The following is a 57,671-nucleotide window of genomic DNA, read 5'->3' on the forward strand; positions in this document are numbered from 1 at the left end:
CAAAAGCGGCGCTAGGACATTCGCAAAGAGTGTAATTCCGCCTTCATAAACGAGGATCAGACCTGCTGAAAGCAGTACCCCAATCCCTAGACTGGATGCCATCACGATGGCCGCGATGCCATCAATCAGTGACTTCGCAAATAACGTGTCATGATTTCCGGTCAAACCGCTCTGCAGAGCTCCGACAATCGCCATCGCGCCGACACAGAACAATAGACTTGCTGTGACGAACCCATTAGAAACAGAATGTTCCTTATTTTCAGAAGATACCCGGCTTTCTATTTCATCGCCCAACTGATTGATTTTTTTATCCAGATCGATCCATTCGCCGACCAAAGTCCCAAACACCATCGATAGGATGGTGATCAAAATATTTTCGCCCTTCAAGATGCCACTCACGCCTATGTAAAGGACACATAACGCCAAAGCGTTCATCACTGCGCTGGCAATCCTATCCGATAAACCTTTCTTCAAAGCCAGACCGATACTGCCTCCCAAAATAATGGCCGCACTGTTGACCAAACTTCCCAACAAAACCACTTAATCCCCTCCGATTGTTTTCCCATGTATGCTGATCACTTGATTCGAATGCTTGCTTGCAAACTCAGTACGTTTCAGTATAGGTGTTCACTTTCAGAAAATCAATGTAGAAAATATAAAAGGATCCTGTCTTCGAAAAGAAATGATCGCCAGGACTCCCTGACGATCACAATCATCTATTCATTTCAATATTTACCGCTCATTAACGGATAGTTTTCAAAGCTCCGGACCATTTGATCAATTCATCGAACATTGCGGTTGCATTGCTTGCGTGATAATCGTTCGGCACAAAATTGCTCATGTTTTCGAAATCAGTCATCAATGAGAAATTTACTGTTGTGTGCACAGTTGCTACGCTCAACTCGCCAAGGATGACGCGCATATTTTCGTGTGCGCGGGCCCCGCCCAAACTTCCGTATCCAACAAATCCGGCTGCTTTATCCGCAACTTCAGGTTTCAGGAAATCCAATGCATTTTTCAAAGCGCCACCGACTGCATGGTTGTATTCAGGTGTCACAAATACATATCCATCAAATGAAGCCATTTTTTCTGACCAAGCTTGAATTGCTGCCCCTGCTGCCGCTTGACGGTCTTCTGGTAATTTAGCGCCCAACAAAGGCAAGTCATAGTCTGCTAAAGCTACGATTTCGTATTCGATGCCGCCATCATTGCGTTTTTTGGCAAATTCATGGATCCATTCCGATACTGCCGCTGAGTTTCTTCCTTCACGTACGCTTCCAGAGATAATTCCGATTTTCATAATTGTTTTCCCCTTTTCATCTGTTGTTTTTGTATTTTTATTTCCAAATAAAACATTACTAATACGAGATATTATAGATGTGTTTCCCAATTATTTTCCTCCATGCACTTGTTTTTCAATGAAGGGCTCACCCTCACCTCTCTTACATTTCGTAAGCTTGATATCATTATGCCACATCCTGGAATGTATTTCAAGTTATATATTCACGAATTCGAGATATTTTTCAAAATAAAAGCATCCAACCCCTTCCTACACCGGTCTGGATGCTTTATCTTGAATTATTTATGTTTTCAAAATCTAAATTCAGTGTTGGAAGGCACGAACATGCCCTTTTAAACGATCCGCCAGAATGATCGCCAATACAGCTTTAGCGATATCCCCCGGAATGAAAAGCAACATGCCCATCTGGAAAATCGCAGCCAAGTCGAATTGATTGCCCATGACAACATTCAGGATCATCGCCATGTAAGGCAAACCGATTGCGTACATGACGATTGTGCCGGCAACGGCTGCAATGCCATAATTCAAAAAGCTTCCTTCTTTATTATGCACGAGATAGGAAATCAAAGTAGCAGCTGCAATAAATCCAAACACAAACCCAAAACTAGGAGTCAAAAAGGCTTGGAATCCGCCAAGCAATAATTTCAATAGCAAAGGCAGCAGCTGCGCAAAAAAGGCAGCTTTTGGACGCAGGAAGAAGCCGGTCAGCAGTACCATGAGTGTCTGCAAAGTGATCGGAACGGGGCCGACAGGGATGCTCAGGAAACCACTGACGAATGTCAAAGCCGCGAATATGCTGATTTGAGTCAAATCTCTTGTTGATAATTTCATATTATTTTCCTTCTCTCTTTTTGATTTTGATGCTGATTTCGCCAAAGGTCAGGGTTTTCGTTTCCCCATTCGGCAATGCCACCACAAGCCCGCCGTCATTGTCGATTGCAATCGCTTTGGCTTCGATTGTTTCGTTTCCTTGCGGGAAAGTCACCTGTTCGCCCAAGACGAAACAACGTTTGCGGTACTCATCCAGATAGGAACGTTTAGCCAAATCAGGATAAAGTAGATAAAAGCGATTGAGGATTTCGGCGACCATTTGATTCCGGGTCACCGCGGCATTTTTTTTATCGAACAACGTGCCGGCGATCGACTGGATCTCATCGGGAAAATCCGTTTCAGGATCCCGGAAGTTCAAGCCGATTCCCAAAATGATCGTTCCGATTGTCCGCGATTCCATATCCATGATTCCTTCCGTCAGGATGCCGCAGACTTTCCTGCCATCCAGAAAGATGTCGTTCACCCATTTTATCTGCGGTTTTTTTCCTGTCAGCGTTTCGATCGCTTGGCAAACGGCGACAGCTGCGGCTGTTGTGATCAAGGTGGCGTTATCAAGATCAGCAACCGGCTTCAAAACCAAACTCATGTACAGGCCTGATTCGCTCGGTGAGTAGAAAACTCTTCCCAAACGGCCTCTGCCCTTTGTCTGTTCTTCCGATAAAATCACACCTTCGAAAGTCGGATCTTCGTTGACGATCCGTTTGGCCTCAAGGTTTGTCGAATCGATTGTTTTATGTGCAATGACTCGGTGGCCTTTCAGCGCTTCCGACAGCAACGGCACAATGGCCGCCTCAGACAACAAATCGGTATCGATGGATAACTGATACCCTTTATTCGTAGTTGCTTCTATTTGATAACCTTCTTTTTTCAGGCCATTGATCGCTTTCCACACGGATGTTCTGGAAACTTCCAATTTATCAGCCAAGTCTTGGCCGGAAATGCTTTCGCCTTTATGCTGCTCCAAATATTGTAATACTTTCTCTTTTGTGGACATCCTTTACCCCCGTTCTCTTACTTAGAAGATTAAAAAACCACCGCTTGAACCGAAGCGATGGTCTCAATGCTGTATTCAGTTTAAACGCAGGCTGTCTGTTTGTCAACCTTTTTCATAATGTGGTTAACAATGTTTTTTTAGTGTTTATTTTCTTCTTTATACATCCTGACCAGTTCGGCATAATCTGCCATGATTGCCTGCACAACTGGATTCTCCATCGTAGGAATCAAATGATCTCCGATTTTGGATATCGGCAACACATTATTGCCGGTGCCGGAAACGAAAGCACCTTCAGCTTCCTTGACCCACTCCACCGGAATTGCCGTTTCATTGATCGGTATTTGTCGTTTTGCACAGATTTCGAACACTTTCTTACGGACGATTCCCAGCAATACCGCTTGTGCCGGAGGCGTATACAGTTCGTTACCCTTCACAAAAAAGACATTCGTGCGGCTGCCTTCGGTGATCTGCTCATTTCCATCAACCAGCAAAAGTTCATAAACCCCTTTGTCGGCACGCTCCTGCAGTACCGCTTTCTGGTAATCAGATCGGACAAGCTTGATGTTCGGATCCAATCTTTCGATTCGGAAGAGGCTCGTCGCGATGCCCTCTTCATAATATTTTTTTGAAGGATAAATGCTCTGGGTGAAAAAAATCCACAACACACTCTCGCCTTCTGACGTTTTACCAAGGATAAACTTAAGGTTCTGCTCCTCAACCTGATTGGCAGCTATCAGGCGATAGACGCGGTCCTCGATGGACTCTGCCGTAGCAGGCAGTGGCAGGTCCAGATAAGCTGCGGACCGGAAAAAACGTTCCAGATGATCCTCCAAAAAAATCGCAATCCCATCCTGGACACGGATGAATTCATATACGGTCCGTCCTTCGAATTCCGGATGTTTTCTGTCGTCCTCATTTTTGATGATGTCATCATTCAATAGGTAAAAAGGTCCTTCCACTTTCTCCACATTCATCGCCCCTTCCTGATCTTATATTCCCTATTCTACTCCGGAATCCCAAAAAGTACACGCCCATTCTCAAAAACGCGGATGTGACAGCAAAATGACAAACATTTTAAAAATTGGTAAAAGTGAAGAAAAACACAACGAGTCTCTTCCTTTTTTTCTGCTGTGGGTGTATAGTATGGGCATCATGAAAAATACAAATACAACTACTTACATAAAGGATGATAGAATAAGCATGCAGATGCAACAATCCCATTGGAAAAATGATGCTGAATATGTCGCTTTGGTCGAAGATCTGATCTATCACGAAGAATTATTGCATATGGAGACCATTACCCACCACCACTTCACCAATCGTTTGGAGCATTCGATTCGCGTATCCTATAAAAGTTACCAACTTGCAAAAAAATGGAAGCTGGATGCTCGAGCTACTGCACGTGCCGGTTTGCTGCATGACTTCTTCCATGAAGACCGCGATGCTGTCGCCCAGCTGAATCTCGGTTCCCATGCCGATGCTCATCCAAAAATTGCTTGTGAAAATGCTTGCCGTATCACTGAAATCAGCTCCTTGGAGCGCGACATCATTCTTAAGCATATGTTTTTGGTAAGCCGTTGTGGCCTGCCGCGCTACAAAGAAAGTTTTGTCGTAACTTACGTGGACAAATATGTCGCGATCAGAGAGGTCGTCGAGCCTATCAAAGAACTCGCAGGCGCTCGCCTACGCGGTCTTGTTTCGAAATTGAGCCCAGTGAACCTGAACATCAACATTTAATTGTGCATTTTATAAAGAAACGACCGTATCGGAAGAGACGGTCGTTTTTGTATATAGTTTCCAGGATGTCCGATTCTTTCCCGGTATCGGACAACCTGCAATCCTACCGGACGGATCCGCTCGCACCAAAAAAGCTGAACCCGAAATGGGTCCAGCTTTTTGCTTTGTACTATCGGTGCTATTTGTATTTTTTAGAAGAACACGTTTGTTACGCCATCGCCTGAAGCGCGGAAGCTTTGTGCCGATGTTGAACGGTAACCATTCAATACTTCGTTAACTGCTTGGATTGTTTCAGCAGAAGGCACTTGTGCTGCAGCAGCTCCGTTAGCAACTACTGAGAACTGACCTGATGCATATAACACGGCATCGATTGTCGTACCACCCCAGATTCCGGAATCGACACGGTTCATGATAACAGAAGCAACGTTCAATTTTTCTTGGTAGCTTGGGCCTGCTTCAGCTTGGACTACTTGATACAAGAAGTAGCTTGCTTGGTAAGTCGTTGATGGTGCTTGAGCTACTGGAGTTTGCTCAACATATGTTTCTTCAGCTGGTGCAGCTGCCTGCACTTCTTCAACTGCTTCAACTGGTGTTTCGACTTCAACTGCTTCTTCGGAGCTGATATCGTAGCTCTTCACTTCTGAGTCTTGTTCAACAGTCACGATTTTATGATCAGCTGACAATACAATCGCGTTACCGGCGATAATCATATCTGCATTTCCGATGCTGTTGACATCAACCAAGGCATTCACTGATACGTCAGTAGCTACAGCAATTGCTGATAAAGTGTCGCCCCATTGGAAAGTATATTTGCTGCCGCTTTCCAAGTTTTGGATATCCGCTTTGATTTGATCTGCCGTACGTGCTGTCCAAGTGGATGAAGTATATTCTGTTGCGTTTGCTTGTATAGGGTTCGCTGTTGCCATAAAACCAATGGCTGCTAAAGTTGCGCTCGTTACGAATAATCTAGATTTGAAGTTTTTCATGTGTGTTTTTTCCCTTTCTTCTCTTCGCAATGTTTTCGTATTGCAATTTATACTCTTCATGACCTTTTTTATTTGATAAATGAAGTATTTATCCAGGTCTCGATCGGAGTTCTTTCAACAGAGACAATCCTATCATGAATCAAACCGACAAAGTTAAAAATACATTCTTTGTTATTCCGTCTTAACGTGACTGTCTCAAACAACTATTTATCTTACAAACATAAGTCAATTATTACGCTGTCGTAATATATAAAATCAATTTGTAACAATCAGCTTCATTGCTGTCTTTTTTCACAAACTTCATACAAAAAGCAACAAAAACATTTGATTTAACAACTTTTCTATCTGTAACATTTGTTTTATCTCTGTCATTTATCAAGCGCAGTCGACCCATTTGACTTTTAGTGGCTAAAAATTATTACAAAACATTTGCTTAGTGTAAACATAAATCAAAACCACCCGTGTGAACGGGTGGTTTGCTCTGCGGCTGAAAGCCTTTGTTACTAACCAACCCCTAAAGGGGCTCTGAATGGTTCGCCAATTGTACTACTGTCACGGGCTAGACCTAAAGGTCTGGCTCTTATTTTTTCTTTTTACTTTTACGAACTTCTTCGCCTGTAAATGGATCCGTGTACTCTAATAGGCTTAATTGTTCTGCCACTATATCATCTTGAATTTGGTTGCGTATATATTCTTGAATTGCCTTCTTGTTTCTCCCGACTGTATCGACATAATATCCTGTACACCAGAACTTGCGATTCCCATAGCGATATTTCAAGTTGGAGTGCCTATCAAATATCATGAGACTACTTTTCCCTTTTAGATAGCCGACAAACGATGAGACACTTATCTTGGGAGGTATGCTTACCAACATGTGTATATGATCCACACACGCAGTGGCTTCGATTATTTCTACACCTTTTCTTTCGCATAACTGCCTTAGTATGACTCCTATATCTTGTTTTATCTTTCCGTAGATTGCTTGCCTCCGGTATTTGGGCGCAAAAACTATGTGATACTTACAATTCCAAGTGGTATGTGCTAAACTATTTTTGTCTTGAGACATATAAAGAATCCTCCTAAGTCATGAATATTGGTTGGCGAACCAAATATATTCTAGCACTTAGCGAGGATTTTTTAATACACCGCTGGAAGCTCTCCGGAACCATGGGCCTAGCCCATGGTTTTCATTTATCCAATAAAAAAACCTTACCGACTTCATCGGTAAGGTTAAAATGCATGCATTATCAGAAAGCGGGCGACGGGAATCGGACCCGCGACATGACCTTGGGAAGGTCGCATTTTACCACTAAACTACGCCCGCAGATTGGTCTGTTCGACCGGACTGCATGTATTATTTTACTCCTAAATTGTGTGCACGACAATAGCCAAACAGAAAAAAGGTACAAATTTATGCGAAAAAAGCTCCCTCAGCAATCATAGAGGGAGCCTGTGCCATTATTTTTTGCTTATTTGCTGCCGGTTACTTTAAACTTCGTGCCGGACAACGCTTCATTGAAAGTCGTTTCGGAAATGTCTTGGTTCATTTTGACCGTTGCTGTTTTTCCTTCAAGATCAACGATTACCTCTTCCACACCTGCAATCGCAGAGAATTTCTCTTTGACCGTCGCTACGCAACCATCGCATTTCATTCCTTCAAGTAGTAATTCTTTTTTCATCATTATTTCCTCTTTTCTTCTATTTATTGATCCTTTACCGTTTTGAGACGGAAGGTTTGAATCCTTTCAGACGTAATGCATTCAACACAACCGACACCGAGCTGAAACTCATCGCTGCTCCGGCGATCATCGGATTCAACAAGGGTCCCCCGAAGACGTGCAGGATTCCCATCGCGACAGGAATGCCCAGGACATTATAGGCGAATGCCCAGAACAGATTCTCTTTGATGTTTTTGATGGTCGCTTTGCTGAGTTCGACGGCTGTGGCTACTGCCATCAAATCGCTCTTCATAAGCACGATGTCCGCTGACTCGATGGCGACGTCCGTCCCTGATCCGATGGCGATGCCGATGTCGGCTTGGGCCAATGCCGGTGCGTCATTGACGCCGTCTCCAACCATGGCGACTTTGCGGCCGCCCTGTTGCAGCTTCTTGACTTCTTCCGCTTTGTCTTCAGGCAATACTTCACTCAAGACCCGGTCGATGCCCACCTGGTTGGCGATGGCTTGCGCCGTACGTTTATTGTCACCGGTGATCATCGCGATTTCGATGCCCATATCACGGAGTTTTTTGATTGCGGTCGCACTGCTTGCTTTCACCGTATCGGCAACGGCGATGATGCCGGCCAATTCCCCATCCATTGCAATGTACATCGGTGTTTTGCCTTGTTCCGCCAGCGTGTGGGAGGTTTCGGCAAATGAACCGAGTCCGATTGCATGGTTCAGCATCAACTTTTCATTTCCCAACAGAAGCTCTTTCCCATCGATTGTAACAGCGATACCGAAGCCAGGCAACGCATTGAAGGCGGATGGTTTCAAGAAAGACAGCTGTTTCTCCTCGGCATCGCGGACGATGGCTTCCCCGAGCGGATGCTCTGACCCTTTTTCGGCCGATGCTGCCAACAGCAACAGTTCATTCGGATCCAGCCCTTCACGGACCAGAACATCCGTCACTTTCGGCTTACCTTCCGTGATCGTCCCCGTCTTGTCGAAAACGATAGTCTGAATTTTATGCGTTACCTCCAGAGCCGTCCCGCTTTTGATCAGCACACCGTTCTCGGCGCCCTTACCGGTACCCACCATGATGGCGGTCGGAGTCGCCAAGCCCAACGCGCAAGGACAAGCGATGACCAATACGGAAATCGTGATGGTCAGTGCAAAAATCCAGGATTCTTGTCCCATGAAGTACCACGCCAGCCCGGCCAGAACAGCGAGCACGATGACGATCGGAACGAAGTAGCCCGAAATCGTATCGGCCAGTTTTGCGATCGGTGCTTTTGAACCTTGGGCATCTTCCACCAACTTGATGATCTGCGCAAGCGCCGTATCTTTCCCGACTTTTTCGGCACGGTATTGGATCGTTCCGTTTTTATTGATGCTGCCGCCGATGATGGCATCGCCCGCTTTTTTCTCCACCGGCATACTCTCGCCTGTCAGCATCGATTCATCGACGGATGTCAGGCCTTCCGTGACTTTCCCATCGACAGCCATTTTTTCGCCGGGACGGACAACCAGAATGTCCCCAACCATAACGGCATCCAGCTTAATTTCCTGCTCATTGCCGTCACGGATGACGCGGGCTGTCTTAGGCGCCAAGCCCATCAGTTTTTTGATGGCCTCCGACGTCTTGCCTTTTGAAACGGCCTCGAAGTACTTGCCGAGCGTAATCAGCGTCAAAATGACGGCTGCTGATTCGTAGTACAAGTTCATGACAAGCTCGTTGTTCCCACCGATTGCCGCAACTGTGCCATACAGGCTATACAGAAAGGCTGCGCTTGTTCCCAAAGCCACGAGCGAATCCATATTCGGGTGGCCTTTGAACAAGGACTTGAAGCCGACTGTGAAAAATTTCGTCCCGAGCAGCATCACCGGGATCGTCAACACGAGCTGTGTGAGCGCGAATGTGACGGGATGCATATCCGGATGGAGGCTCATCGGCAACGGCAATCCCAACATGTGACCCATCGCGAGATACAGAAGTGGAATCGTAAATACCGCCGAGATCCAAAAGCGCCGCCACATATTTTTGATGTGTTGTTCTTTCTTCGCTTGATTTTGATCGCTTTCTTCTATAGTACTGCTCTCTTCAATCGCCTTATAGCCCGCTTCGGCCACAACTCTTTCGATATCCCCTGGATGAAGCATTGTCGGATCATAAGAGACGAACATTTTTTCGGTAGCCAAGTTCACGGACGCATCCGACACGCCAGCCACTGCCCGGGTCACTTTTTCCACGGTTTGGGAGCACGAGGCGCAACTCATGCCTTCGATCAGAAACGTCTTTTCTTTCTTGTTTGCCACCAACACATAACCTGCTGCATCGACTGCATTCTTCAGAAGATTTTCGGAAAACTGGCTCTCATCGACAGTAACCGTCAATTTCTCGGTCGCCAAATTGACGGTGGCTTCCTTTACGCCTGCGACTTTAGCTGCCGCTTTTTCCACGGCTTGGGAGCACGATGCACAACTCATGCCTTCTATATCATAACTTTTATTTTCCATCTGGTGATTCCTCCTTGTGTACGCAACCGGTTTGTTTGCAGTTGCATTGTCCTGGCGTGCACATACACTTTACTTCATCGACTGCCGTCCGTTTTTTGATGGCGATCGCCTTTTCCAATATCGCCACATCTGCGTGACTCAATGTTGCTCTATCAATCAGTTCCGCTATCGTGCGGCCGACTTTTTTCGTGCAGACGTGTGCCAAAAGGTCTTCGGTAGCACCGCCGACGCTTTCCTGCTCGGATACGTTTGCGCTGTAGATGAATTTATTTCCGATAGGTTCCGTTGCCAACAAGCCTTTGTCGACGAGTCTTCCGATCAACGTTTTGATGGTGGCTTGTTTCCAATCCATTTTTTCCTGCAGAACCGAAATGATTTCCCGGCTGGTTGCTTTTCCGTTCGTCCAGACAACGCGCATGACTTCCCATTCAGCGTCGGTGATTTTCTTCTGTGCCAGTTCGGTCATTTTTTTCACCCTTCTGTTGTTTATTCTTACTTATGAATTCAAGTTTACACTTGTAAACGATTTGTGTCAAATGATTTCATCGGAAAATAAAAAAACAGCTGGTTACCATTGATCGGTCAGCCTGCTGTTTAGCTCTACATTTTTTTATTTGTGCTGTAACTCTTCAGGAGTGTTGGTCTGTGTCAAGCTTACGCGCACGTTTACGGTATTCTGTCGGAGCCACGCCTTCCTTTTCCTTGAATTTGCGGGAAAAATCCGCTGCGGCGGGCATCCCAACCAGCTCAGCTATTTGCTTGATGAAGAGTCTCGAGTGAATCAGCAAGTAGCGTGCTTGATCCATCCGGACACGGTCGAGATAGTCCAGCAACGAAACGCCGTATATCCGGATGAAAATCTGCTGCAGTTCCGACGAGGGCCCATGACAAGCTTCGGCAATCCGATTCACGCTCAACGGGTTTGGATAATGGCTGTGGATGAAGCGTTCAGCTTGACCGGCCCATTCCAGATCCGTAACGGCCTTCCCGTTCGGCCTGCATTTGCGGCAAGGACTGTAGCCGTGCGCCTCGGCAGCCTCCACCGAGGAAAAGATGCAAACATGGTTGAATTTCGGAATCTGGGTAGAACAGGACGGCTTGCAGTACAGTTGTGTATTCCTGTCCGCGTAATAGAATTCTCCATCAAAATGCCCATCCCGTTCATTGATTGCCTGCCATTGTTCCACATTCACCGCTTGTTCTGCCTTATCCGCCGCCATCATCTGGTTCCATCCTCTTCAACTGTCATTTATGTCTGTTTCCTAATTATAGTATATAAACCACGGATATGCTTCAGTCCGTCGCGAAAAATTTAGGCCTACTCACCAAAAAAACAGCAGTCGCACCGAATGGCACTGCTGCTGTTTGATGACGACCTGAACGGATCTGTCACTTATACGATATTGCTTCCGGCACAAGTCAATTCGACCTCTTCGCTGCGGACTTCCAAGAGAGCATTTTCGATGATGCTCATGACCTTCTCTTCATCGCCGCTGTTGTTGACGATATCGAATGTGTCGATGTTGATTTTGATTTTGGGACTTTGATCGTATTCCTGATACCATTGCTCATAATTTTTGAAAAGTAATTCATAGTAGGATAATAACTCGGAATCGTCCTCGATCTGCTCAAATTCACGGCCGCGCTTGCGGATGTGATCCAAAATCGTCTCGAATGAACCATCCAGATAGATCAGCAAATCCGGCGCTTTTTTGGGCATGCCTTCCAGTTCTTCCATCATATTGGCCAACAGGTCGTTGTAGATATCCATCTCTTCTTGGGAGATGTTGCCTTGCAAATGATTGACCCTCGTGAACAGCGCGTCTTCATATATGGAACGGTCCAAGACATTATTGTCATCAGTCAAAGCAGCTTTGATGCTGCGGAACCGCGTATTCAAGAAATATATTTGAAGGCTGAATGCCCATTTTTGCGGATTATCATAAAATTTGTCCAAGATCGGGTTGTAATCGACGCTTTCGAAAAAGGCCTCCGTACCCAATCTTCTTGAAATCATTTCAGTATAAGTCGACTTCCCAGCACCTATCATTCCTGCCATTACCAGCACGCTCAATCATATCCCTTCCTTTGGTGTTATCTGATTATTTCCGTAATTTAATGTAATTTCCGATCCGCTGGTTCGCGGAACAACATCTAGTATCATACCATGCCAGCAAAACGAGATATAGTATTTTTTTGATTAGAAAATCCACTTCCAGACCGAAAAAGACGCACTCTTACTGTATCCGAAAACACTGGTCAATCGAACTGAAATGCACTATGCTAGAAATATAGGAGGGAAGCCCATGACATTGAGCCACCGCACCATCAAAATCGCATTTGCGACTGTAATTGCGATTCTGATTGCGCAATTTCTAAATTTGAATTATTCCGTTTCAGCTGGGATCATCGCGATCCTTAGTGTGCTGGACACCAAAAAATCATCCGTTCTGACAGCCTTGCAGCGGATTGCCTCCACAGTGCTGGCGTTGACGATCGCGATGGTCCTGTTCCGGATTTTTGGATTCCACATCATCGTGTTCGGAGTTTATCTGCTTTTCTATGTACCATTGGCCTACCGCTTCACTCTTCAATCCGGGATCGCGCCTTGTTCGGTGCTTGTGATGCATCTATTACTGGAAAAGCAAACAAGCCTTCCTTGGATTCTGAACGAATTAGCCTTGATGATGATCGGAGCCGGCGTAGCGATTCTGTTCAATCTCTATATGCCATCCAAAGCGAGCCAGATCATCTTGCTTCGCGAACAAGTCGAGACGCAGATGAAGGAAGTGCTGCACAGTTTCAGCGTCACCCTTCGTGAGGGAGATGACCGCAATCAAAAGCGGTTGTTGAATGAGTTGGATGATCAATTGGAAAAATACAGGCAAGTTGTCTATGCCGAATTCGATAATCAGTTGCTGGACCAATCGACCTATAATATCCGCTACTTCGATATGCGCAGCGAGCAGGTCACCATCCTGAAATATATGGCCACCAATCTCGGCTTGTGCGCGCTGCCGACAAGCGAAAACAAGATTTTGGCCGGGCTGTTCTTCCTGACTGCCGCTCAGCTGCACGAACAGAACACCGGAATCTATCTGATGGAGGACATCGATTCATTGCTGCAAGCATTCCGTGAGAGCGAGTTGCCGGCCACCCGGGCGGAGTTCGAAAATCGCGCCATTTTGTTTCAGTTGCTGAACGACTTCAGACGGTTCATCCAGACTAAAAAAATATTCTACGAGGAATACGCAGCGGAAATCAAAACAAGTAAATGAATTTATCGTGAGAAAACATTTGACACTTACTAATCATATTGTTATTATATATATAAATTCAAACAAACTCACGGTGAAAAGAAGAGTATGGATAACGGAAATGCACAGAGAACCTCGGCAGCTGAGAAGAGGACAGGAAAGTCATCCAGAAAATGGTCTTAGAGTGATTGGTTTGTGAACGCCATCCGGCCTCAGCGAGCCACGTCCGCATACGTTACAATGCCGCAGTATAACAAGACTATCGATCGTCTTGCGTACTGACTGAGGGGGCATGCGTGAGCGTACCCCGAACCAAGGTGGTATCACGATGAGCAATCATACGTCCTTGCACAGCAATGTGCAGGGACGTATTTTTTTTACTGCATTATCTTGTTTGATAAAAAAATAATAACGGAAAGAAGGAAAATAATATGACAACAGCACAAAAAACAACAACTTTACCATTCAGAGCCGATCACGTAGGGAGCTTTTTACGCACGGAACCATTGAAGGACGCGCGCTTGAAATTTGCAGCCGGTGAAATCGATGCTGCTGCTTTGGACCAAATCGAAACGGAAGAAATCACGAAACTGGTCAAAGATCAAAAGGAAAACGGATTGAAGGGATTCACGGATGGCGAATTCCGTCGCTCATGGTGGCATATCGATTTCATCGAAAACCTGAACGGATTTGAAGGCTATGTGCCGGAACACGGTTATGATTTCGGGGATGTGGAAGTCCGCAAGTACGCTTTCCGCAACGTCGGCAAAATCTCCTTCAATCCGAACCACCCTTTCCTGGCTGCTTTCAAATCATTAAATGAAATCGTCGGAGACCAAGGCGTAGCGAAGTTCACAATCCCTAGCCCGAACGAAGTTTTCTACCCAGGCTATCGCAACGAAGAAATCTACCCTTCGGTTGAAGCGTACCAAGCAGACGTGCAACAAGCCTACATCGACACTGTCCAAGCTTTATACAACTTGGGCTGTCGCTATCTGCAATTGGACGATGTACACTGGGGCTTCCTTTGCAACTTCGCGGATGATTCGGAAGAATACAAAGCTTCCAAACGCGTTGCAGCTGAGAACGTTCAAGCCATCATCGAAGCAAAACCTGCTGATCTTGTCTTGACGACACATGTCTGTCGCGGCAACTATAAATCTCACCACTCATTGGAAGGCGCTTATGATCCGATCGCAGAAGAGCTTTTCGGACAAACAAGCTTCGACGGTTATTTCCTGGAGTATGATACCGATCGTTCCGGCGGTTTCGAACCACTTGCCTACTTCAAAGGCAAAGGCCGTATCGTATTGGGCCTGGTTACTTCGAAAACGGCGGAGCTGGAAGACAAAGAAGAAATCAAAGCCCGCATAAAAGAAGCCAGTAAATATGTTCCTTTGGATCAATTGGCGTTGAGCACGCAATGCGGATTCGCCTCCACAGAAGAAGGCAACTTGCTGACGGAAGAGGAACAATGGGCGAAAGTACGCCACGTTGTAGAAATCTCCAAAGAAGTTTGGCCGGAAAACTAAGCATTATATGCAAAACCGCACAATCATCAGCTGATTGTGCGGTTTTTTTATTGTAGCGTCAGCTGCAAGGCTGACCTCCGGTGAGACGCTGTTCGCCGGAGGTCAGGCTGTTTTTCATGCGTTTTCTCCGATGAGACGTTGTTCACCGGAGTTCAGGAGCTCTCACTATCCTGAACTCCGATAAGAGCTCTCTCGCCGGAGTTGCGGTCTTTCTTCGGGCTGGCTACGCATCTAATCTGTATTTCGATGATTTTCCAACAGGCTATAGTCGATCGGATTATTCCGCAACATCTCATTGGCGATTGCGATGACATCCTGACCGGCACCCACTTTAAAGACAAGCTGCGGTTCAATCGGGAAGTTCACCTGGATATCTGCCTGTTTCGTCAATTGACGATCCATCTGCCGGATCAGGATATCCAAACTTTGGATCGCAACATTAAAAGGTGACCCCAGTTGACGGTCAACCGCATCATAAATCATCGACACAGACATGAGCACACTGAAACGTGAACGATCAAAAAGAGGGATAGGCAAATTCATCATCACCCCACCATCGACTAACTGTCTACCGTCTAAGGTTGCAGTGGAGAAAATCATCGGGAACGCACAGGACGCCGCCACGGCAATGCCCAATTCGATATCATGTGGATAGATGAGCCAATCTCCCGTCGGACTTGTGAAAAAATCGGGTTCATTGGTGAAAACAATCAATTCACTTGTATGGATATCAACAGTCGTGATCGCGATAGGCAAACGACAATCGGACAGCATCCGGCAACCTATTTTATCAAATAACTGACAGGCCATCTGCTGCAGATTTTGCAGTTCAACGAAACCGTTATTGTGTTCCCGAACATGCTGAAGAAGCAGATAGGCAGGCCTGCTGAAGACACCACGATCGGCAAATTCCCTTTCCGCATCCAATAACGTTTTCTCGATTTCCGTTGCAGTCAACCCACAGGCCACCAAAGCCGCTATGACAGCTCCCATAGAAGTTCCTGCTGCGGCATCGATTTTGACATGATTCTTTTCGAGATCATGTAGGACCGCAAGCTGCGCAAAGGACTTCAGGCCTCCTCCAGCCAAACTGATTCCAAACAGCCCCTTGCCCTTTTCCGATTTTTCCGGCGATTCCATATAAGTTCCCTTCCTTCAAAAGTAGTTCTCTACTATAATTATCGCTTATTTCAGCAGAAACTACAAAAAAGAAGCGTGTTATAGAGCGCCACCTCCTGCAAACGTGCCCTTCGCAGGAGGTGACGGGTATATCCAGGTGGTTTCTCCGGCCAGATTACCGCTCCCCGTTGTTGAAGCCCAATCCTTATCCCGTTCTCCGACAAAGCCACCGCCCGCCGGAGGAGACGAGACTCCCTTTACCCCGTGGTGTAGAACCCCGCCCACAAGTAGAGCGCCACAACGCAAAAAAGCGGCATTCAGCCGCTTTTTGCATAAATCTATTCAAACCCCAGAATGAAGATCCCTACCATAATCATTGCAATAACCGCGTATTGTTTTGCGGTCAGTTTTTCTTTCAGGAAAATCCGTGAAAGGATGACGGATACCATACTATAGGAAGAAATCAGCGGCGCCACGATAACTGCATTCGCACTGATCGCAAACACATAGAAGAACTGGCCCAACGTTTCAAATATGGCTGCCAAACCGCGGTCTTTCTGATCGCGCAAGGCGAATGTCTCCTTCTTGATCCAGACAAGGTAAACCCAGGCCAGAACGGCAACAATCAGCCATGTCAATTCATAGGAGATGTTCGCCTGCATTTCATCCATTCCTCTGTCGAATACCCACGCGTCCGCGAACGTCCCAAGTGAATCGATCAATGCATATCCCAATGGGAACAGCAAAGCGATCGCGCCGTATTTATATTTGCGGTCCACCATTTCTTTGTTCTCTTTTCGTTCGGCCTCGGCAAATCGTTGCTCAAAAACCGACAGCAGGATAACACCAACTGTGATTAGCCCTACTGCAAAAAATTGGATTCCTGTCATGGATTGCCCCAGGAAAATAAAAGTCAACAAACCCGATATCGCTCCTGACGAGTTCTGTACAGGTGAAGAGATAGACAGTTCCAGAAACCGCAGACCTGCATAGCCGACCGCCATCGATAAAATGTACAACGCCGATACTGGAAGATAAGTAATCATGTTGCGCGGTTCGTAGACCACGCCCGAAGTCAGCAGGACATACATAGCATGAATCCCCATGACCGCTCCAACCATTATGACAATCTTCAGGTAACTGTATTTGTCTTTCGGATCGCTTCCTTTTTTATAAAATAAATCCGCTGTACCCCAGGCCAACACGGACACAATCGCAAATAAAAACCACATGCTCCATCCATCCTTTATAAAATAATTTCAAAAACTAACTTACTAATTATACTAGACGGATGGTGTTTGCAATAACAATAACGCAATGTTAACAACATATTTACAGATTTATCGTAAGTCACACGCAATATAATCGTTGGAAAAAATCAGCCGCGGACTCTTTTGCCCATGTAGACGAGATCGCGCTCGATGCCGTCGAGTTCGGCCACTCTCGGCAAGTAGCCCCATTGTTCGAAGCCAAATTTTTTCATCAGCCCGATGCTCGGTGCATTGTGGCCGAAGATGAGACAAACAAGATTCGTGATATCCAACTCGTCGCAAGCAGCCAATACTGTTTCCATAATCTGTGTGCCCATTTTTTTACCGCGGTAGCCTTCATGGATATAAATGCTCAATTCTGCTGTCTTATCGTAGGCGGCACGCTCGTGGAAAGCTTGAAAGCTCACCCAAGCACAGATTTTCCCATCCTCTTCAAAAACCCAGATTGGTCTGTAGCTGGGCGAATGGTCCAGGAACCAGCCCATTTTTTGTTTGACGGTCACCGGTTCCAGATCGGCCGTCACCATCCGGCTGGGGATTGTCTGATTGTAGATAGCGACGATGTCTTCCACATCGTCCAAAGTTGCATTTCTATGTGTAAGGGTCATTTTTATTCCTCCAAAAATCAAAAATTCACAGCCCAACTTCTTGAAGGACTATACGCTATTTTACCAGTTTGTCGCAGTGATATGCCATCTATTTTCAGAGGAGTTTTTAAATAGCAATTGTCTGACTCCGATTTCTGCAGGATTGCCGCAGTTTTTCGTAATTTTCCCATTGAAAATCGGTTATACTGGATACAAGAATGGGGTGGATAACATTATGAATGAAGAAATATATATCGCAGAAGATGAAGATGGCATCCGTTTGACCGTGAAGACGTTTCTGGAGAGCGAGGGCTATGTCGTCTCCGACTTTCCGAATGGCGACCTGCTCTACGATGCTTTCCTGAATAAACAGCCGGACTTGGTCATACTGGATGTGATGATGCCCGGTTCGAGCGGCTTCGAAATCACAAAAAAAATCCGCAACATCAGTTCGGTACCGATCATCATCCTGACCGCAAAAGACAGCGATATGGATTATGCGACGGGCATCAACCTTGGGAGTGATGATTATTTCACGAAACCGTTCAGTGCCATCGCCCTGAACATGCGTGTGAAAGCGATGCTGCGCCGCATCAAGATGGATCAGGAACGTTTACCGGCCCGTCAGGAAGAAGCTATATTGCAGATCGGTGATATCGAAATCGATCTGGCTGCCATGTCCGTCAAACAAAATGGGGCCTCCCTCAACCTGACACCGAATGAATACAATGTGTTCGTTTATCTTATAGAAAATAAAAACCGCGCTGTTTCAAGGGACGAACTTTTGGATTCGATTTGGGGCTATGGCAAGGACATCGAGACGCGTGCTTGCGACGATACAGTCCGGCGGCTGCGCAAAAAACTGGCCGGTTCCACTGTCGAGATAGAGACCGTTTGGGGATTCGGCTTCACCGTGAAGGAGTCGTCTGAAGGATGAGGATGAAGACATCGAAAAAAAGTTTGAAGATCCGGCTTCTGACGACCGTTACCTTGTTGTTGGCGGCCATCTTTACCTTGATTTATCTGGTGTTCAATTTTTTCTTTACCCAGTACATCGAAACAGCCGCGACCTCTCTGCTTTCCGAAGCGAGACAAGATTACATCGAGCGTCCCTTCGCCGAGGACAAAAAATTGGAACCGGAGCCCGCAGCATCGGATGGGACCCTTGTGGATGAGCCAAGGGACAAGAATAAAGAACCTCACACAGCCTTCGCATCCAGCGTCCAAAAGACGATCATTTCCGAAGATTTCGAAATCCTCTTCCCGCAGATTCAGGACACAGGGTTCAGTGATGACGATTCGTTGACGAATTTCGTTTCCGGGCTGGAAAATTCCGACATCACGCTGGCATTGACAGCCGATGGGAAATTGGAATTGGAGGATAATCTCTACTACTATTCCATCGCCCCCAACGTCGAAGAGGAAGGGACCTACGCGGTGTTCTTCCTTAATATGTCCGACCTGTTCGTCTTCGAGCAGAACCTGAATCAGATTCTTTTGATCATCATGCTGATTGGGCTGGTGACCATAGCCACCATCACCTACCTGCTCGTTTCAAGGATCACGAAACCGTTGCAGACGCTGGCATTGTTCGCGAAAGAGATCGGTGAAGGGAACTATCAGACGATTGATGAGGAATTCGTCGACTTGGAACTCCATGAACTGAAGACGACCATGAACGAGACCACAAAAAAACTCAAGCTGTACGACGCAGATCAGCGCACATTCTTCCAGAACGCTTCCCATGAATTGCGGACACCGTTGCAGATCATCAAGACAAACGCGGAAGGCATCGAAATCGGCATCATCGACGACAAAAAAGGCGCCATCGCAATCAAAAACGAGACCGACAAACTGGGCACGCTTGTTGAGGATATCCTTTACCTGTCGCGACTGGAAACCCGTTCATCGGATCGGTTGACCGCCACCAACGATATCCGCGAAACATTGGCCTATACCGCCGAACGCTACGCCAGCGTCAGCGATCAAAAAAATCTGCAAGTGTTGTTCGACTTCCAGAGGGATCCTGTCCTGTTCCATTATGATGAACGGGATTTTGAACGGGCCTTCCAGAATCTTATCTCCAACGCCCTGCGTTACGCAAAAGGCATCATCCGTCTGGGCTGCAAAGAGATAGACAACCGGATCATGATTACCATCTACAATGATGGCGAACCGATTTCCAAGGCAGACCTGCCGCATATTTTCGACCGCTTCTACAAAGGCAATAAAGGCGTGCATGGCATCGGACTCTCCATCGTTCAATCGATCGTTCAGACTTACGGCGGACGCATTGAAGTCATGTCATCCGCAAAAGGAACAACTTTCACGATCATCCTGCCGCAACAAAACAAATAGGAAGAAAAGCGGAACGGGTTCGTTCAGCCCTGAAAGAATTTTAGGAAATCGTGCCGACTGAGCATCGCAGAGCGCAATAGGTACGATTTATCTAAATTCCGAAGGGCTAACCCGTGAAGCTAGCCAACTATTTTGGTAGCATAAAACATTTCACAAATGTAATAAACACCCCTAATGATGTGCTTATTATTTAAAAAATTCACTTAGTTCCTACATTTTTAGAACCCGGACCGAAACGCTGACCGCCCCCATAGGCTAGCGTTTCGGCCCTTTTTTTTGCATTGAGATTCGGCGCTCTTTCAACTTTACGCATCTTTCCGCTCAATTTGCTCCATTTTTGCAACAACTCTCTGCCCTGTTTACGGAGAATTGTGACCCAAATCGGCATAGAATAAGGACATCAAGAGAAACAAGAAACGAGGTCGAGCGTTATGAGCGAAATATGCTACCGAAACGAATTCAAACACGAGATTTCCCAAAAAAACAAAGTCATCCTCACAAGTCGGCTGAGAAAGGTCCTGAAACATGACGAGAATTCAGTAGGGAACAGCTACAGCATCAGGAGTCTCTATTTTGACACGATTTATGATGATGCTTATTGGGACAAAGAGGATGGCCGCAGTTATCGCGAGAAGTTCCGGATCCGTTATTACAACAATGACGCTTCCTTTATCCGCCTAGAAAAAAAAGTCAAGGACGGAGCAGTCGGTTACAAACAGAGCGCCTGCATCACGAAAGACATGGCCGACCAGCTTATCCAAAAAAAATATGCCTGCCTTGCCGATGCGAACCATCCACTGCTCCAGGAATTCTACGCCAAGTGCAAAAGCCAATGCATGGAGCCGAAAGTGATCATCACCTACGAACGGGAAGCCTTCGCCTATGGACCCGGGAACACCCGCATCACGCTGGATTTTGATATGCACGCCAGCACACAAGTAGCTTCTTTCTTCCATGATGGCCGGATCGGAATAAGGGAACCCGAGATCGACTGCGTACTGGAAGTAAAATTCGACAATTACCTACCGGATTGGATCCAGAGTCTGGTGCAGACAGAAGAAATAACCAGCACCTCGCACTCAAAATACGTCATCGGAAGACACCTAAACCAAATATAAGAAAAGCGGAACGGGTTCGTTCAGCCCTGAAACTGGCCATCATTTTACAAACCAATAAATAACTATTTAACCATCCAGGAGGAATATTCACATGACAACATTTACAGACATCATTAAAAAAAGTTTTTTGGAGGCTTCATCCGACTTTTCCATCGCGGCGGCTTCCGTATCCCTTCTATCGGCGCTCTTCATCGGCCTGTTCATCTTCTTCATCTATAAAAAGACCTACGCCGGTGTCATGTATTCGAAACCCTTCAACACATCGCTGGTCCTATTATCTGTCTTGACCACTTTCGTCATCTTGGCCGTAACCTCCAACGTTGTTCTTTCCTTAGGGATGGTCGGTGCCCTTTCCATCGTCCGCTTCCGTACCGCCATCAAGGAACCGCTTGACCTGGTCTTCCTTTTCTGGTCGATCAGCGTCGGCATCATCCTCGGAGCTGGGTTGTATTCTCTGGCTTTTCTCGGATCTGCATTCATTACGGTTATCCTGCTCGTTTTGACAGGAAAAGTCGATTCTTCAGCCCCTTACATTTTGATGCTGCAGCTGGAGAATGAGAATGCTGAATTACAGGCGACCGAAATCATCAAAAACCGTTTCGGAAAAATCATCGTAAAATCCAAGAGCATCATGGACGGTCAACCGGAATTGATCTATGAAGTAAAAGTAAAGAACAACGAGACAAGCTTCATGAATGAATTGAGCGCCATAGAAGGCGTTCAGAGCGCCACTTTGGTCAGCTACAACGGCAATCAAGCAGGATAAAAAACAAACCAGAACAGGAGATTTAACCCATGAAAAGCACTATACTGAGCTTAAAGAACAGACCACTTACACAAATCCTCACACTGACAAGCACCCTTGCCTTACTGACAGCCTGCTCTACTGAAGCGAGCACCACGACAGCATCGAGCGAGGCATCTGTTTCATCCTCCCTTGCATCAGACTCCAGCTATTCAGCAAGCAACAGCACAGCCATCAATTTTTCCGATCAGTTGATCACAGTCGATGGATCCGGAGCCGCTGCTGACGGTTCGATCCTGACAATCACGCAACCAGGTACGTATATTCTCAGCGGAACCCTGAGCGAAGGCCAAGTCCGTGTCGAAACAGTCGATGAGGCCGATGTCCAGATCGTCCTCGACGGGGCTACCATCACGAATTCCACAGGAGCTGCCATCTATGTGAAAAGCGCCAACTCCGCGACCATCACTTTGGCTGAAGGCACGACCAATACTTTAAGCGACGGAGAAATTTATACCTTTGAAGACAGTGAAGACGAGCCGGACGCGACTTTGTTCAGCAAATCCGATCTGATCCTGAACGGAACGGGAACGTTGGTCATCGATGCCAACTATGCTCATGCCATCAAAGGGAAGGATGATGTGACCATCGCAGAAGGAACCTATGACATCACTTCTGTCGGCGACGCCATTAAAGGACGCGATTCGCTCTTCATCAGCTCCGGTACTTTCACGATCGATGCTGGCGGCGACGGACTGCAGTCGACTAACGAGGAAGAAGAAGGCAAAGGAATTTTGACGATCGAATCAGGCACCTTTACGATCACTGCAGCCGCGGACGGCATCCAAGCCGCAACCAATCTGCAGATACTTGGTGGCGACTTTACGATCACAACCGGCGGTGGCAGCGCGAACAGCAGCACAACAAGCGAAGCATGGGGAACATGGGGAGCACCTGCTGCAGAAGCGACCACCACTACCACCGAGGAAACAACCAGTGCCAAAGGTTTGAAAGCGACAGGGTCGTTAGCGATTTCCGGCGGTACATTCGTATTGGACACATCCGATGATGCACTCCATACCAATGATACGATCCAAATCACAGGCGGAGACTTCACGATTGCTTCCGGGGATGATGGTATCCATGCCGATAACACCTTGACAATCGATGACGGAACGATTAATATCAATCAAAGTTACGAAGGTATCGAAGCGACCAAAATCATTCTGAATGGCGGAAAAATCACCTTAACAGCAACAGATGATGGCATCAACGCAGCAGGCGGGAACGATGCATCAGCCGTCAGCGGACGCCCTGGCGAAAATACGTTCACCTCGACTGCAGAAGGAGCAGGACTCTTGACCATCAACGGCGGAACGCTTGTGGTGAACGCTAGCGGCGATGGACTTGACAGCAACGGCAGCATCGAAATGAACGATGGTACCGTGGTCGTCAACGGCCCAACCGACAGCATGAACGGTACCTTGGATTACGACAGCACGTTCAACATGAATGGTGGTACCCTGATTGGGGTCGGCAGCTCCGGCATGACGCAGAGCCCTTCTTCGACCTCAGCACAAAGCTTCCTGTTCACATCCTCAATCCCATTGGCTGCGGATGAAGCCATCCAAATCACCGGTCCGGATGGAGAAGTCATCTTGACCTTTGAAGCTTCAAAAACAGGACAGTCACTTGTATTCTCCAGTCCTGAACTGGTCAATGGCTCTGCGTACACAATCACAACCGGCGGAAAAGTATCCGGTGACTCCCCTACCGGCATCTATGAAGATACGTCCTTCAGCGGCGGTTCAGCCACTGTTGATGTCAGCGCGACAACCGAAGCGAGCGGCGGACAAATGGGCGGTATAGGTGGCAATTTCATGCCTGGATCCGGTGCATCCGTGAATTAATCACTCTGCACCTACCGATTAATCCGGAAATGAGGCTAACCACCCGCTCTTTCCGGTCAATGCCAGAAATTAGACCAAGATGAGGGAACTGATATGAAAAAAAGAAAAAAACTAAAGAAAAAATATGCACTTTTCCTATCCACCGTGTTTCTTCTGGGCAGCGTCACAATCCTACTGTGGGACCTGAAAAAATCCCAAGAAGGGGAGAATTCCGTATCAGCCCATACCCTGATGACCGATGTGGCGTATGAGGCTGATGAAATGCAGGAGGCGGATGAGACCAGCATTGCGGAAGCGAATGCTATTCTCCAGAGCAGCACCATTTTATCCGCTTCAGGCGAGGATTTAGCAGCAGAATTGGATGAGTTGAATGCAGCTTATCCTGATCAGCTTGGTTTTGTCCTCATCAATGAGCAGTCGGGAGAAGTTATTACGACCAACGAATCCCGCATCTTCACAAGCGCGAGCCTCTACAAATTATTTCTGACATACGCCATCCTGGAACAAGTCGATACCGGATTGCTTTCCTTGCAGGACCAGATGGCAGACGGGGCGACAATCGATGATTATCTGACCAGTACCATCACAGTTTCAGCAAATGAACCCGCAAAAGAACTTGCACACCTGATTGGCTGGGAGAACATCGAAACCTTCATCCATGAGCAAGGATTCGTTTCCACAAGTTTTAACCCTTACCTGGAGTATGACGGCATTTATTACAACGGGGACCTAGAAACAACTCCAGCCGAAGTAGCCTTCCTGTTGGAGCGCCTTTTGGAAGGTGAATTGCTTTCAGAAGCCAGCACTAAATATTTTCTTGGACTCTTGGGCAACCAACAACTCGTCTACGCACTGAACACTGGTCTTAGCTCGGATGTGACTTTTGCACACAAAACCGGCTTGTTGGATGACGTATCCCACGATGCAGGCATCCTGTCAATGGACGGCCAGAATTATATCGCAGCCGTCCTGACAGATGGTTGGCTAAACGCGACCGATGACGCAACTCCAGTATTTGAGGAAATCGGATCGGCCGTAATGACTTACTTGTATGCACAATAGTCATAAAAACTGATAAAGTTTGTCTGTCCGGAAATCATCTCCGTACATACAAACTTTCTCTATATAGCAACGTTTTCGAGGGATGAGTCCTTACGTGATGAACCACGGTCCGGACAAGTCATAAGGCTTATCGTTAGCTATCTCAGTGGATTTGCGGTAAGGTATAGAAGTACTATCTATTTGCTGACGTTATATTTTTTATAGCCAGCTCAAATCCAAGCCAGTACAGGTATACTTCCAGGAGGAAAACATATGAAATTACAAGTAGAGAAACGCGAAAAGGTTGGCTCATCTGCAGCAAAGCGTGCACGATCGGACAAGAAACTCACTGCAGTCATCTATGGTAAAGATGTTGAAGCCACTCCAGTATTACTTGATGCAAAAGAATTTGACGAAGTGCTCAAGCAATTAGGTAAAAATGCGATCTTCGAAGTCAGTATGTCTGATGGAAAAACGATGCAAGTCATCGTGAAGGATATCCAACAAGCTGCCCTCAAGAACCAAATCCAAAACGTTGCACTACAGGCTCTTACAAAAGGTCAAAAATTGACGATGACCGTTGCGATCCATTTAGTCGGCAGCGAAGACCTCAAAGAAGGCGTCCTGACCCAAACTTTGAACGAATTGGAGATTGAAACGGACGCTGCCCATGTCCCTACCGAATTCCAAATCGCTGTTAATGAAATGAACATCGGCGATACCCTGACGGTTGCCGATATCAAAGTCGATGCCGGTGTTTCGGTCCTTACAGATCCAGAAGCAGCAGTCGCCATCTTAGCAGCGCCTGCCACAGAAACAGTAGACGAGGACGAAGCTTCAGCAGAAGCAACTGAAAAAGTCGCTGAATAATCACCAAATCAAAATTTACCTTTAGACAAAAAAAGTTTCGGTTTTGACATTCAAAACCGAAACTTTTTTTGTCTATACCAAATTAATTTCTGAACAATGCTGCTTAGGAATCCTTCAAAACAGTACACGGCTCCAGCCCGTGGCTTTTTTCCAAATAGTTTTCCAGGAAGCGCTGAGCCAAACTGCCTTTTTTGATGTTGGCTTTTGCAGCTTCGATGGAAAACCATTCCGCCTGATCCACTTCATCCGTCATGCCATCGAGGCGTTCGCTCGCGACGATACAGGAAAAATTCAGCATCAGTGTGTTGTTTTTTTCAAAATATTCGCTATTGTTGTAGCGCAATCCGACCGTTTGCAGTCCGAGTTCTTCGGCGATTTCACGAGCCGCTGCCTGCTCCGCATCTTCGCCCTTATTGACGTATCCCGCACAGAGAATATAATCTGCCCCACCGTACTGCTTGATCAACAAAATTTTATTCTGTTCCTTGTTCAAAATGACCATGCTGACAGTCGTGTTGAACACAGGGAATCGATATCCCTCGCAACTGTTGCAATAAGGGATGTTCCCTTCATTTTCCAGATGTTTCGCTTCCAGTTCTGTTCCGCATTCCATGCAATAATTCATCTATTTTGTACGCCCTTTCCGATTCCGTTCGTTTCCTCATGAAGCCTTTATCCACAACAAAAAGCTTAGGACAATATGGAATATTATAACATGCCATCTTTTTGATTGAAATCTGTTGATGGAGGATGAGATTCCACTCTTTTCTCCAGATAAAAAGTCGGTGACCCAATCAAAAACGATTGAGCCACCGACTTTTTTTGCTGTTCATTTATATTATTTGATGATTTGGGATGTTGGGCAGTGTTTTTCTGTCGGCGCGCTCTCTTTCACAACACCAAATTGTGCCATCATTGTGGTGCCGGCAATGCAATCCGCCTCCGATTCTACCGGAGCAGCAGGTTCATTCATCGGACAAACCGTTACCGTGCAGGCGTTGCATTTCTTTCTGCCGCTCGCGATCAAACGGATTTGACGGAATAAAATGTACCCCATCAAGGTCATAAACAACAACAAAACGATCCAAGATTGAACATTCATCACTTACGCCTCCTCTTTCTATTTGATCATCGGTTTCGCTAAGCTTCCCCACATTGGTGAAGCTTTTTTAGGCGCGGGTCTGACGACCAAGAACACCAATATTGCCGTTGCTGCAGCCGCTATGCTGGCTCCCGCCCCAAAAGGTGCACCCAACACGATGACGGATCCGAGCTGATTGATGATGAAGGCCAAGACATAAGCCAAAGTAGTTTGATACAAGACGCCGAAAAGCGTCCATTTAGCGCTGCCGAATTCGGTGCGCATCGCTCCGACAGCCGCGAAACAAGGCATGCAGATCATATTGAACACAAGGAAGGCTACTGCGCTCACCGGGTTGAACAGTGTGCTGAATGCGGCAGCTACCTCCGCCTCCGAACCGGTTGTGTTCATCAATACACCAAATGTACCGACAACATTTTCCTTCGCGATTAATCCTTGGATGGTCGCCACCGTCGCTTGCCAAGAGCCGAAGCCCAACGGCGCGAAGAATATAGCTACTGCACTGCCGATTTTGGCCAGGATGCTTTGGTCACTTTCAACCGTCATTCGAAGCTGCCAGTTGAAGGAAGATAAAAACCAAATGAAGCTGGAGCTGAGGAAGATGACAGTTCCCGCATTTTTGACGAAAGCCAAACAACGGGCTCCTACCGCGCGGAAAATGCTTTTCCACTGTGGCCAGTGGTACATCGGCAACTCCATGACGAATGGCGATGCCTCCCCGGAAAAGATCGCTGTCTTACGCAGCAGCACACCGGAGAAGATGACAGTCGCGATCCCCAGCAGGTACATCGACAAGGCAACCCAGGATGCGCCGCCGAAGATGGCGTTGGCGATCAGGGCGATGACCGGAAGTTTCGCGCCACAGGGAATGAAGGAAGTTGTCAGGATCGTCATACGGCGGTCCTGTAGATTTTCGATTGTGCGGGAAGCCTGGATGCCCGGAACCGAGCAACCGGAACCGATCAGCAAGGGAATGAACGATTTACCCGAAAGCCCGAAGCCGCGGAAAACCCTGTCCATCACGAAGGCGACGCGGGCCATATACCCGCTGTCCTCCAGCAAGGTCAAGCAGAGGAACAAGGCGGCCATCTGCGGCAGGAAGCCAAGAACTGCACCCACCCCTCCGATGGCGCCGTCGATCACAAGGCTGCTGACTGCGGGATGGATGGCGATGCTGTCGAAGAACGTTTGCACAGCCTCGGGAACGATGCTTCCGAACAACACATCGTTTACCCAGTCAGTCCCCCACGTCCCCACAGTTGTGATGGCGAAGTAGTAGACCGCATACATAATCAGGACGAAAATAGGCAACCCAAGCCAGCGGTTCGTTACGATATGATCGATCACGACTGAGAAGGAGGCTTTTTCGCTATTTTTCACGAGCACTTGGCGCGTAATTTTCGTCACAAATTTATAGCGTTCGTTAATCAGGATTGCTTCGGAGTCGTCGTCCAATTCCTTTTCATAACGGCTGAGCAGACCTTCCATGACAGCTTGGCCTTCTTCGGGAATCGTAAGTTTTCCAGCAGTTTGTCTGTCCCTTTCGAAAAGCTTAATGCTGTAGTAGCAACGTAATTTTTTCGGAACCAATGGCGCAAGAATTTCTTCGATCGTATCAAGGATGCTTTCCACAACGATACTGTATGTAATCGGTTCTGCTACTGATATAGGTTCAGCGATGGCCTTGAACAACTCTTCCAATCCGCTTTCCTTCAGTGCCGAAATCGTTACGAACGGCAATCCGAATGCGCGCGACAAACCGGCGACGTCGAGCTGATCGCCCCGTTTCTCGACGATGTCCATCATATTGAGAACAACGACAATCGGGAGATGCAATTCCATCAATTGGGTAGTCAGGTAAAGATTCCGCTCCAGATTGGAGGCATCGACGATATTGATGATCAGATCCGGTGCATCCAGCGTCAGATAATCGCGCGTGACGATTTCCTCGATTGTGTACGGGGAAAGCGAATAGATGCCCGGCAGATCGATGACCTGCGTTTCGCCGTCATGCAACAAGGTGCCAGATTTCTGTTCGACCGTCACCCCCGGCCAGTTGCCGACGCGTTGGGTGGAACCTGTCAAATGGTTGAATAAGGTCGTTTTCCCGCTATTAGGATTTCCGACCAACGCTATGGTTTTCCCCATCATTTTTCCTCCCCGAACGTAACTTCGATCATCTCGGCATCTTTTTTGCGTATCGACAATTCATATCCGCGCACCATCACTTGGATCGGATCGCCTAATGGAGCGACTTTTCTGACATAAATGCCAGTGCCCTTCGTGATCCCCATATCCATCAATCTTCTGCGGGTAGCGCCTTGTCCTGTTATCTTGTTCACAATCGCAGTCACGCCAATCGGCAAGTCTTTTAGATTCGTCAAAATCGTCCCCTCCATTTCTTCAGCAATAGTAATTTCTCTGCACTAATTGAGAACCATTCTCATTAAGTCATAGCTTAAGGCATAGACCCCTTCAGGTCAAGATAATTCGTGCCTCTTTGCTTATTTTTTTTCGTCAGAAAGGCGGGGATAGGTCCAGTCTGCAAGGGCGCGAAAAAATAAAAAGGCACGGAAGAAGTCAACTTCTCCCGCGCTTGTGAAATGTTGTCTCTTTTCAGCGACGATGTTTATCATAATTGTTTCGGCTGACACTCGAAACTTCCAAAATGGCTTTGATCACGACCGCGACCACTGCACCCAGAACGGCTCCGATTGGCCCGAACAACAGAATGCAGATGACGGTCGCCAAAAATGTGTACAGCGGCCGGATACCGAGTTCCTTGCCGGTAATGAACGGCTCCGCAATCTGACGGACGACCACAAGGATGATGTACAGCAGTCCGATTTGCCAAGCCAACGTTGTGTTCCCGAGCAGCAGATGGATCACCGCCCAAGGGATCATCACCATCCCACTCCCCAGAATCGGGATAAGATCGAAAACCGCGATTCCCAGCGCCTTCAGGAACCAAAAGTCGATGCCGAAGTACAGAAATCCGATGCACAGCAGAACAAAGCTGATGGCAGCCAATTTGATGGCGGATATGAGATACCCCTTCAAGCCTTTTCCGGTTGCGTTAATGATTTCTTTGATATAATAGCTGATCGTATCCAATGCGATCCCTCGCTTTCTCTTTATACATTCAGTATACACGCCCGTGCACCAGCCAAGCATCGGCCATTGGTCGGATTCTTTCCCGTTGGAGGCGAGTCGCTTGAAGGCTGATGCCATCAGGATGGTTCTATGATAAGATTATAGGAAACAGACACCGATTACACGCAAAAACACTCGGGAAAAGGAGCAGCATAAAATGGAATCCAAACATCTTCAGAAATTTTACGATAAAACCCCAGCCGAAAGGATCACTGCCTTACACGCGGCCGGCCTCCTGAATGAAGAAGCGACAGCCAAGCTTCATGAAGGATTAAGCTTGCCCCAGGAAATCGCCGACAACATGATCGAAAATCAATTGAGCACCTATGATTTACCTTACGGTGTCGCCTTGAACTTTTTGATTGACGGAAAAGACTATGCCGTCCCGATGGCCATTGAAGAGCCTTCCGTCATCGCTGCAGCCAGCGCGGGCGCGAAAATCATCGCCAAGGCGGGCGGATTCCGGACGACAATCCAGAAACGGGTCATGATCGGCCAGGTTGCCTTAAAAAATGTCCCCGCCAGTGATGCTGCTGAACAACTTATCCTTTCGCATCAGGATGAAATCCTGGAGACGGCCAATGCTGCCCATCCTTCCATCGTGAAACGTGGTGGCGGTGCCCGTCGCGTCAGCGTAAGGTGTTTGGCCGCCGTTCCCGATGAAGGGATTCCGGCGTTTCTTGTCGTCCATCTCCATGTCGAGACGTTGGAGGCGATGGGGGCCAACATCATCAATACGATGATGGAAGGCGTCATCCCTTACTTGGAGCGTTTGACCGGCGGCGAAGCTTTGATGGGAATCCTGACCAATTACGCGACCGACTGCTTGGCGACCGCCGAATGCCGGATACCTTCAAGTCTCTTGGGCAGAGGGAGCCTTTCCGGTGATGAAGTGCGCGACCGACTGATTGAAGCCTATCAGTTTGCCTACGTCGATCCTTATCGCGCCGTCACCAATAACAAAGGCATCATGAACGGTATCGACGCCATTGTGCTGGCATCCGGAAACGACTGGCGCGCCATTTCTGCGGGAGCACATGCCTATGCCTCTCGCAGCGGACAGTATCGTTCGCTGACAACCTGGAAAAAAGCCGAAAACGGGGATCTGATTGGAAGTCTGACGTTGCCGTTGCCGATCGGAGCTGTGGGCGGATCCATCAACTTCCACCCTGCTGCGAAAATGACGAAAGAAATTCTCGGCTACCGTTCGGCATCCGAACTGGAGTCCATCATCGCATCGGTCGGACTGGCGCAAAATTTCTCCGCCATCAAAGCGCTCGTGACGGAAGGCATCCAAAAAGGACATATGGGTCTGCATTCGCGTTCCTTGGCAATCAGCGCTGGCGCGGTCGGTAAAGAAATCGAACAGCTTTCAGAGCGGCTTAAAGGCGAAAAAAATATGAACCTGGCGACGGCGCAAGCACTTTTGACGCAAATCCGCGGTGCGGATGCAGTCGATTGAGTCACAACAAGATCGATGGCGGAGGGTTCCAGAGCGAGCTGCCGGGCTGGATTCCCGTTTTTCCTCCGGTGAGGCTCGCCTCGCCGGAGTAGAGGTACCGGATTTTGTTTTATTCTCCGGTCACGGCGGCCTCACCGGAATACAAGGCCGAAATTCGTTTCTCCTCCGGCCAAGGCCGGCTTGGCCGGAGGTGCCGGCCGCCAGAACCATTAAAAATCAAAAACAGCACACCGTCCACCAGTTATCTGGCTGACGGTGTGCTGTCCTCATTTATGCGATCATCTGCTTTTGTTCTGATAAATGCGTTTGTTGTTTTCCATTCCTTCAATACAGATAGTCGCAGGATCTGCATCCACATCTAATTCGATGCTTGAACCATCAATCGGCAAAACACGAGAAAAGATCTCTTCATATTCTTTGACGCTCACTTCTGTCCGTCCCGCGAACATTTTCCCGTGCTCAGCCGCGGTCAAAACCGCTTTGAACCCTTCTTGAAGCGTGGCCGAGAAGAACTCACCGACCGCTCCGGAGCCGTAACTGAAGAGTCCGATTTTATCGCCCGCCTTCAGGTCATCGGAAAGTTCCAGCAGGGACAGCAGACTCAGATACAAGGATCCCGTATAAATATTTCCGACGATTTTGTTGTAGACAGTGCTTGTCCGGTAATGCGCTGAAAGACGATCACGGTCTTCTTCGGAACCTTGATCCAGCACTTCGCGCAGAGCTTTCATGCCCATTTTCGTGTAAGGCAGATGGAAACAGATGGCTTCGAAGTCAGCCAATGTGGCGCCGTATTTCGCTTTGAAGTCTTCCCAAACGTTCACGAAGAACGAAATGTACTGCTCATTTGAATATTTACCGTCGACAAAAGCCGTTTCCGAGTAGATGGGTCTCCAAAAATCCATCACATCGGCGGTCAGATAGCTGCTTTCGTTCTCCAGCGCGAGGATGCGCGGTTCCGCGCTGATGATCATGGCGACTGCACCAGCACCTTGCGTCACTTCGCCAGCCTTACCGATTCCATAGCGGGAAATGTCCGAACCGAGCACCAATACACGGCTTTCCGGATTCAAAGCGATATGCCCTTTTGCCAGTTGGATGCCGGCAGTCGCTCCGTAGCACGCCTGCTTCAATTCGATGCAACGGGCATGTTCCTGAATTCCAAGCAGATCATGGACGTAGACGGCACCTGATTTCGAATTGTCGATGCCCGATTCCGTTCCGAAAATGACCAAGTCGATTTTCTCCAGATCCTCTTTATCAATGATACGCAATGCGGCATTAGCGGCTAACGTAACGGCATCCTGCGTGATGGGCGCGACAGCCATCTTTTCTTGCCCGATGCCGATCGTGTACTTGGCCGGATCGACCCCCCTGGCCTCCGCCAATTTTTCCATATCCACAAAGAAGTGCGGCGCATAAAAGCCAATCTTATCTATCCCAATCTTCACATCAATTACCCCTTATTGTTCATATATATAACATTTTTGATGCCTCTCATCCCAAATGATAGACCAGACCGCACAAAAAAACAACCTCGGGCCATCCAAATTAAGGATATCTTAGAAATCTGATATTTGAAAATTGCGTTCTGTTTGTAATTCTTTACTAATTCTTATATGCTAAAGTGCACTGATTATCGTAAAATAAGAGATACACCGTGTGGAGGAACAGCTTTCCACATCAATGAACGCAAAAAGGAGACATTCAATGGAAGAAGTCGTAATTGTCAGTGCTGCCAGAACCCCCATCGGTTCATTCGGAGGCAGCCTCAAAAATTGTAACGCAGTGGAGCTGGGGAAAACGGCCACAGAAGCTGCGTTGAATCGCGCCGGCTTATCCCCCGATGAAGTGGATTCCGTCATTTTCGGGAACGTCCTGCAGGCAGGCATCGGCCAGAACACGGCACGGCAAATCGCTGTTGCTGCCGGGATCCCCTATGAAAAAACAGCCATGACGATAAACGAAGTCTGCGGCTCCGGATTGAAAGCAATCATCCTGGCGAGCCAAGCTATCCGTCTCGGCGATGCCAGAACTGTAGTCGTTGGAGGCACCGAAAGCATGTCGCAAGCACCTTATCTCTTGCCGAACCAACGTTGGGGAAGCAAACTCGGCGATATCAATGCCATCGACAGTCTCGTGCACGACGGCCTGACGGATGCGTTCGATCAGCAGCATATGGGCATCACCGCCGAAACGGTGGCGGAAAGATTCCAAGTGAGCCGTGAAGAGCAGGACGCTTTCGCGCTGCATTCGCAACAAAAAGCGGCCGCTGCTCAAGCAGCCGGCTACTTCAATCAAGAGATTGCGCCTATCATCCTCATAGACCGCAAGAACCAGCAGAAGGTCTTTGCCGAGGATGAATACCTCCGCAAAGACGCTACTATCGAAAGCTTGGGCAAATTAAGGCCGGCCTTCCAAAAGAACGGTACGGTAACTGCCGGAAACGCATCCGGAATCAATGACGGAGCGGCAGCCTTGGTGCTGATGCCGAAGTCGGAGGCCGAAGCGAAAGGCATCCCCTATCTGGCCACAATCAAAGGTTATGCCGAAACAGGGATCGATCCTGCCATCATGGGATACGCGCCTTATTATGCCATCAAGCAAGTATTGTCCAAAACCGGATTGCTTGCAGATGACATCGACCTTTTCGAATTGAACGAAGCGTTCGCCTCCCAGAGCATCGCCGTAATCAGGGATTTGGGCTTGCCTGAGGAAAAAATCAATATCAGCGGCGGCGCCATCGCCTTGGGACATCCCATCGGCGCATCCGGATCTCGCATTCTGGTGACTCTGCTGCATGCGTTGGAACGGACTGATACGAAGCTCGGACTCGCCTCCCTTTGCATCGGTGGCGGAATGGGCATCGCCATGATCGTTGAGCGCCCTTGAACTGTTTTTGACCGCACACAATCACTCCCCGTCATTTGATTTTGACAGGGGAGTTTTTTCATAAAAAAGAGCGTCAGAAAAACGCGCATTTCGATATGTTATTGAGTTTTCAACAAAAATGTGGCATACTCTTTATGAGAAATTTTTAATTTAAAAATGAGAATAATGTAGAGGAGACTGAATCCGTGACGACCTATCATAGCACACGAAATGCAGAAAAAACACTGACGGCTTCACAAGCAATATTACAAGGGATAGCGCCAGACGGCGGATTGTACGTGCCCGATCACATTCCGGCTTTGGACATCGCATTGGATCGCCTGCCCGACATGACTTATCAAGAATTAGCTTACGATGTGATGAAGAAATTCTTCGACGACTTCACTGAGGAAGAATTGAAACATTGCGTCAATGCAGCCTACGACGACAAATTTGATGACTCCAGCATCGTTCCGTTAGTGAAAGCCGGCGGAAACCACTATCTGGAATTGTTCCACGGACCGACCATCGCCTTCAAAGACATGGCCCTTTCGATCCTGCCTTACTTGATGACGACTTCCGCCAAAAAGAACGGCAGCACGAAAGAAATCGTGATCCTGACGGCGACTTCTGGTGACACCGGAAAAGCGGCGCTTGACGGATTCGCTGATGTGCCGAACACACGCATCATCGTGTTCTATCCTAAGAACGGCGTCAGCGCCATCCAGGAAAAACAGATGGTGACACAAAAAGGCGCCAACACCTTTGTTGTGGCCATCGACGGAAACTTCGATGACGCACAGACGAACGTCAAAAACATGTTCGGAAACGCAGACTTGGCGGCACGTTTGGACGCAGCAGGATTCCAATTCTCTTCTGCGAACTCCATCAACATTGGCCGTCTGATTCCGCAAGTGGTCTATTACGTCTACGCTTACGGCCAAATGGTGAAACAAGGTGCCATCGCTGCCGGAGAGCCGATGAACGTCGTAGTTCCTACCGGCAACTTCGGGAACATCTTGGCTGCCTACTTCGCTAAGCAAATGGGCTTGCCGATCCAAAAACTGATCATCGCTTCAAACGAGAACAAAGTCTTGGTCGATTTCTTCGATACCGGCGCATATGATCGCAACCGCGACTTCATTTTGACGACTTCCCCATCCATGGATATCCTGGTCTCCAGCAACTTGGAGCGTCTGTTGTACCTGATGGCCGACGAAAGTACGGAAGCAGTCCAAACTTTCATGGATCAATTGAAGGAAATCGGTCGCTACGAAGTGACGGAAGCAATGAAAGAAAAAGCGAAGGATTTCTATGCGGACTACGCGACTGAAGAAGAAGTGGCGGCACAGATTGCTGCACTTTATCATGCTGATGGCTATGTCATCGACCCGCATACAGCTGTGGCGGCGCATGTCGCAAACACTTATGTAGCCGAAACCGATGATCACACACCGATCATCATCGCATCGACTGCCAGCCCGTATAAATTCCCGCAAGCCGTCCTGACTGCCATCGACCCTGAGTTTTCGGATGATTCCATGGAAGAAATGTTGGACCGTCTGAGAGAATTGAGCGGCGTCGCTTTCCCAGCAGCCATCGAAGAATTATTGCATGCGGAAGTTCGCCACAACACGGTTGTCGCTTCCAACGACATGCAGAAGAGCGTCGAGTCCATCCTGGGCTTGAACTGATTCAAGAATGTTTGAAAGCCTAGCCGGCGGTCCGGAATATTTCCGGGCTGCCGGTTTTTTTGCGCGCTCGGTTGGCGTTGGTTCTGTCCTCCGGTGAGACAAGTCTTCGTCGTAGCTGAGGATGCAAAGGTTTCCCCTCCTCCGGCCAGCCCCCACTAATCGGAGCTGGCCGCCATATTTTACCCTTAAGTCCGGTAAACAGCGCTTGGCCGGAGTTGCCGGTAACATTTCTTTCAATTTTACGACCAGACACACACATCATAGCGAATTCCGCGCCGTTTTTTGGTAAAATGGAATCAGAAAGAAACAGAATCGAGGCGCCATATGAATATACTAATCGACGGGGATGCTTGTCCCGTAAAAGACATCATCATCGAAGAAGCCATCAAACGCGACATACCGGTCACAATCGTCACCAGCTTTGCCCACTTTTCCAATGCGCCTCAACCGTCCGGAGTGAAGACGGTCTACGTCGATTCCGGTGCGGACGCAGCCGACTTCAAAATCATCCAGCTCGCAAAAAGAGGCGATCTGCTGGTAACGCAGGACTACGGTTTGGCCTCCCTTGCTTTGCCGAAGGGGCTCATCGTCCTCCATCACAAGGGGTTCGCCTACGACAACAGCAATATGGAACGGCTGCTTGAGGACCGCTATATGAGCGCCATGGTCCGCAAAAGCGGCAAACGCACAAAAGGTCCGAAACCATTCACGGATGCGGATCGGCACAAATTCCGGAAACTGCTCATTTCAAAACTGTAAGAAACCTAATGGAATCCCAACAGAATCAAGAAAGAGGTGCTTCAAGATGCGCAATGAAATCATTATCGAAGATGTGAAACACATCGTCGCGGACAAGCTGAGGAACGAAGCAACGGGGCATGATTGGTGGCATACGTTGCGGGTCTACAACACATCCATAGACATCGCCGAATCGGAAGGCAAAGGTGATCGCCTCATCATCGGCTTGGCGGCCCTTTTGCATGATGTCGCCGACCATAAATTCGGCTATACCGATTCCGACCGCGAAGCTATCATCACCGACATCCTCACACCTTTCGAGCTGAGCGACTCCGTCATCGAGCAGGTCATCTACATCGTGAACAACCTTTCCTTCAAGCAAGGGAAAAACAAGCACGTGCTGGAAACGATCGAAGGCCGGATCGTGCAGGATGCTGATCGCCTGGATGCGATCGGCGCAATCGGCATCGCCCGCGCTTTTGCATATGGCGGGCACAAAGACCGGCCCCTCTATGATCCCGATCACAGTGAGGATCCGAACAGCGATACGATTGGCCACTTCCACGAAAAACTACTCCTGCTGAAGGATGGCATGCACACGGAAGCCGGCAAGCAAAAGGCACTCTCCCGCCATGAGCGGATGGAACAGTTCCTCAAGGATTTCCATTCCGAATGGGATGGCCACCAGTAACAACACAAATAAGAGTGGCTCCAAATCAGTTCGAATGATTTGGAGCCACTCTTTTCCATTAAAATGGCATTTCTAATCTGAAAATAAAGCAAGTTATTAATTATTACTCGCATGAGCCACTGCTAAATAACAGGCCCCGATAATTCCAGCATCGTTCCCCAATTCTGCAAGCTTCAATTTAGTCGATTGCTGTACATTCGGGAAAGCAAATCCCAAATAGTATTTATTGACTTTTTCAAGCAAGAATTCCCCTGCAGCAGAAACGCCGCCACCGATGATGATGGAAGCCGGATTCAACAGATTACCGATATGGCTGCATGCCAGACCTAAGAAATAGGCAAAGCGATCCACAACGATAACCGCTAATCCATCGTCATCTTTAGCGAAATCGAAAATCATTTTTGAAGTGATTTCCTGGCCATCGTCGATCAGATTTTTTAAGGTTGAATCTCCGGCATATTCTTCTGCATGTTTGCGCGCTAGCTTAACGACCCCGGTAGCGCTGGCAACGGTCTCCAAACAGCCCCTTTTCCCGCAAGTGCAGTCAAAACCATCAGGATCAACCGTCATATGCCCGATTTCTCCGCCCGAGCCGGCTGTTCCGTGGATCAGTTGGCCCTCAGCAATGATCCCTCCGCCGACGCCTGTCCCTAAGGTGATAAAAACGACATCCTGATTGTCCTCGCCCGCACCACGCCATTTTTCTCCCAGCGCAGCTACATTGGCATCATTGTCGATGATAAATGGTATGCCCGTTTCTTGTTCCATTGTCTCCCTTACCGGTTGCACATCTCTCCAATTCAGGTTAAATGCTCCCGTAACGGTCCCTTCGCTTCTGTTGACTGCACCAGGAGAACCCATGCCTATGCCCAAAAAGTCTTCAGAAGTGAGTCGGTATAAGTCCAAATGATGTTTGATGGATTCGATAATTCCCGGCACAATTTTAACCCCGCCGTCACTGTTGTCTGTCGGGATACTCCATTTTTGGAGCACTTCCCCTTCTTTGGATAGTATGGCCAACTTCACTGAAGTTCCACCCAAATCTATTCCCAATACTTTTTTCTGCATCTCGTAGTGCCTCCAAATCAAAACTTTTTCACCGTTTACGATGCTTAATTGCTCACATTTTCAAAATATGAATGCAACGGTCCAGCTGTTTTTAACGGCTGTAGCTGTGTTCCCGTACGTCAATAACTTGTCCTGTCTCCGCTGCCTCAAAAATGGATTCAATGATTTTCATCAATTGAAGAACTTCTTCATTTTTGACGATAGGTTCCGACTCGCCTCTGACGACTTTAGCGAAATTCGTATAGAACGGATCCATTTGAGTTGACACTTTTTCAAATTTTTCTTTTATGATCGCCTCTTCGGAAGGCGGAGCCATCGTTTTGGTCAGCCCTTGGCCAGCTTTTATCGGTTTGGGTGCTGCCACAAGTTCAATTCCACTCTGCTTCACGATTTTTCCTTTTAGATCCCAATCTTCTATCACCGCTGATCCTTTTGTCCCTTTTATGTACCAACGCGGGAGTTTGATATAATTGGTCGTCCCGACTTCTACAAGGGCGGTTACGCCATTTTCGAAAGTCAGATAGCTGATGAAGCCGTCGTCCACTTCATCGCCCAATATGTAACTCAAATCTGCAGCAACTTTCGCCAACGGGCTGTCGATCATATACAAAAGCTGATCCAACAAATGAACCCCCCAATCCAAGAGCATGCCGCCACCGTGCGCTTTCAGATGGCGCCAGTCACCCGGTATACCATTGGCTCCCTGAACACGGGATTCGATGTGGAAGACCTCTCCGATTTTTCGGTTCTCGTACAAAGCCTTGACCATCTGAAAATCACTGTCCCAACGGCGATTTTGATGGACCATAAACACGCGCTCGTGTTCCTTTGCGGTATGCATTATTTCCGACAGCTCTTCGCTGTTCAGTGTCACGGGCTTTTCACAAATGACATGTTTTCCTGCCTCCAAAGCCTGGACAGCGATCTCTTTGTGTACATCATTCGGAGTTGCGATCAATATGGCATCCACCGTTTCATCATCCAAAGCCTCTTCAAGACTGACATAGGCACTATAGCCATCCGCTTCACCAGCCTGTTGCCGACTTTCCAAAATATCGAATATCCCATGCACTTCTACTTCCGGATTTGCCTGAATCAGCTTAGCGTGAAAGCTGCCCATGCCTCCGTAACCAATGATCGTGACTTTTAATTTCTTCATCGTTAATCCTCTTTTCTACGCCCACCACATAGCGTGTGGGGTCTCTTTAATCAATACAGATTGCAGATTCGTAACAGCTCTGTTCAATCCTTCATCGATGGACATCAAAGGGTCTTCATGTTCAATGCTGACCACGTAGTCATAACCATACATCCGCAACGCACTCATCATATCTGACCATACTTTTAGATCGTGACCGCAGCCAACCGATCGGAACGTCCATGCTCTCGTTTTGACCTCTCCATACGGTTGCATATCCAACAGACCATACATATTGATGTTGTCCTGATCGAGATAGGTGTCTTTCGCATGGAAATGATGGATCGCTCCGGCTTCACCCAGAATCTTAATGGCGCCGACCGGATCAATCCCTTGCCACCACAAATGGCTGGGATCGAGGTTCACGCCGATTGCATCACAGGTATTTTCGCGCAATTTCAAAAGCGTATACGGTGTGTGGCATAGGAAACCGCCGTGCAATTCGATGCCAATCTTGACGCCATATTCGCTGGCCATTTCTCCGATTTCTTTCCAGTAAGGAATAAGCTTATTTTCCCATTGCCATTTATAAATATCGGTGTAGACTTCCGGCCACGGAATGACCGGCCAATTCGGTGCTGTTGCCTCTTCACTGTCGCCTGCCGTTCCGGAAAAAGTATTGACGACTGGTACCCCCATCAACGCAGCCAATCTGATGGTTTTTCTTAGTATTTCATCGCTCGCCTTTGCCTCTACAGGATCTGGTGAAATCGGGTTGCTGTGGCAGCTGAATGCACTGATTGTTAAGTTCCTTTTTTTCAGTTCATCCAAGTACGCTGCTCGCTTCTCTTCACTTTCCAATAGTTCATCTGTGGGACAGTGATGGTTCCCGGGATTCCCACCGGTTCCGATCTCCACTGCGTTCAAACCTGCTCGCTGGACTTTATCCAGCATGTCTTCAAAACTTAAATTTGCAAATAAGGGGGTGAATACACCTAGTTTCATATCGATTCCTCGCTCTCTTCATTTCATGATTTGTCAGCATTGATCCTCTTGTTTATACGGGTTGCTGCCCATTTTTAATTTCTTCCAACGCTTGGCTGTTTCCATAAGCAGGATAAGCCCGCTTTGACGTTCTACACCAATCGATCCCGTTTATGATGACTTGTTGGATATCTTTATTGTAGTAAGTCGGGTACGTCTCATGCCCCGGCTGAAAATAAAAAATCTTCCCGTTACCGCGTCTGTAAGTCATCCCGCTGCGGAAAACATTTCCGCCTTCATACCATCCGACAAAAATCAATTCATCCGGTGTCGGAACATCAAAGTGCTCGCCGTACATCTCTTCTTTTTCGAGTTCGATGTATTCGCCGATCCCCTCAGCGATTGGATGGCTTGGATTCACTACCCAAATCCGTTCCTTTTCTTCGGCTTCACGCCACTTCAGGTCGCAGCTTGTGCCCATCAATTTCATAAAAATTTTGGACATATGCGCCGAGTGCAAAACAACCAGCCCCATTCCTTTCAGGACATGTTCATGGACGCGGTTGACTACTTCATCCGTTACTTCGTTATGGGCAATGTGTCCCCACCAGACAAGCACATCGGTTTCTGCTAAGACAGCTTCCGTCAACCCATGCTCCGGTTCGTCCAGTGTAGCTGTCTTTACATTAAAACCTGATTCCTTCAAAAAACTTTCGATTTGCCCGTGTATTCCCTTGGGGTAGACTTTTGCTACAGCCTCATCCGTTTTTTCATGCCGATATTCGTTCCATACCGTTACTTTCATTCGATTATCCCCTCTTTAAACCAGTATTTTTCCCAACTCTTCTTTATGTTGATTGATGTACACTGGCGCTCCGGTCTTGGCAGATTGATAAATGGCTTCCAGTATTTGAGTCACTACCAATGCCTGTTCAGGTGACACAACCGGTTCTGTATCGTTTTGGATGCTTTCAATCCATTGCTTCGCTTCCAGATAGGCCGGATCATCTCCCGATCCGTCGTAGAAGTCTACTCCACCTGGCTCCAGCACCATTGTTTTATCGTACATCATGCCATCAGCTTCGCCGTTGATGCGTAAGCCATCCTTCATGTCTGCTCCTCCGTTGGTACCGTGCAGAGTCGTTTGAGCTTCCCCTACATCCAAAGAATTCAAGGCCCAACTGGATTCCAGATAAATAGTTGCTCCGTTCTCCATTACGATAAAGCCGAAAGCGGAATCCTCTACGGTAAATTCAGCTGGATTCCAAGGACCGAAAGCATTTGCGGCATTCTCCGTCTGTGCCAATTTATGATACGTATTCCCCACAACATACTTTGGTTTATAGTTATTCATCATCCACAACGTTAAATCAAGCGCGTGCGTTCCGATATCAATCAAAGGGCCGCCGCCTTGCGCTTCCTCGTCAAGAAATACGCCCCAAGTAGGAACCGCCCGTCTCCTGATCGCATGCGCTTTAGCGTTATAAATCTCTCCCAATTCTCCCTTTTGACAGATTTTATGCAAATAAGAAGAATCTTTTCTGAATCGATTTTGATAACCGATCGTCAGCTTTTTCCCGGTCCGATTCATCGCGGCTATCATAGCTTCTGCTTCTTCCGAAGTTTTAGCCATCGGTTTTTCACACATCACATGTTTACCGGATTCCATCGCCGCGATTGAGATTTCAGCATGAGAAATATTTGGTGTGCAGACATGAATGACATCAATTTCATCATTTTTTAAAAGCTCCATATAATCCGTATAGACATTTGCAGCATCTGTCCCAAATTCCTCTCTCGCCTTGCTTGCCCGTTCCTCGATAATGTCACAGAACGCCACCATTTCTGCAGCCTCTACTTTAGCCAAAGCTGGCATATGTTTGTTGTTTGCAATTCCTCCGCAACCGATAATTCCAATTTTGATCATATCATTAACTCTCCTTCTATTATTCTCATATTAACGGGATAGACCCGTCCTTTTTGATAGGATTGGTGATAATACATTCGTGTCATCCAATACACACACGCATCATCATTTCTTCGCAACGTAAACGTTTACGTTGATACTAAAAAACAACACGCTTCGCTACGTAAACGTTTACGTTACGGTCAAAAACTAAATTTCCCGTGTCGTTCCAGGTAAACTTTTACGTCAATCGGGAAATTTGTTACTTTATATTTTTCACACTTTCTCTTTCAATGATTTGATATGGCATTATAATCGAATGCACATCGCTATCCTTATTATTTATGATTTTGAACAATATTTCAGTTGCCTTTTCAGCCATTTTCACTAACGGCTGAGCAGTTGTTGTCAGCGGCGGTACTGACATCTCAGATATTTTCAAATTATCATAACCCATAATAGAGACATCTTCCGGTATGCTTATACCTAATTTATACGCAGCAGAGATTGCTCCGATAGCCATTTCATCGCTCGCACAAAATATCGCTGTCAAATCAGGAAATTGTTTCATTAATTGAATGAAGTTATCTCTTCCGTCATCGAATCCGAACCCGTTTCCCGATACAATTTGTCTCTCTTCAACAACCTGGTTAAGATTTTCTAGTATTGCTTTTTTGTAACCGTCTATTCGTGGATTCCCCGCAATTGGGTCTGCAGAGCTTCCACTGATTAAACCAATTTTTTTATGCCCCATCTCGATCAAATAATTGGTGGCTGCATATGAGGCGTCATAATCATCAACTTTTACATATGGGATACTCGCATATTCAGCTGATTCCGTAGACAGCAATACACAAGGAATATTATTTCTTTTTATATATGCATAGTATTCCTTTCGCAGGATTTCACTGACGAATATGATGCCATCCACTCTCTTCTCATGGAGCATCTTTAGATTCTCTTCTGTGCTTACAATATTCGATTTCGTATAGGTGACAATCAAGTTTGAATTCTCTTGCTTGGCTATAGCATCAATTCCATTGATAAATTCTGAACTCAACAGACTTGAAATCTCAGGTATGATAACACCTATCGTATTCGTTTTTTTATTTATTAGGCTTCTGGCGACTTCGTTTGGTTCATAACCCAATTCTTGAGCTATTCTCATAACTTTTTTTCTTGTTTCTTCTGAACAGCCAGGCTGATTATTTAAGGCTCTGGAGACTGTAGCGATAGAAACTTTTGCTTTTTCGGCAACATCTAGTATTGTACTCACAAAGCATCCCCTATTTCGTAAACGTTTACGTGGAATAATATATCATGTGTTATTTGTTTTGTAAACGTATTTTTTTTATTAAATAAACTGCGCAACAGATTTCCTTTCCGACTCATATCTTTTCATCCCGCTCCGAAAAATGGCCAAAACTAAACCGGACAGCATTTTTTTGGTCGCCGAATTGGATGCCTTCCTTCACCACCACTTTATCTTCCAACAATTCCTGAAGCAGTTCATCCATCTCAGCATCGGTTTTATTGGCGAAGCGACAATAAAGATGGTAGCCGCCTTTTACCGGCTCAAAACTTATTTCCGGCCCATATTTGGTTCTTAGCCACATCTGCAATTTGTCGGCGCGCTCTTTCAAAGTCGTAACGATGATCGGAAGATGTTCAGTGATCTCGCTCGCCAAATAATGTTCGGCCAACAGCTGCGGCAAGAAACTCAATCCGGAGTCGATCTGATCGCGGATGTCGGCCAATTCCCGGACAATGGCGGCTGGTCCAACCATCCAGCCAATCCGGATGTGCTGGCCGGCAAATTTGGACAAGGAACCCAGATACAGCACTTGTTGCCTTATATCCAAGCTTTTCAACGGACGGTTATCAACGGATTCATCAAAAACAAAGCTTCCGTATGCATCATCCTCCACGATCGGGATGCGCTTCAGCAAACAATAATCAAGGATGGCCTGTTTCCGCTCCGGACTCATAACCGTACCTGTCGGATTCTGGAAAATCGGGTTCAGAAAAATCATCTTGAGAGGATACTGCAAAGAAGCTTCCCGGAGACCCTTGATGGTCATTCCCTCGTCGTCCATCGGAATCGGAATGATCCGCAGACCGGCAGCCTGAAAAAGCCGCAAAGAATAGAAATAGGAAGGAGCCTCGATGCCGATCGCATCGCCTGGCTTCAACAGCCCTTGCGTAATCAAAAATAAGGATTGCTGGGTTCCCGAAGTGATGAAGATTTCCTCCAGCGGGACAGTCATCCCGTACGCAGTCTGCAGGTGTTTTTGGACGCTTTCTCTCGTTGCCTTGATGCCGCGGTTTTCCTTGGTGAAGGTCGCTTCCCCGTGCAACATTTCCCCCAGCGAAATATCCGGGATCTTCAGTTCCGGCAAGAGGTCCTTCGGCAAATCCCCATTCCCCAAATCCAGAATTTCGCGCGATCGGTGCTGCGCCAACAGCTGCTTGACGTTCCTTTGATAAGGGGTGTCCACCGAAAGATTATCAGGCGTCAAGGAAGTCCGCCAATTGATGGTTGGCCTTGTCTGCATCCCCCATTTATTCGGATTCACGAACGTCCCGCTGCCTCTTTTGCGGATAAGGATCCCTTGCGTCGTCAGCTCTTCCAGTGCCCGGATGACGGTCGACCGGTTGACCTGCAGTTCCTCCGCCAGCTTGCGTTCCGCCGGCAAGGCCCGGCCGGGGACCAAATCGCCGGCTTTTATCTTCTCTTCGATCAGCTGCATAAGCTGTTGATAGAGCGGCATGCCCTTATCCTGATCCAGTCTCCACTCCGCCATTCCTTCACTCTCCCTAGTTTTAACTCATTATACACCAAATTGGTTGGTTCGAAAACAGTCCAATTGGATGTAGGTGTTTCCGGAAAAAGGGATTATGATTTAGGCATTCTTTCATCATTTTATCATTTAAACCAAGGAGGATCATTTATGACAACAAAAATCATCGGTTCAGAAAAAGTAAAACGCGGGATGGCCCAAATGCAAAAAGGCGGCGTCATCATGGATGTCGTGAACGCGGAGCAGGCAAGGATCGCCGAGGCTGCTGGTGCCGTAGCGGTCATGGCTTTGGAGCGCGTGCCCTCGGATATCCGCGCAGCCGGTGGGGTTGCACGGATGGCGGATCCCACCATCGTCGAGGAAGTGATGAACGCCGTCAGCATTCCCGTCATGGCGAAAGCCCGCATCGGCCACATCACCGAAGCCCGCATCCTTGAGGCGATGAGCGTCGACTACATCGACGAGAGCGAAGTGCTGACCCCTGCCGATGAGGAATTCCACCTTTTGAAATCCGACTATACCGTTCCTTTCGTCTGCGGTTGCCGTGACTTGGGTGAAGCCTTGCGCCGCATTGGTGAAGGAGCTTCAATGCTGCGTACGAAAGGCGAGCCAGGGACCGGCAATATCGTGGAAGCCGTACGCCATATGCGCAAAGTCAACGGCCAAATCCGCCAGTTGATCACAAAATCGGACGATGAACTGATGACGTTCGCCAAGGAAATCGGTGCTCCTTACGAACTGGTCAAGGAAATCAAATTGCTCGGGAAACTTCCTGTAGTGAACTTCGCTGCCGGCGGTGTCGCAACACCTGCTGACGCGGCCTTGATGATGAGTTTGGGCGCAGATGGCGTCTTCGTCGGATCCGGCATCTTCAAAGCCGAAAATCCCGAAAAATTCGCCCGTGCCATCGTCCGTGCGACAACCCATTACGAAGACTATGCCTTGTTAGCCGAACTGTCCAAAGGTTTGGGCGAACCGATGAAAGGGATCGACATCAGCACGCTTCACGCCTCCGAACGCATGCAAGAAAGAGGCTGGTAAGCATGACGAAAAAAATCGGTGTATTGGCCTTACAGGGTGCCGTCACAGAGCACCTGCAAGCTCTGAATAAATTGGGTATCACCGCATCTGCCGTCAAGCTGCCCGCCGATCTGGACGGCTTGGATGGGCTGATTATCCCTGGCGGCGAATCGACCGCCATCGGCCGTTTGATCCGCGAACAGCATCTCGAGGAACCGTTGCGGGCGTTTTACGCAGCCGGCACCGCGATTTTCGGTACTTGTGCGGGCCTGATCCTTTGCAGCACGGACAGCGATCATGTTCCAGAAGAATTGCGGCTCGGCTTCATCGACATCGCGGTAGAACGGAACGGCTTCGGGCGCCAAGTCGATAGTTTCGAAGCCCTGCTGCCTTTTGAAGGCATAGCAGAGCCGGTGGAAGCCGTCTTCATCCGCGCCCCTTACATCCGCTCCGTCGGAAAGGAAGTCCGCGTGCTTGCAAGCATCGACGGCAAAATCGTCGCGGCCGAAAACGACCGTGTGTTGATTACTGCTTTCCATCCGGAATTGACGGAGGACTTGTCGGTATTGGAGTATTTTTTGAAGAAAATCGGATAAGTCGGGTTTATCGGACAATTCTATCCTTATCGTGGCCCAACTTGTCCGATACCTTTAAGGAATCCGACAAGTTCGACCCTTACTGGAAGCAAGTTGTCGGATTCCCCTAAAGAATCCGACAATCGCGCCCATCAATCATATAAAGTTGTCCGATAAACAAGCGTTATCGGACAACTCCCGGCTGGACAGCACTAAAAAAATCCCCTGCCACCACGCTCTTGCGTGGTACAGGGGATTTTTAATGTTTTAATCCAAATCTTCGCCATTGCTGGCGATGGCTTTTTGGTACCAGTAGAAGGAATCCTTCTTCAAGCGATCCAAGCTGCCTGAACCGTCGTTGTTGCGGTCCACGTAGATGTAACCGTAGCGTTTCGCCATCTCGCCCGTACCCGCTGAAACCAGGTCGATGCAGCCCCAAGAGGTGTAGGCGACAAGATCCACGCCGTCCAGCACGATTGCATCACGCATCGCTTTGACGTGGTCGCGGAGATAGGAGATGCGGTAGTCGTCATGGATTTTGCCATCGACGATTTCATCCACAGCGCCCAAACCGTTTTCGACCACCATCAGCGGCAACTGGTAACGGGCATGGAACGTATTCAGAGCAACGCGCAGTCCCAATGGATCGACTTGCCAACCCCATTCCGATTCCGCCAAGTATGGATTCTTTTCGCCCATCAAAGCATTGCCTTCACCCGGCACGCCGGATTGCGCAAAGCTGGCTGCGCTGGAAGCATAGTAGCTGAAGGAAATGAAATCGACTGTATGTGCGGCCAAGATTTCCTCGTCGCCTTGTTTGAACGTAACGTTGATGCCTTTGGTGGCGAAGTAAGCCAATTTGCTCGGCGGATAATACCCGCGGGCATGGACATCTGAGAAGAACAGTTTTTCTTCTTCTTTTCGTTGCGCTGACCAAACGTCTTCCGGTTTTGCCGACAACGGATAGACCGGTGCATAGGCGATCATGCAGCCGATGCGGTTCTCGGGATCGATTGCCCGCGCCGCTTTCGTCGCCAAAGCGCTGGCGACAAATTGGTGATGCAAAGCTTGATACATGACTTCTTCCTGGTTTTCGCCCGCTTCGGCTTTCGAACCGATCGAGATCTGCGGCAGGAACGTCGCCATGTTGATTTCGTTGAAGGTGAGCCAATAGTTGACTTTCCCCTGATAACGCTCAAACAAGGTGGTTGCGTATCTTTCAAAGAAGCCGATCAGCTTGCGGTTTTTCCAGCCGCCGTAGTGGTCGACCAGATATTGCGGCATTTCGAAATGCGAGATCGTCACCAATGGTTCGATGCCGTATTTCGCCAATTCATCGAAGACGGCATCGTAAAAGGCCAAGCCAGCTTCGTTCGGTTCCAGCTCATCGCCTTTCGGGAAAATCCGCGTCCAAGCGATCGACATCCGGAACATCCGGAAACCCATTTCGGCAAACAAAGCGATATCTTCCTTGTAGCGGTGATAAAAATCGATACCGATGTGCGAAGGGTGATAATCGCCCACTCCGGCGAAGCGCTCAGCGAAGTCACGCGAGCAGGTCAGTTGGTCGATGACCGACGGACCTTTCCCATCAGCGCCCCAACCTCCTTCAAATTGATTGGCGGCTGTAGCGCCGCCCCAGAAGAAACCTTCCGGAAATCCTTTACCTGCTGACATGACAATTCCCCCTATTTCTTCACCAAAGCTGCGCCATTTGTAGCGATGACTTCTTTGTACCAGTTGAATGATTTTTTCTTGTAACGGTTCAAAGTACCGGATCCGTCATCGTGGCGATCGACATAAATGAAGCCATAGCGTTTTTTCAATTCTGCAGTCGATGCGCTGACCAAGTCGATGCAGCCCCAGGTTGTGTAGCCCATCACTTCGACGCCATCCTCGATCGCTTCAGCAACTTGCACCAAGTGATCATTCAGGTATTTGATGCGATAATCATCGTTGACAGTCATTTGTCCGTCTTCGCCTTCAACCAGCTGATCGACTGCGCCCAAACCGTTTTCGACGATGAACAATGGTTTTTGGTAACGATCCCAGAAGTCGTTCAAGACGATGCGCAGGCCTTTCGGATCAATCTGCCAGCCCCATTCGGAAGCCTCCAGATACGGATTCATTACTCCGCCGAGGATATTCCCTGCCCCTTTGACTTTCTTAGACTCGTCTGCTGTTTGTGTCGAGCTCATATAGTAGCTGAAAGAGATGAAATCGACTGTGTGCTTGAGGATTTCTTCGTCTTCCGGTGTGATATCCAGAACAATATCGTTCTCGCGGAAATAGCGTTTCATGTAACCTGGGTAGGCGCCGCGTACATGCACATCCGAGAAGAAATAGTTTTGACGTTCCGCTTCCATCGCGGCGATGACATCGTCCGGATGAGCAGTCAGCGGATAGGTCGGCATCGCCAAGACCATGCAGCCGATCTGGAAGTCGGGGTTGATCTCATGGCCGATTTTTGTCGCCAAAGCGCTGGCGACCAATTCATGGTGGACAGCTTGATACAGATCAGACTTGGACAACTTATCTGGAGCTGTGGCGATCCCGCCGCTCATGAATGGCGCGTGGATGATCGAATTGATTTCGTTGAACGTCAACCAGTATTTGACTTTGTCTTTGTAGCGTGTGAATACCGTGCGCACGTAGTTTTCGTAGAAGTCGATCATTTTGCGGTTTACCCAGCCGTCGTATTCCCGGGCTAGGTGCAGCGGCGTTTCGTAATGTGACAGTGTGATCAGCGGCTCGATGCCGTATTTCGCCAATTCGTCGAACAGATCATCGTAGAACTGCAGCCCTGCTTCGTTCGGTTCCGTTTCGTCGCCGTTCGGGAAGATGCGCGTCCAAGCGATTGACGTACGGTAGGTTTTGAAGCCCATTTCCGCAAACAAAGCGATATCTTCTTTATAACGGTGATAGAAGTCGATCCCTTCCAATTTCATATTGTCCGGTGTAGGGCCATCCGTGATCGGTCCGAATCCGCCTTGAGGGGTTACGTCCTGAACGGACAATCCTTTCCCGTCAACATTATAAGCACCTTCGTATTGGTTGGCGGCTGTTGCGCCACCCCATAAAAATCCTTTTGGAAATACTGTTTGCATATGATCGCTCCTGTTCTTCTGTTGTATCTTTAATTTATGGGTCTGTCTCTTTAGGTGACAGCCCTGAATGATCCTAATTCATCCCAAATAGGTTCGGGCGCCTGAGACCACAAACCTAATTTCCGAATATCTGGTTATTATTCGAGAACTTGGCTTGCGGTCTAGGTTTTTTTCCCGGATATCTGGTTTTTATCCGGGAATATTGCTTGTGTTAAACGTAGATTTCCCGAATACTTTTCGTTTATGCGATGACCGTCATCAGGTAATCGCCGTCAGTCAAAGTTGCTTCTTTTGTTGTGATGACATCAAGATAATCATTGCTGTTCGTCACGATGATCGGTGTAATGATTTCATAGCCTGCTTTTTGAATGAAATCGATATCGAATTCCAACAACAATTGGCCAGCGACTACTTTATCCCCTTGTTGCACATGGCTCGTGAAACCTTCTCCATTCAGTTGGACCGTATCCATTCCGACGTGGATGAGGATTTCCGTTCCATTTTCAGTCGTCAGACCGATCGCATGTTGTGTCGGGAACAAGAGCGTTACCGTTGCGTTTGCAGGAGCGTAGACTTCACCGACAGTCGGACGGATTGCGATCCCTTTACCAAGTGCGCCAGTCGCAAAAGCTTCGTCCGGCACATCCGACAAGACAACCATTTCCCCGATCATTGGGCTAGCGACCAAATCTTTTTCAGCAGCTGCGCTCAAATCTTTTTTCATTGCTTCAACAACTACAGAATTTGTGTTCATCGTTGTTGCTGCAGTTGTTGCAGTTGCAGTTTCAGTTTCTCCGTAAAGAACCGGAATTTTTGAGAAGAAAACAAGCAGGAATCCTGCAGCAAGACCTACACCGCTGACGATGAGTGAAGCCCAGAAGTTGAAACTCATTGCTCCGTTTGCTTCCAAATAGCTAGGGAATGAGAAGACGCCCAAGCCTCCCATGCGGTAGCTTGTCAATTTGAAGATACCCGCCACGACACCGGAGATGGCACCGGCGATACAGCTCAATTGGAACGGACGTTTCATCGGCAAAGTGATTCCGTAGATAGCTGGCTCAGTTACCCCGAACAAGCCGGAAATGAAAGCCGGAATACTCAATTGTTTCACTTTTGCTTCTTTCGTTTTCAACATAATAGCCAATACTGCACCTGTCTGTGCAAATGAAACACCCAAAACAGTAGCCAGCAATTGATCATAGCCTTGTGTAGCCAAGTTGTTGATGGCGATCGGAACCAAGCCCCAATGCAGCCCGAACATGACGAATACTTGCCAGCCGCCACCCAGAACAGCGCCTGCGACGATTGGGCTCAAATTGTAGACCCATGATACGCCCGCTCCCAGCAGTGTTGCAGCCCATGTGGAGAGTGGTCCGACAAACAAGATAGTCAAGGGAACAACGACCAACAAAGTCAAGAAAGGAACCATAAACAATTTCACAACATCCGGAACGACTTTTTTCAGGAATGCTTCAACTTTTGACCCCAAGAAAACGGCCAAAAGAATCGGCACAACCGATGAAGCGTAGCTCATCATGATGACCGGCAAACCCAAGAAGGTCATGAAGATCGGCGATTCAAAAATGGTACCAGCGAATAAAGTGTACAATGGATCCAGCCCTGCAGGATTGACCATCCCCGGATAGACCATTGCAGCTGCGACCGCCATCGCTGTAAAGCTGTTCATCTTGAAGTGTTTGCTGGCAGTATACGCCAAGAAAATCGGCAGGAAGTTGAAGAATCCGTCACCTGCTGCTTGGATCAGCACATAGGCCCCATCCGTAGTCGACATCCCCGCGGCCACCAAAAGCGCTGCCACACCTTTCAGCATCCCAGTTGCTGCCAACGGTCCCAGAATCGGTTGGAAAATTTTCGAGATCATGTCGATGAACTGATTGAAAATGCTGCCTTTTGGACCTTCGTCTTCAGCTTCCACTTCTCCGCCGCCATTCAAGCCACCGACTGCATTGACTGCTGCGTACACGTCCGGCACGTGATTGCCGATGACGACTTGATACTGCCCGCCGCTTTGGATGACCGTAACGATGCCTTCGCGTTTCTTCAGGTATTCCGTGTCCGCTTTGCTTTCGTCAACCAATTTGAACCGCAAACGGGTGATGCAATGTGCCAGGCTGCGGACGTTTTCTTTGCCGCCGATATGAGCCAAAATGTCTTTTGCTAATTCTTCATACTTCATGTTGTATCCCTCTTTTTCTGTATTTTTTAATAAAAAAAACCTAAATAGAGAGCATAGGAATTTCTTCCCTGCTGTCTACTTAGGTTTTGCCTGCTTTACCAGTAACAATCCTCTTGAGAGCATTTTAGGTATTTACTTTTGCTGTACGACCCGATGGATATGGATCGTGAGGTAAACAATTTCGTCGGTCCCGACTTGGAAATGATGGGCGCTTCCGACATAGGTCGAGATTTTGTTGGCACATTTGTAGGCAGCCGGATAGTTTGCCTTCACTTGTTCCAACAGGAAGGTGTCCGGAGCCGTCTGGAAAACTTCCCCCAATACGACCCGCTGTGCAAAATACTGTAGATGCGTGTAGAACCGGTTATAGGAAATCGAATCTTCATCAAAGGCGACTCCGAAATGCAAGCGGACGATGTTCAGGATGTCCTGAACGATCCGAGTCACTTTCATCGTCTCCTCAATCAATTGTCCTTCCTTCTGCGCATTTACGAAATGAAGCGCGATCGAAGTCGCCTCATCCGGCGCCATCATGACACCAGTGTGTTCCGCGATGAGTTCCAACCCGATTTTTCCGAGCTCGTATTCCCTTCGATAGAACTTCTTCACTTCGAAGGCCAAAGGATTGGTCAAGTCGATCCCTTCCTTGGTCCGCTGGATGGCATAATGGATATGGTCGGCAAGTGTCAGGTAGACGTTTGCCTGGAAGATGTGATCCAGCCTCGTCTCGGCCTCTTGAATGATCTTAAAAATGGCATCTGATTCTTCTTGCGGTAAATCCTGATAAATGGCCTTTAATTGATCGGCTGAATCATTTTCTTGGATGACGAAAGTCTTCTCAATCAAAGACTTGTCGATCGCATCTCCCGTTCTTTTCTGGAATCCGATCCCTTTCCCCATCACAATGACTTCGGATGCGTCTCCGGCCTCTGCCAAGACCACGTTGTTGTTATAGACTTTTCCGATTTTCATCTTTTCTCCCCATTCCCCCTTCCATTAAAAAAAACCTAAACTAACACCAAATGATGTGCACATCATCTCGTATCAATTTAGGTTTTGCCTGCACAACCAGTAACAATCCTATGAACAACATGTTAGCACTTCCAATAAAAAGATGCAAGCCCTTTCCTTAAATAAATGTCATTTTCATTTAGCGTGTTGTTGGAACAGCATTTTTTTGAGAACAGATGTTATTCGCTTTATGACTAGTGCGTTGCGGAGCAGCATTCTGCGGCACAAAGATGGATTCTTTGCGTTTATTCATGTTTTTGACCACATTTCGCGCCAAAAAGATGAATTCAGTATAGTAATTCATCTTTCTGGCCGTATTTCGCATCGAAAAGATGGATTCTTTGTTTTTATTCATCTTTGTGGCCGACATTCTGACTTCTGATGACAAAAGTGGCTGCCTCGCTAGGAGGCAGCCTCGGCGTTACGCGCGTTCTTTGATTGTCATCATTTTCTGAAAAACGAAGCGGCTGTTCAATCGGTTTGCGAAATGCTGCGTCACCGTACCGGTGAACAGCATGGCGAACACGGTCCCAAGCCCGACTCCGGCGATTCCTTCCAGGAACAGCAATGAAAATACCACGCTCAATCCGACGCAAGCGGCGTCGAATCCCGTCTTCATCTGCTTGACTGTCAGTCCGAAATGCTCGGCCATCTCACGAACGAATAAGTCGAACGGAAGCGCCGGCAAGCGGCAATTCAGCATCAGACTGATCCCGAGCGACAACATAAAAAATCCGGTGAAAAAGAACACAATCCGCAACAGTAAGGTTGTGTCGATGCCTGCGAAAAGCAATTCGAAGAAATCCAAGAGATAGCCGAACAGCAGCGCGAGTGCGATCGAAAAGACATATCCCAAAAACTTCCGCGTGATCAGAGCCATCACCAGCACAAGGACCACTTGGAAGAGAAAGTTCCAGCTGCCGATCGTCACGTTCGCAAACATTTCGTTCAACACAACCGGAACGGATGAAATCGTCGACACCCCTAATTCGCTCTTGATCATCAACGACACAGCAATGGCGTTGCAGAGCACGCCAATCGCCAAGGCAAGTTCACTTGCCAACACTTTTTTCTCCATATCTTCCTCCTTCATCTGTCTTTCGCATTTTTTACTTTTTTATGACCAATCCGAGCATCACAACGAATGCCAGCGCCTGTTCTTCGCTGACGACTGCGCCTTTGAGATCCTCAAGCGTAACGCTGATGCGTTCGAATCGGCAACTGCTGATGTCGATTGCCTTCAAAGGGGTTCCAGTGAAGTTGATTCCGGACAGCTCGCACTCCGAAAAATCGACTTTCTTCAGTTTGCATGTATAAAAATCGGCCTCATTCAAGCGGCAATTCTCGTAACGGACATTCTTCTGCTTGCTGAAACCCAGAGCCGCCATTTGCAGATTGCATTCCCGGAAGAGCACGTCCTCGAAGACCCCTTCTGTCATTGAGGTACCGATAAGCCGGCAATTCAGGAAGCGGACGCGTTTCATCGTCACTTCACCCAACTGCACATTGGCGAAATCGCAGCTTTCGAAGATGACATCCCGCAAATACAATTGCGGAACTGTCGCTTCGCTGAAAGTCACATTCTGAAATCTGACTTCGGTGAACTCCACTCCTCGTCTGTCGCCAAGATCAATGGCAGTATCTTTGAAGAGGGCATGCTCTATGTAAGGTTCATCCGGATCGAAGCAGTCGGCGAAATTTTTTTCAGGCAAATCTTTTGGCAAAACGGGTTCCATGATTTTGGCGGGCACTTGCTTCATTCCTTCCTAGTTTTTCTCTTTCTTTAAGTATACCTGAATAATCGCCGCTTAGATATCTAAGCTTGCGCGAGCCACCCTTTCGTCTGCAGTGATATAATGGAGACAAGGAAACAGGACATGGGGGAATTAGCATGGATTACTCATTTGACAAAGTGTTTCGGGGGACGGCTTTCACGAGTAGGTCGCCGCAGAAAGTGAAAGTGTTGGAGGATTGCCTGTTTTGTCTGGATGCAGAAGGCGTGATCCGGCGCATTCTGAAGCCGCAAGATCCTGAATATGCAAAGCTCTTAGCTGCCTACAGCGAAACGGAAAAATTCCACGAGCTTTCTGACGGACAATATTTTCTGCCGGGCTTCATCGATCTTCACATCCACGCTCCGCAATGGGCGCAAGCCGGCACAGCCATGGACATCCCTTTGCATGATTGGCTGGACACCTATACTTTCCCGCTGGAATCGAAATTCTCCGACTTGGATTTCGCACGCAAAGTATACCAGGATCTCGTCACGACCTTGTTGGCTAACGGTACGACGACTGCGCTCTATTTCGCGACCATCCACAAGGAAGCAAGCTTTCTGTTGGCCCAGATCTGCGCCGACAAAGGCCAACGCGGTTTGGTCGGGAAAGTGGTCATGGATGATTGGGAGCAGAATCCGGCGTATTACCGGGACGAAAGCACCGAAGCCGCATTGGCGGATACGGAAAGCTTCATCCAGCAGGTCCTGGAATTGAACAAGACGACCAAACAAGGTGTCTATCCGGTCGTGACGCCCCGATTCATTCCGAGCTGCACGGACGAAGCGTTGGCGGGACTCGGCGAGTTAGCTAAAAAGTATGATACACATATTCAATCGCATTGCAGCGAAAGCGATTGGGAGCATCACTTTGTCCATGAGCGGATGCATAAGAGTGATGCATATGCGCTCCATGAGATGGGTCTTCTGCAGGACAAAGCGGTCATGGCGCATGCCGTCTTCCTATCGGATGAGGATGCCGGATTGTTCGCCGAAACCGGCACCGCAATCGCGCATTGCCCGATTTCCAATGTCTTTTTCTCGAACGGTGTCCTGCCGGTTGCACGTTTCACTCAAAACGGGATAGACATCGGCTTGGGCACGGATATTTCCGGCGGCTTCTCCCCTAGCCTATACGACAACATCCGCCAGGCTGTCATCTCCTCGAGAATGCTGGAGGAAGGCGTCGATCCGTCGCTACCCTCTGCAGAACGCGGACTGCCGCAAACACGCATTTCCGCTAATGAAGCGTTCTACTATGCGACTGCTGGCGGAGGGCAGGGTTTAAGCTTGCCGATCGGACGCTTGGAAGAAAAATACATCTGGGATATCCAAGTGATCGACGTCAACGCGCCTAACGCCAAATTGCCTTTGTTCGATGAAGGGATTTCCATGGAAAATCTGTTGCACAAGATTCTCTTTTTGAGCCGTCCGGGAAATATCCGCGAGGTCTGGGTCCAGGGCGAATGCGTGCATAAACGGACATAGGCAAAGCTGTATGAAAACCCGGATTTGATGATTATCCGGGTTTATTTGTGCTCGGTTACTCCGGTTGTCGGATTCTTTCGGGTTATCCGACAACTGCCCCATCATTTGTGATCCGGTTGTCGGATTCTTTCGGGTTATCCGACAAGCTCCGTATCGCTTATCGCTGCGTTTTTTAAATCAGTAGTTATGATACGGGTCTCTCAACTCCTTAAGTAAGCTCTGCCTCGGGCGAATAAAATGCCTATATAACCTATTCATGTTAGAATGAAAATATGAAACTATTGGAGGATGATATATATATGAACCAAAAACTCATTGAGATTTGCCTGCGTGTCAGAGACATTGATGCTACTTTAGACTTCTATACAAATCTATTTGATTTTGAGGTTGCCAGCCACAGAAAATTCCCTGAAAATAAGTTTGATTTAATTTATCTGAATTCTCCCGGTTCTTCTGTGCAAATTGAACTCACTTACAATTACGATGCCGAGCCATATAACGTAGGAAATGGCTTCAGTCATTTAGGTGTGACTGTCAGTGATTTAGAAAAAATGCATGAAGTTTGTAAAGCTTCTGCTTATGAAACAGGTGAGTTAAAAGGACTTTCAGGCGGCACACCGACTTATTTCTTTGTGACAGACCCTGATGGCTATCGAATTGAAGTAAAGCGCGAAAAATAATTTTTCGAATACTCTAAAAATAAACAGTACAAAAAGAAACACGCAAGCAGCCAAGCGGATGCTTACGTGTTTCTTTTCATTCAAGCTGCTTAAGAAACCTATCTTTAAGCCTTTTCTTTCAAAATGATGTTCAATACCAACGCAACGATTGTTCCTGCGGAGATACCGGAAGAGAACAATCCGCTCAAGATGCCTGGCAATTGCGCTACGGTATCCGGCACAAAGGAAACACCAAGGCCGATACCCAATGCAGAAGCAACGATGATCATGTTGCGGTTGTTGAATTCGACGCGTGAAAGTGATTGCACACCAGCAGCAGCAACCGTACCAAACATCAAGATACCGGCACCACCTAATACAGGTAGTGGCATGATTG

General features: G+C 47.8%; 55 protein-coding genes and 1 tRNA gene (2 of these 56 running past the window's edge). 19 read left to right on the plus strand and 37 right to left on the minus strand.

Annotated elements, in window-relative coordinates; genetic code table 11:
• The 5 genes from ACKPCD_RS11880 to ACKPCD_RS11900 all read right to left on the minus strand — a co-directional run.
• Positions 1-540, minus strand: the 5' portion of a protein-coding gene (locus tag ACKPCD_RS11880; RefSeq protein WP_218142815.1) for a DUF554 domain-containing protein. Its footprint begins 147 nt before the window's first position; the window shows 540 of its 687 coding nt (coding positions 1-540); the start codon lies at positions 538-540; its stop codon lies beyond the left edge, outside the window.
• 202 nt (positions 541-742) lie between these two features.
• The gene (locus ACKPCD_RS11885; protein ID WP_232309250.1) at positions 743-1,300 is read right to left on the minus strand and encodes an NADPH-dependent FMN reductase; all 558 of its coding nucleotides are present in this window, start codon (positions 1,298-1,300) and stop codon (positions 743-745) included.
• A 303-nt stretch (positions 1,301-1,603) separates the two neighbouring features.
• Positions 1,604-2,131: a biotin transporter BioY gene (locus tag ACKPCD_RS11890; protein WP_086988364.1), complete on the minus strand. Its 528-nt coding sequence runs from the start codon at positions 2,129-2,131 to the stop codon at positions 1,604-1,606.
• Position 2,132: 1 nt separating this feature from the next.
• The gene (locus ACKPCD_RS11895; protein WP_321433323.1) at positions 2,133-3,125 is read right to left on the minus strand and encodes a biotin--[acetyl-CoA-carboxylase] ligase; all 993 of its coding nucleotides are present in this window, start codon (positions 3,123-3,125) and stop codon (positions 2,133-2,135) included.
• 137 nt (positions 3,126-3,262) lie between these two features.
• Positions 3,263-4,093, minus strand: coding sequence for an aminotransferase class IV (locus ACKPCD_RS11900; RefSeq protein ID WP_177187605.1), 831 nt, complete (start codon positions 4,091-4,093; stop codon positions 3,263-3,265).
• Positions 4,094-4,331: 238 nt separating this feature from the next.
• On the opposite strand from ACKPCD_RS11900, the gene ACKPCD_RS11905 reads away from it, so the two are divergent.
• A complete protein-coding gene (locus ACKPCD_RS11905; RefSeq protein ID WP_068559317.1) occupies positions 4,332-4,862 on the plus strand; it encodes an HD domain-containing protein in 531 nt (176 codons plus the stop codon).
• A gap of 191 nt (positions 4,863-5,053) precedes the next feature.
• On the opposite strand, the gene ACKPCD_RS11910 is transcribed toward ACKPCD_RS11905, so the two are convergent.
• The 8 genes from ACKPCD_RS11910 to ACKPCD_RS11945 all read right to left on the minus strand — a co-directional run bounded on the left by ACKPCD_RS11910 (position 5,054) and on the right by ACKPCD_RS11945 (position 12,095).
• Complete coding sequence (locus ACKPCD_RS11910; RefSeq protein ID WP_068558682.1) at positions 5,054-5,848, minus strand: cell wall hydrolase; 795 nt, start codon at positions 5,846-5,848, stop codon at positions 5,054-5,056.
• Between the two features lie 580 nt (positions 5,849-6,428).
• Positions 6,429-6,914, minus strand: a complete 486-nt coding sequence (gene tnpA / locus ACKPCD_RS11915) for an IS200/IS605 family transposase (RefSeq protein WP_068561007.1) — start codon at positions 6,912-6,914, stop codon at positions 6,429-6,431.
• 187 nt (positions 6,915-7,101) lie between these two features.
• Positions 7,102-7,172: transfer RNA gene (locus tag ACKPCD_RS11920), tRNA-Gly, on the minus strand.
• A 145-nt stretch (positions 7,173-7,317) separates the two neighbouring features.
• On the minus strand, positions 7,318-7,527 hold the full coding sequence (locus ACKPCD_RS11925; protein ID WP_321433325.1) for a heavy-metal-associated domain-containing protein: 210 nt from the start codon (positions 7,525-7,527) through the stop codon (positions 7,318-7,320).
• 34 nt (positions 7,528-7,561) lie between these two features.
• Entirely contained in the window at positions 7,562-10,027 is a 2,466-nt protein-coding gene (locus ACKPCD_RS11930; RefSeq protein WP_321433326.1) for a heavy metal translocating P-type ATPase, read from the minus strand.
• The gene (locus tag ACKPCD_RS11935) at positions 10,017-10,493 is read right to left on the minus strand and encodes a CopY/TcrY family copper transport repressor (protein WP_068558688.1); all 477 of its coding nucleotides are present in this window, start codon (positions 10,491-10,493) and stop codon (positions 10,017-10,019) included. The genes ACKPCD_RS11930 and ACKPCD_RS11935 overlap by 11 nt, the downstream gene beginning before the upstream one ends.
• A gap of 163 nt (positions 10,494-10,656) precedes the next feature.
• Complete coding sequence (locus ACKPCD_RS11940) at positions 10,657-11,250, minus strand: Ada metal-binding domain-containing protein (RefSeq protein WP_321433327.1); 594 nt, start codon at positions 11,248-11,250, stop codon at positions 10,657-10,659.
• A 170-nt stretch (positions 11,251-11,420) separates the two neighbouring features.
• On the minus strand, positions 11,421-12,095 hold the full coding sequence (locus ACKPCD_RS11945; protein ID WP_321434567.1) for a deoxynucleoside kinase: 675 nt from the start codon (positions 12,093-12,095) through the stop codon (positions 11,421-11,423).
• A gap of 238 nt (positions 12,096-12,333) precedes the next feature.
• Between ACKPCD_RS11945 and ACKPCD_RS11950 the strand changes: the two genes are divergently transcribed.
• Together ACKPCD_RS11950 and ACKPCD_RS11955 are read left to right on the plus strand one after the other, a co-directional pair.
• Positions 12,334-13,305 carry an aromatic acid exporter family protein gene (locus ACKPCD_RS11950; RefSeq protein ID WP_321433328.1) on the plus strand — a complete coding sequence of 324 codons (972 nt, stop codon included), beginning with the start codon at positions 12,334-12,336 and terminating at the stop codon, positions 13,303-13,305.
• A 410-nt stretch (positions 13,306-13,715) separates the two neighbouring features.
• Positions 13,716-14,816, plus strand: a complete 1,101-nt coding sequence (locus tag ACKPCD_RS11955) for a 5-methyltetrahydropteroyltriglutamate--homocysteine S-methyltransferase (protein ID WP_321433329.1) — start codon at positions 13,716-13,718, stop codon at positions 14,814-14,816.
• Between the two features lie 231 nt (positions 14,817-15,047).
• Here ACKPCD_RS11955 and ACKPCD_RS11960 read toward each other — a convergent pair whose 3' ends face one another.
• The 3 genes from ACKPCD_RS11960 to ACKPCD_RS11970 all read right to left on the minus strand — a co-directional run bounded on the left by ACKPCD_RS11960 (position 15,048) and on the right by ACKPCD_RS11970 (position 17,814).
• The gene (locus ACKPCD_RS11960) at positions 15,048-15,956 is read right to left on the minus strand and encodes a patatin-like phospholipase family protein (protein WP_288924671.1); all 909 of its coding nucleotides are present in this window, start codon (positions 15,954-15,956) and stop codon (positions 15,048-15,050) included.
• 317 nt (positions 15,957-16,273) lie between these two features.
• The gene (locus ACKPCD_RS11965) at positions 16,274-17,167 is read right to left on the minus strand and encodes an EamA family transporter (RefSeq protein ID WP_276645985.1); all 894 of its coding nucleotides are present in this window, start codon (positions 17,165-17,167) and stop codon (positions 16,274-16,276) included.
• Between the two features lie 146 nt (positions 17,168-17,313).
• Positions 17,314-17,814: a GNAT family N-acetyltransferase gene (locus ACKPCD_RS11970; RefSeq protein ID WP_321433330.1), complete on the minus strand. Its 501-nt coding sequence runs from the start codon at positions 17,812-17,814 to the stop codon at positions 17,314-17,316.
• A 214-nt stretch (positions 17,815-18,028) separates the two neighbouring features.
• Here ACKPCD_RS11970 and ACKPCD_RS11975 point away from each other — a divergent pair, with 214 nt between their 5' ends.
• The 7 genes from ACKPCD_RS11975 to ACKPCD_RS12005 all read left to right on the plus strand — a co-directional run bounded on the left by ACKPCD_RS11975 (position 18,029) and on the right by ACKPCD_RS12005 (position 25,835).
• A complete protein-coding gene (locus tag ACKPCD_RS11975) occupies positions 18,029-18,730 on the plus strand; it encodes a response regulator transcription factor (RefSeq protein WP_321433331.1) in 702 nt (233 codons plus the stop codon).
• Complete coding sequence (locus tag ACKPCD_RS11980) at positions 18,727-20,151, plus strand: sensor histidine kinase (protein WP_321433332.1); 1,425 nt, start codon at positions 18,727-18,729, stop codon at positions 20,149-20,151. The genes ACKPCD_RS11975 and ACKPCD_RS11980 overlap by 4 nt, the downstream gene beginning before the upstream one ends.
• A gap of 431 nt (positions 20,152-20,582) precedes the next feature.
• Complete coding sequence (locus ACKPCD_RS11985; RefSeq protein WP_321433333.1) at positions 20,583-21,269, plus strand: polyphosphate polymerase domain-containing protein; 687 nt, start codon at positions 20,583-20,585, stop codon at positions 21,267-21,269.
• A gap of 91 nt (positions 21,270-21,360) precedes the next feature.
• Positions 21,361-22,035 carry a DUF4956 domain-containing protein gene (locus tag ACKPCD_RS11990; protein WP_321433334.1) on the plus strand — a complete coding sequence of 225 codons (675 nt, stop codon included), beginning with the start codon at positions 21,361-21,363 and terminating at the stop codon, positions 22,033-22,035.
• A gap of 29 nt (positions 22,036-22,064) precedes the next feature.
• Positions 22,065-23,924 (plus strand): carbohydrate-binding domain-containing protein, encoded by a 1,860-nt coding sequence (locus tag ACKPCD_RS11995; RefSeq protein WP_321433335.1) that lies wholly within the window; start codon positions 22,065-22,067, stop codon positions 23,922-23,924.
• Positions 23,925-24,017: 93 nt separating this feature from the next.
• Entirely contained in the window at positions 24,018-24,986 is a 969-nt protein-coding gene (locus ACKPCD_RS12000; protein WP_321433336.1) for a serine hydrolase, read from the plus strand.
• 252 nt (positions 24,987-25,238) lie between these two features.
• Positions 25,239-25,835 (plus strand): 50S ribosomal protein L25, encoded by a 597-nt coding sequence (locus tag ACKPCD_RS12005; protein ID WP_321433337.1) that lies wholly within the window; start codon positions 25,239-25,241, stop codon positions 25,833-25,835.
• Positions 25,836-25,938: 103 nt separating this feature from the next.
• On the opposite strand, the gene ACKPCD_RS12010 is transcribed toward ACKPCD_RS12005, so the two are convergent.
• The 5 genes from ACKPCD_RS12010 to ACKPCD_RS12030 all read right to left on the minus strand — a co-directional run bounded on the left by ACKPCD_RS12010 (position 25,939) and on the right by ACKPCD_RS12030 (position 30,051).
• Complete coding sequence (locus ACKPCD_RS12010) at positions 25,939-26,460, minus strand: NAD(+) diphosphatase (protein WP_321433338.1); 522 nt, start codon at positions 26,458-26,460, stop codon at positions 25,939-25,941.
• Between the two features lie 213 nt (positions 26,461-26,673).
• A complete protein-coding gene (locus tag ACKPCD_RS12015; protein WP_321433339.1) occupies positions 26,674-26,937 on the minus strand; it encodes a hypothetical protein in 264 nt (87 codons plus the stop codon).
• An 18-nt stretch (positions 26,938-26,955) separates the two neighbouring features.
• Entirely contained in the window at positions 26,956-29,085 is a 2,130-nt protein-coding gene (gene feoB, locus ACKPCD_RS12020) for a ferrous iron transport protein B (RefSeq protein WP_321433340.1), read from the minus strand.
• Positions 29,085-29,321 carry a FeoA family protein gene (locus tag ACKPCD_RS12025; protein WP_321433341.1) on the minus strand — a complete coding sequence of 79 codons (237 nt, stop codon included), beginning with the start codon at positions 29,319-29,321 and terminating at the stop codon, positions 29,085-29,087. Before ACKPCD_RS12025 ends, feoB begins: the two co-directional genes overlap by 1 nt.
• A 232-nt stretch (positions 29,322-29,553) precedes the next feature.
• Positions 29,554-30,051: an AI-2E family transporter gene (locus ACKPCD_RS12030; protein WP_321433342.1), complete on the minus strand. Its 498-nt coding sequence runs from the start codon at positions 30,049-30,051 to the stop codon at positions 29,554-29,556.
• Positions 30,052-30,208: 157 nt separating this feature from the next.
• Between ACKPCD_RS12030 and ACKPCD_RS12035 the strand changes: the two genes are divergently transcribed.
• Positions 30,209-31,552: a hydroxymethylglutaryl-CoA reductase, degradative gene (locus tag ACKPCD_RS12035; protein ID WP_321434568.1), complete on the plus strand. Its 1,344-nt coding sequence runs from the start codon at positions 30,209-30,211 to the stop codon at positions 31,550-31,552.
• A gap of 278 nt (positions 31,553-31,830) precedes the next feature.
• Here the strand turns inward: ACKPCD_RS12035 and ACKPCD_RS12040 are convergent, their stop codons facing one another.
• Entirely contained in the window at positions 31,831-33,003 is a 1,173-nt protein-coding gene (locus ACKPCD_RS12040) for a hydroxymethylglutaryl-CoA synthase (protein WP_321433343.1), read from the minus strand.
• Positions 33,004-33,262: 259 nt separating this feature from the next.
• On the opposite strand from ACKPCD_RS12040, the gene ACKPCD_RS12045 reads away from it, so the two are divergent.
• From ACKPCD_RS12045 to ACKPCD_RS12060, 4 genes are all read left to right on the plus strand, one after another.
• Positions 33,263-34,444, plus strand: coding sequence for an acetyl-CoA C-acetyltransferase (locus tag ACKPCD_RS12045; protein WP_321433344.1), 1,182 nt, complete (start codon positions 33,263-33,265; stop codon positions 34,442-34,444).
• A gap of 185 nt (positions 34,445-34,629) precedes the next feature.
• The gene (thrC, locus tag ACKPCD_RS12050) at positions 34,630-36,117 is read left to right on the plus strand and encodes a threonine synthase (RefSeq protein WP_321433345.1); all 1,488 of its coding nucleotides are present in this window, start codon (positions 34,630-34,632) and stop codon (positions 36,115-36,117) included.
• Between the two features lie 324 nt (positions 36,118-36,441).
• Positions 36,442-36,876 (plus strand): YaiI/YqxD family protein, encoded by a 435-nt coding sequence (locus tag ACKPCD_RS12055; protein WP_321433346.1) that lies wholly within the window; start codon positions 36,442-36,444, stop codon positions 36,874-36,876.
• Positions 36,877-36,922: 46 nt separating this feature from the next.
• On the plus strand, positions 36,923-37,546 hold the full coding sequence (locus ACKPCD_RS12060) for an HD domain-containing protein (RefSeq protein WP_321433347.1): 624 nt from the start codon (positions 36,923-36,925) through the stop codon (positions 37,544-37,546).
• Between the two features lie 96 nt (positions 37,547-37,642).
• Here the strand turns inward: ACKPCD_RS12060 and ACKPCD_RS12065 are convergent, their stop codons facing one another.
• The 7 genes from ACKPCD_RS12065 to ACKPCD_RS12095 form a co-directional block, all read right to left on the minus strand.
• On the minus strand, positions 37,643-38,614 hold the full coding sequence (locus tag ACKPCD_RS12065) for an ROK family glucokinase (RefSeq protein WP_321433348.1): 972 nt from the start codon (positions 38,612-38,614) through the stop codon (positions 37,643-37,645).
• Between the two features lie 91 nt (positions 38,615-38,705).
• The gene (locus ACKPCD_RS12070) at positions 38,706-39,773 is read right to left on the minus strand and encodes a Gfo/Idh/MocA family protein (protein WP_321433349.1); all 1,068 of its coding nucleotides are present in this window, start codon (positions 39,771-39,773) and stop codon (positions 38,706-38,708) included.
• A 15-nt stretch (positions 39,774-39,788) separates the two neighbouring features.
• Complete coding sequence (locus ACKPCD_RS12075) at positions 39,789-40,757, minus strand: sugar phosphate isomerase/epimerase family protein (RefSeq protein ID WP_321433350.1); 969 nt, start codon at positions 40,755-40,757, stop codon at positions 39,789-39,791.
• 52 nt (positions 40,758-40,809) lie between these two features.
• On the minus strand, positions 40,810-41,541 hold the full coding sequence (locus ACKPCD_RS12080; RefSeq protein ID WP_321433351.1) for a ThuA domain-containing protein: 732 nt from the start codon (positions 41,539-41,541) through the stop codon (positions 40,810-40,812).
• Between the two features lie 15 nt (positions 41,542-41,556).
• Positions 41,557-42,663, minus strand: a complete 1,107-nt coding sequence (locus ACKPCD_RS12085; RefSeq protein ID WP_321433352.1) for a Gfo/Idh/MocA family protein — start codon at positions 42,661-42,663, stop codon at positions 41,557-41,559.
• A gap of 241 nt (positions 42,664-42,904) precedes the next feature.
• On the minus strand, positions 42,905-43,918 hold the full coding sequence (locus tag ACKPCD_RS12090; protein WP_321433353.1) for a LacI family DNA-binding transcriptional regulator: 1,014 nt from the start codon (positions 43,916-43,918) through the stop codon (positions 42,905-42,907).
• 112 nt (positions 43,919-44,030) lie between these two features.
• Complete coding sequence (locus tag ACKPCD_RS12095) at positions 44,031-45,446, minus strand: aminotransferase-like domain-containing protein (RefSeq protein WP_321433354.1); 1,416 nt, start codon at positions 45,444-45,446, stop codon at positions 44,031-44,033.
• Between the two features lie 147 nt (positions 45,447-45,593).
• On the opposite strand from ACKPCD_RS12095, the gene pdxS reads away from it, so the two are divergent.
• Positions 45,594-46,484, plus strand: coding sequence for a pyridoxal 5'-phosphate synthase lyase subunit PdxS (pdxS, locus tag ACKPCD_RS12100; RefSeq protein ID WP_321433355.1), 891 nt, complete (start codon positions 45,594-45,596; stop codon positions 46,482-46,484).
• Between the two features lie 2 nt (positions 46,485-46,486).
• Positions 46,487-47,059, plus strand: coding sequence for a pyridoxal 5'-phosphate synthase glutaminase subunit PdxT (gene pdxT / locus ACKPCD_RS12105; protein ID WP_321433356.1), 573 nt, complete (start codon positions 46,487-46,489; stop codon positions 47,057-47,059).
• Between the two features lie 246 nt (positions 47,060-47,305).
• Here the strand turns inward: pdxT and ACKPCD_RS12110 are convergent, their stop codons facing one another.
• The 7 genes from ACKPCD_RS12110 to ACKPCD_RS12140 all read right to left on the minus strand — a co-directional run bounded on the left by ACKPCD_RS12110 (position 47,306) and on the right by ACKPCD_RS12140 (position 55,113).
• On the minus strand, positions 47,306-48,715 hold the full coding sequence (locus ACKPCD_RS12110) for a 6-phospho-beta-glucosidase (protein WP_321433357.1): 1,410 nt from the start codon (positions 48,713-48,715) through the stop codon (positions 47,306-47,308).
• An 11-nt stretch (positions 48,716-48,726) separates the two neighbouring features.
• Complete coding sequence (locus ACKPCD_RS12115; protein WP_321433358.1) at positions 48,727-50,145, minus strand: glycoside hydrolase family 1 protein; 1,419 nt, start codon at positions 50,143-50,145, stop codon at positions 48,727-48,729.
• Positions 50,146-50,386: 241 nt separating this feature from the next.
• Positions 50,387-52,342, minus strand: a complete 1,956-nt coding sequence (locus ACKPCD_RS12120) for a beta-glucoside-specific PTS transporter subunit IIABC (RefSeq protein WP_321433359.1) — start codon at positions 52,340-52,342, stop codon at positions 50,387-50,389.
• Between the two features lie 132 nt (positions 52,343-52,474).
• On the minus strand, positions 52,475-53,314 hold the full coding sequence (gene licT, locus ACKPCD_RS12125) for a BglG family transcription antiterminator LicT (protein ID WP_321433360.1): 840 nt from the start codon (positions 53,312-53,314) through the stop codon (positions 52,475-52,477).
• Between the two features lie 178 nt (positions 53,315-53,492).
• Positions 53,493-53,708 carry a hypothetical protein gene (locus ACKPCD_RS12130; RefSeq protein ID WP_321433361.1) on the minus strand — a complete coding sequence of 72 codons (216 nt, stop codon included), beginning with the start codon at positions 53,706-53,708 and terminating at the stop codon, positions 53,493-53,495.
• A gap of 66 nt (positions 53,709-53,774) precedes the next feature.
• Positions 53,775-54,431: a YczE/YyaS/YitT family protein gene (locus ACKPCD_RS12135; RefSeq protein WP_321433362.1), complete on the minus strand. Its 657-nt coding sequence runs from the start codon at positions 54,429-54,431 to the stop codon at positions 53,775-53,777.
• 31 nt (positions 54,432-54,462) lie between these two features.
• On the minus strand, positions 54,463-55,113 hold the full coding sequence (locus ACKPCD_RS12140) for a pentapeptide repeat-containing protein (protein ID WP_321433363.1): 651 nt from the start codon (positions 55,111-55,113) through the stop codon (positions 54,463-54,465).
• A gap of 131 nt (positions 55,114-55,244) precedes the next feature.
• Between ACKPCD_RS12140 and guaD the strand changes: the two genes are divergently transcribed.
• Positions 55,245-56,615 (plus strand): guanine deaminase, encoded by a 1,371-nt coding sequence (guaD, locus tag ACKPCD_RS12145; protein ID WP_321433364.1) that lies wholly within the window; start codon positions 55,245-55,247, stop codon positions 56,613-56,615.
• Positions 56,616-56,914: 299 nt separating this feature from the next.
• Positions 56,915-57,295, plus strand: coding sequence for a lactoylglutathione lyase (gloA, locus tag ACKPCD_RS12150; RefSeq protein WP_321433365.1), 381 nt, complete (start codon positions 56,915-56,917; stop codon positions 57,293-57,295).
• A 104-nt stretch (positions 57,296-57,399) separates the two neighbouring features.
• On the opposite strand, the gene ACKPCD_RS12155 is transcribed toward gloA, so the two are convergent.
• On the minus strand, positions 57,400-57,671 hold the final stretch of the coding sequence (locus tag ACKPCD_RS12155) for a uracil-xanthine permease family protein (protein WP_321433366.1). Its footprint extends 1,042 nt past the window's final position; only the last 272 of its 1,314 coding nucleotides appear in the window; its start codon lies off the right edge, out of view; it ends in the stop codon at positions 57,400-57,402.

This window comes from Trichococcus flocculiformis, from assembly GCF_963662535.1.
GTDB classification, from domain to species: Bacteria; Bacillota; Bacilli; order Lactobacillales; family Aerococcaceae; genus Trichococcus; species Trichococcus flocculiformis.

Coding starts and splice junctions, on each gene's coding strand:
- licT (WP_321433360.1), bottom strand. CDS start 53,314: ATGAAAATCGGAAAAGTCTATAACAACAACGTGGTCTTGGCAGAGGCC.
- ACKPCD_RS12055 (WP_321433346.1), top strand. CDS start 36,442: ATGAATATACTAATCGACGGGGATGCTTGTCCCGTAAAAGACATCATC.
- ACKPCD_RS12080 (WP_321433351.1), bottom strand. CDS start 41,541: ATGAAAGTAACGGTATGGAACGAATATCGGCATGAAAAAACGGATGAG.
- ACKPCD_RS11930 (WP_321433326.1), bottom strand. CDS start 10,027: ATGGAAAATAAAAGTTATGATATAGAAGGCATGAGTTGTGCATCGTGC.
- ACKPCD_RS12010 (WP_321433338.1), bottom strand. CDS start 26,460: ATGAATTATTGCATGGAATGCGGAACAGAACTGGAAGCGAAACATCTG.
- ACKPCD_RS11940 (WP_321433327.1), bottom strand. CDS start 11,250: ATGATGGCGGCGGATAAGGCAGAACAAGCGGTGAATGTGGAACAATGG.
- ACKPCD_RS11970 (WP_321433330.1), bottom strand. CDS start 17,814: ATGACCCTTACACATAGAAATGCAACTTTGGACGATGTGGAAGACATC.
- ACKPCD_RS12045 (WP_321433344.1), top strand. CDS start 33,263: ATGGAAGAAGTCGTAATTGTCAGTGCTGCCAGAACCCCCATCGGTTCA.
- ACKPCD_RS11990 (WP_321433334.1), top strand. CDS start 21,361: ATGACAACATTTACAGACATCATTAAAAAAAGTTTTTTGGAGGCTTCA.
- ACKPCD_RS11935 (WP_068558688.1), bottom strand. CDS start 10,493: ATGACCGAACTGGCACAGAAGAAAATCACCGACGCTGAATGGGAAGTC.
- gloA (WP_321433365.1), top strand. CDS start 56,915: ATGAACCAAAAACTCATTGAGATTTGCCTGCGTGTCAGAGACATTGAT.
- ACKPCD_RS12075 (WP_321433350.1), bottom strand. CDS start 40,757: ATGAAACTAGGTGTATTCACCCCCTTATTTGCAAATTTAAGTTTTGAA.
- ACKPCD_RS12060 (WP_321433347.1), top strand. CDS start 36,923: ATGCGCAATGAAATCATTATCGAAGATGTGAAACACATCGTCGCGGAC.
- tnpA (WP_068561007.1), bottom strand. CDS start 6,914: ATGTCTCAAGACAAAAATAGTTTAGCACATACCACTTGGAATTGTAAG.
- guaD (WP_321433364.1), top strand. CDS start 55,245: ATGGATTACTCATTTGACAAAGTGTTTCGGGGGACGGCTTTCACGAGT.
- ACKPCD_RS11890 (WP_086988364.1), bottom strand. CDS start 2,131: ATGAAATTATCAACAAGAGATTTGACTCAAATCAGCATATTCGCGGCT.
- ACKPCD_RS11975 (WP_321433331.1), top strand. CDS start 18,029: ATGAATGAAGAAATATATATCGCAGAAGATGAAGATGGCATCCGTTTG.
- ACKPCD_RS11910 (WP_068558682.1), bottom strand. CDS start 5,848: ATGAAAAACTTCAAATCTAGATTATTCGTAACGAGCGCAACTTTAGCA.
- pdxS (WP_321433355.1), top strand. CDS start 45,594: ATGACAACAAAAATCATCGGTTCAGAAAAAGTAAAACGCGGGATGGCC.
- ACKPCD_RS12015 (WP_321433339.1), bottom strand. CDS start 26,937: ATGAATGTTCAATCTTGGATCGTTTTGTTGTTGTTTATGACCTTGATG.
- ACKPCD_RS12000 (WP_321433336.1), top strand. CDS start 24,018: ATGAAAAAAAGAAAAAAACTAAAGAAAAAATATGCACTTTTCCTATCC.
- ACKPCD_RS11950 (WP_321433328.1), top strand. CDS start 12,334: ATGACATTGAGCCACCGCACCATCAAAATCGCATTTGCGACTGTAATT.
- ACKPCD_RS11985 (WP_321433333.1), top strand. CDS start 20,583: ATGAGCGAAATATGCTACCGAAACGAATTCAAACACGAGATTTCCCAA.
- ACKPCD_RS12110 (WP_321433357.1), bottom strand. CDS start 48,715: ATGTCAGCAGGTAAAGGATTTCCGGAAGGTTTCTTCTGGGGCGGCGCT.
- ACKPCD_RS12005 (WP_321433337.1), top strand. CDS start 25,239: ATGAAATTACAAGTAGAGAAACGCGAAAAGGTTGGCTCATCTGCAGCA.
- ACKPCD_RS12120 (WP_321433359.1), bottom strand. CDS start 52,342: ATGAAGTATGAAGAATTAGCAAAAGACATTTTGGCTCATATCGGCGGC.
- ACKPCD_RS12065 (WP_321433348.1), bottom strand. CDS start 38,614: ATGCAGAAAAAAGTATTGGGAATAGATTTGGGTGGAACTTCAGTGAAG.
- ACKPCD_RS11905 (WP_068559317.1), top strand. CDS start 4,332: ATGCAACAATCCCATTGGAAAAATGATGCTGAATATGTCGCTTTGGTC.
- ACKPCD_RS11995 (WP_321433335.1), top strand. CDS start 22,065: ATGAAAAGCACTATACTGAGCTTAAAGAACAGACCACTTACACAAATC.
- ACKPCD_RS11955 (WP_321433329.1), top strand. CDS start 13,716: ATGACAACAGCACAAAAAACAACAACTTTACCATTCAGAGCCGATCAC.
- ACKPCD_RS11925 (WP_321433325.1), bottom strand. CDS start 7,527: ATGAAAAAAGAATTACTACTTGAAGGAATGAAATGCGATGGTTGCGTA.
- ACKPCD_RS11960 (WP_288924671.1), bottom strand. CDS start 15,956: ATGGAATCGCCGGAAAAATCGGAAAAGGGCAAGGGGCTGTTTGGAATC.
- ACKPCD_RS12095 (WP_321433354.1), bottom strand. CDS start 45,446: ATGGCGGAGTGGAGACTGGATCAGGATAAGGGCATGCCGCTCTATCAA.
- ACKPCD_RS12070 (WP_321433349.1), bottom strand. CDS start 39,773: ATGAAGAAATTAAAAGTCACGATCATTGGTTACGGAGGCATGGGCAGC.
- feoB (WP_321433340.1), bottom strand. CDS start 29,085: ATGGGGAAAACCATAGCGTTGGTCGGAAATCCTAATAGCGGGAAAACG.
- ACKPCD_RS12115 (WP_321433358.1), bottom strand. CDS start 50,145: ATGCAAACAGTATTTCCAAAAGGATTTTTATGGGGTGGCGCAACAGCC.
- ACKPCD_RS11885 (WP_232309250.1), bottom strand. CDS start 1,300: ATGAAAATCGGAATTATCTCTGGAAGCGTACGTGAAGGAAGAAACTCA.
- pdxT (WP_321433356.1), top strand. CDS start 46,487: ATGACGAAAAAAATCGGTGTATTGGCCTTACAGGGTGCCGTCACAGAG.
- ACKPCD_RS12140 (WP_321433363.1), bottom strand. CDS start 55,113: ATGAAGCAAGTGCCCGCCAAAATCATGGAACCCGTTTTGCCAAAAGAT.
- ACKPCD_RS11965 (WP_276645985.1), bottom strand. CDS start 17,167: ATGTGGTTTTTATTTGCGATTGTGTCCGTGTTGGCCTGGGGTACAGCG.
- ACKPCD_RS12130 (WP_321433361.1), bottom strand. CDS start 53,708: ATGAATAAAAACAAAGAATCCATCTTTTCGATGCGAAATACGGCCAGA.
- ACKPCD_RS11980 (WP_321433332.1), top strand. CDS start 18,727: ATGAGGATGAAGACATCGAAAAAAAGTTTGAAGATCCGGCTTCTGACG.
- ACKPCD_RS11895 (WP_321433323.1), bottom strand. CDS start 3,125: ATGTCCACAAAAGAGAAAGTATTACAATATTTGGAGCAGCATAAAGGC.
- ACKPCD_RS12085 (WP_321433352.1), bottom strand. CDS start 42,663: ATGATCAAAATTGGAATTATCGGTTGCGGAGGAATTGCAAACAACAAA.
- ACKPCD_RS12135 (WP_321433362.1), bottom strand. CDS start 54,431: ATGGAGAAAAAAGTGTTGGCAAGTGAACTTGCCTTGGCGATTGGCGTG.